Source organism: Streptomyces sp. CAI-85, assembly GCF_013363615.1.
Taxonomy (GTDB): Bacteria; Actinomycetota; Actinomycetes; order Streptomycetales; family Streptomycetaceae; genus Streptomyces; species Streptomyces antibioticus_B.
Map to the genome: position 1 here is coordinate 1 of NZ_JAANNX010000023.1, position 57671 is coordinate 57671.

39 protein-coding genes and 4 pseudogenes (1 of these 43 running past the window's edge) are annotated in these 57671 nt (G+C 69.8%); 19 read left to right on the plus strand and 24 right to left on the minus strand.

The genetic code is table 11. The annotated features are described in order from the left end of the window. Nucleotides 1-1327 precede the first annotated feature (1327 nt). The 8 genes and pseudogenes from G6W55_RS23140 (at nt 1328) to G6W55_RS23165 (ending at nt 12000) form a co-directional block, all read left to right on the plus strand. A complete protein-coding gene (locus G6W55_RS23140) occupies nt 1328-3169 on the plus strand; it encodes a hypothetical protein (RefSeq protein ID WP_175522765.1) in 1842 nt (613 codons plus the stop codon). Continuing rightward, complete coding sequence (locus G6W55_RS23145) at nt 3166-3675, plus strand: hypothetical protein (RefSeq protein WP_175522766.1); 510 nt, start codon at nt 3166-3168, stop codon at nt 3673-3675. The genes G6W55_RS23140 and G6W55_RS23145 overlap by 4 nt, the downstream gene beginning before the upstream one ends. A gap of 237 nt (nt 3676-3912) precedes the next feature. Further along, a pseudogene (locus tag G6W55_RS38860) lies at nt 3913-4089 on the plus strand (DNA mismatch repair protein MutT); the annotation flags it as partial. A 294-nt stretch (nt 4090-4383) separates the two neighbouring features. Further along, entirely contained in the window at nt 4384-5634 is a 1251-nt protein-coding gene (locus G6W55_RS23150; protein WP_175522767.1) for a helix-turn-helix transcriptional regulator, read from the plus strand. A 127-nt stretch (nt 5635-5761) separates the two neighbouring features. Continuing rightward, nucleotides 5762-6964, plus strand: coding sequence for a hypothetical protein (locus tag G6W55_RS23155; protein WP_217687267.1), 1203 nt, complete (start codon nt 5762-5764; stop codon nt 6962-6964). Beyond that, the gene (locus tag G6W55_RS23160) at nt 6955-8652 is read left to right on the plus strand and encodes a hypothetical protein (RefSeq protein WP_254876394.1); all 1698 of its coding nucleotides are present in this window, start codon (nt 6955-6957) and stop codon (nt 8650-8652) included. The genes G6W55_RS23155 and G6W55_RS23160 overlap by 10 nt, the downstream gene beginning before the upstream one ends. Before the next feature lie 83 nt (nt 8653-8735). Then, on the plus strand, nt 8736-9152 hold the full coding sequence (locus tag G6W55_RS38865) for a hypothetical protein (protein ID WP_254876395.1): 417 nt from the start codon (nt 8736-8738) through the stop codon (nt 9150-9152). A 52-nt stretch (nt 9153-9204) separates the two neighbouring features. Further along, the gene (locus tag G6W55_RS23165) at nt 9205-12000 is read left to right on the plus strand and encodes an RNaseH domain-containing protein (RefSeq protein ID WP_254876396.1); all 2796 of its coding nucleotides are present in this window, start codon (nt 9205-9207) and stop codon (nt 11998-12000) included. 575 nt (nt 12001-12575) lie between these two features. On the opposite strand, the gene G6W55_RS23170 is transcribed toward G6W55_RS23165, so the two are convergent. Together G6W55_RS23170 and G6W55_RS23175 are read right to left on the minus strand one after the other, a co-directional pair. Then, a complete protein-coding gene (locus G6W55_RS23170; RefSeq protein WP_175522768.1) occupies nt 12576-13274 on the minus strand; it encodes a restriction endonuclease in 699 nt (232 codons plus the stop codon). Beyond that, complete coding sequence (locus G6W55_RS23175) at nt 13271-13537, minus strand: hypothetical protein (protein ID WP_254876397.1); 267 nt, start codon at nt 13535-13537, stop codon at nt 13271-13273. Before G6W55_RS23175 ends, G6W55_RS23170 begins: the two co-directional genes overlap by 4 nt. Nucleotides 13538-14256: 719 nt before the next feature. Here G6W55_RS23175 and G6W55_RS39435 point away from each other — a divergent pair. Together G6W55_RS39435 and G6W55_RS39605 are read left to right on the plus strand one after the other, a co-directional pair. Further along, a complete protein-coding gene (locus G6W55_RS39435; protein ID WP_175522770.1) occupies nt 14257-16185 on the plus strand; it encodes a tetratricopeptide repeat protein in 1929 nt (642 codons plus the stop codon). Next, on the plus strand, nt 16097-16381 hold the full coding sequence (locus G6W55_RS39605; protein WP_375372463.1) for a tetratricopeptide repeat protein: 285 nt from the start codon (nt 16097-16099) through the stop codon (nt 16379-16381). Before G6W55_RS39435 ends, G6W55_RS39605 begins: the two co-directional genes overlap by 89 nt. A gap of 136 nt (nt 16382-16517) precedes the next feature. Here the strand turns inward: G6W55_RS39605 and G6W55_RS38875 are convergent, their stop codons facing one another. Continuing rightward, nucleotides 16518-16697, minus strand: coding sequence for a restriction endonuclease (locus G6W55_RS38875; protein ID WP_254876398.1), 180 nt, complete (start codon nt 16695-16697; stop codon nt 16518-16520). Then, complete coding sequence (locus G6W55_RS38880) at nt 16658-16822, minus strand: restriction endonuclease (RefSeq protein WP_309243794.1); 165 nt, start codon at nt 16820-16822, stop codon at nt 16658-16660. The genes G6W55_RS38875 and G6W55_RS38880 overlap by 40 nt, the downstream gene beginning before the upstream one ends. A gap of 769 nt (nt 16823-17591) precedes the next feature. Here G6W55_RS38880 and G6W55_RS23190 point away from each other — a divergent pair. Further along, a complete protein-coding gene (locus tag G6W55_RS23190) occupies nt 17592-18191 on the plus strand; it encodes a GIY-YIG nuclease family protein (RefSeq protein ID WP_309243795.1) in 600 nt (199 codons plus the stop codon). A gap of 177 nt (nt 18192-18368) precedes the next feature. Here G6W55_RS23190 and G6W55_RS23195 read toward each other — a convergent pair whose 3' ends face one another. The 10 genes and pseudogenes from G6W55_RS23195 to G6W55_RS38885 all read right to left on the minus strand — a co-directional run. Further along, nucleotides 18369-19577, minus strand: a complete 1209-nt coding sequence (locus tag G6W55_RS23195; protein WP_175522772.1) for a Wadjet anti-phage system protein JetD domain-containing protein — start codon at nt 19575-19577, stop codon at nt 18369-18371. Then, on the minus strand, nt 19574-22999 hold the full coding sequence (locus G6W55_RS23200) for an ATP-binding protein (protein ID WP_175522773.1): 3426 nt from the start codon (nt 22997-22999) through the stop codon (nt 19574-19576). The genes G6W55_RS23195 and G6W55_RS23200 overlap by 4 nt, the downstream gene beginning before the upstream one ends. Next, on the minus strand, nt 22996-23583 hold the full coding sequence (locus tag G6W55_RS23205; RefSeq protein WP_175522774.1) for a DUF4194 domain-containing protein: 588 nt from the start codon (nt 23581-23583) through the stop codon (nt 22996-22998). The genes G6W55_RS23200 and G6W55_RS23205 overlap by 4 nt, the downstream gene beginning before the upstream one ends. Further along, nucleotides 23580-25052, minus strand: coding sequence for a DUF3375 domain-containing protein (locus tag G6W55_RS23210; RefSeq protein WP_175522775.1), 1473 nt, complete (start codon nt 25050-25052; stop codon nt 23580-23582). The genes G6W55_RS23205 and G6W55_RS23210 overlap by 4 nt, the downstream gene beginning before the upstream one ends. A 159-nt stretch (nt 25053-25211) precedes the next feature. Then, the gene (locus G6W55_RS23215; RefSeq protein ID WP_175522776.1) at nt 25212-27464 is read right to left on the minus strand and encodes a DEAD/DEAH box helicase; all 2253 of its coding nucleotides are present in this window, start codon (nt 27462-27464) and stop codon (nt 25212-25214) included. An 89-nt stretch (nt 27465-27553) separates the two neighbouring features. Next, complete coding sequence (locus tag G6W55_RS23220; protein ID WP_175522777.1) at nt 27554-28561, minus strand: hypothetical protein; 1008 nt, start codon at nt 28559-28561, stop codon at nt 27554-27556. Nucleotides 28562-28584: 23 nt separating this feature from the next. After that, entirely contained in the window at nt 28585-31938 is a 3354-nt protein-coding gene (locus G6W55_RS23225) for an AAA family ATPase (RefSeq protein WP_175522778.1), read from the minus strand. A 41-nt stretch (nt 31939-31979) separates the two neighbouring features. Beyond that, a complete protein-coding gene (locus G6W55_RS23230; RefSeq protein ID WP_175522779.1) occupies nt 31980-33149 on the minus strand; it encodes an exonuclease subunit SbcD in 1170 nt (389 codons plus the stop codon). Nucleotides 33150-33225: 76 nt separating this feature from the next. Beyond that, complete coding sequence (locus tag G6W55_RS23235; RefSeq protein WP_217687264.1) at nt 33226-35127, minus strand: ATP-binding protein; 1902 nt, start codon at nt 35125-35127, stop codon at nt 33226-33228. A 321-nt stretch (nt 35128-35448) separates the two neighbouring features. Further along, nucleotides 35449-35838, minus strand: a pseudogene (locus G6W55_RS38885) (DNA helicase); the annotation flags it as partial. A gap of 1499 nt (nt 35839-37337) precedes the next feature. Between G6W55_RS38885 and G6W55_RS23245 the strand changes: the two are divergent. Then, nucleotides 37338-38126, plus strand: coding sequence for a DUF6082 family protein (locus tag G6W55_RS23245; protein WP_175522780.1), 789 nt, complete (start codon nt 37338-37340; stop codon nt 38124-38126). On the opposite strand, the gene G6W55_RS23250 is transcribed toward G6W55_RS23245, so the two are convergent. Genes G6W55_RS23250 through G6W55_RS23260 form a run of 3 tightly spaced genes read right to left on the minus strand, consistent with a single transcriptional unit; the run spans nt 38089 to nt 41530 of the window. Beyond that, a complete protein-coding gene (locus G6W55_RS23250; RefSeq protein WP_175522781.1) occupies nt 38089-38808 on the minus strand; it encodes a helix-turn-helix domain containing protein in 720 nt (239 codons plus the stop codon). The two genes, G6W55_RS23245 and G6W55_RS23250, sit on opposite strands and share 38 nt — an antisense overlap. Beyond that, nucleotides 38808-40904 carry a hypothetical protein gene (locus G6W55_RS23255; protein WP_175522782.1) on the minus strand — a complete coding sequence of 699 codons (2097 nt, stop codon included), beginning with the start codon at nt 40902-40904 and terminating at the stop codon, nt 38808-38810. The genes G6W55_RS23250 and G6W55_RS23255 overlap by 1 nt, the downstream gene beginning before the upstream one ends. A gap of 26 nt (nt 40905-40930) precedes the next feature. Further along, entirely contained in the window at nt 40931-41530 is a 600-nt protein-coding gene (locus tag G6W55_RS23260) for a helix-turn-helix domain-containing protein (RefSeq protein ID WP_175522783.1), read from the minus strand. Nucleotides 41531-42039: 509 nt separating this feature from the next. On the opposite strand from G6W55_RS23260, the gene G6W55_RS23265 reads away from it, so the two are divergent. Next, complete coding sequence (locus G6W55_RS23265; protein WP_175522784.1) at nt 42040-42300, plus strand: hypothetical protein; 261 nt, start codon at nt 42040-42042, stop codon at nt 42298-42300. 1252 nt (nt 42301-43552) lie between these two features. On the opposite strand, the gene G6W55_RS23270 is transcribed toward G6W55_RS23265, so the two are convergent. From G6W55_RS23270 to G6W55_RS23285, 4 genes are all read right to left on the minus strand, one after another. After that, entirely contained in the window at nt 43553-44557 is a 1005-nt protein-coding gene (locus tag G6W55_RS23270; RefSeq protein WP_175522785.1) for a hypothetical protein, read from the minus strand. 469 nt (nt 44558-45026) lie between these two features. After that, complete coding sequence (locus G6W55_RS23275; protein WP_175522786.1) at nt 45027-45827, minus strand: hypothetical protein; 801 nt, start codon at nt 45825-45827, stop codon at nt 45027-45029. Nucleotides 45828-45929: 102 nt separating this feature from the next. Beyond that, entirely contained in the window at nt 45930-46076 is a 147-nt protein-coding gene (locus G6W55_RS23280; RefSeq protein WP_175522787.1) for a hypothetical protein, read from the minus strand. 898 nt (nt 46077-46974) lie between these two features. Further along, the gene (locus tag G6W55_RS23285; protein WP_175522788.1) at nt 46975-48633 is read right to left on the minus strand and encodes a hypothetical protein; all 1659 of its coding nucleotides are present in this window, start codon (nt 48631-48633) and stop codon (nt 46975-46977) included. A gap of 1516 nt (nt 48634-50149) precedes the next feature. Between G6W55_RS23285 and G6W55_RS38890 the strand changes: the two are divergent. The 3 genes and pseudogenes from G6W55_RS38890 to G6W55_RS38895 form a co-directional block, all read left to right on the plus strand. Next, nucleotides 50150-50629, plus strand: a pseudogene (locus G6W55_RS38890) (helicase); the annotation flags it as partial. Between the two features lie 92 nt (nt 50630-50721). Continuing rightward, nucleotides 50722-51361: pseudogene (locus G6W55_RS23290) on the plus strand (glyoxalase). 321 nt (nt 51362-51682) lie between these two features. After that, nucleotides 51683-51886 (plus strand): hypothetical protein, encoded by a 204-nt coding sequence (locus G6W55_RS38895; RefSeq protein WP_254876399.1) that lies wholly within the window; start codon nt 51683-51685, stop codon nt 51884-51886. 198 nt (nt 51887-52084) lie between these two features. Here the strand turns inward: G6W55_RS38895 and G6W55_RS23300 are convergent, their stop codons facing one another. Together G6W55_RS23300 and G6W55_RS23305 are read right to left on the minus strand one after the other, a co-directional pair. Next, on the minus strand, nt 52085-53731 hold the full coding sequence (locus G6W55_RS23300) for a TlrC/CarA/OleB/SrmB family ABC-F type ribosomal protection protein (RefSeq protein ID WP_175522789.1): 1647 nt from the start codon (nt 53729-53731) through the stop codon (nt 52085-52087). 199 nt (nt 53732-53930) lie between these two features. Further along, nucleotides 53931-54311 carry a VOC family protein gene (locus G6W55_RS23305; protein WP_175522790.1) on the minus strand — a complete coding sequence of 127 codons (381 nt, stop codon included), beginning with the start codon at nt 54309-54311 and terminating at the stop codon, nt 53931-53933. Between the two features lie 199 nt (nt 54312-54510). On the opposite strand from G6W55_RS23305, the gene G6W55_RS23310 reads away from it, so the two are divergent. Further along, on the plus strand, nt 54511-55194 hold the full coding sequence (locus G6W55_RS23310; protein WP_175522791.1) for a TetR/AcrR family transcriptional regulator: 684 nt from the start codon (nt 54511-54513) through the stop codon (nt 55192-55194). Between the two features lie 181 nt (nt 55195-55375). Here the strand turns inward: G6W55_RS23310 and G6W55_RS23315 are convergent, their stop codons facing one another. Beyond that, nucleotides 55376-56317 carry a LysR family transcriptional regulator gene (locus G6W55_RS23315; protein WP_175522792.1) on the minus strand — a complete coding sequence of 314 codons (942 nt, stop codon included), beginning with the start codon at nt 56315-56317 and terminating at the stop codon, nt 55376-55378. Nucleotides 56318-56457: 140 nt separating this feature from the next. Here G6W55_RS23315 and G6W55_RS23320 point away from each other — a divergent pair, with 140 nt between their 5' ends. Next, entirely contained in the window at nt 56458-57273 is an 816-nt protein-coding gene (locus tag G6W55_RS23320) for a 3'(2'),5'-bisphosphate nucleotidase CysQ (protein ID WP_175522793.1), read from the plus strand. Between the two features lie 59 nt (nt 57274-57332). Further along, nucleotides 57333-57671, plus strand: partial view of an NADPH-dependent F420 reductase gene (locus G6W55_RS23325; protein WP_175522794.1) — the 5' portion only. Its footprint extends 258 nt past the window's final position; the window shows 339 of its 597 coding nt (coding positions 1-339); its start codon is at nt 57333-57335; its stop codon lies beyond the right edge, outside the window.

Here is a 57671-nt window from a genome sequence, read left to right on the forward strand (position 1 = left end):
GGGGGGCGGAGAGCCTGAGGCTCTTAAGTTTGGCCTGGCGGCCAACTACGGGCCTGACGGCCCGTTAGGCGCTGTCGTCGTGCCTGACGGCACGACTGCTCTGGCGGGCCAACTCGACTGCTTTCTCTGGGTGTTGGCGGGCCTGGCGGCCCGCTCAGTGAGGGAATGTCGTCCTGCCTGGCGGCAGGACCGGGAAAAGGGAAAAGGTGATGGCCCCTCCCCTGACGGGGAGGGAAGGGAAGAGTTGTCGGCACCCGAGCGCCTGGCGGCGCCGGTGATGTCATAACTCGGTGGTTGCACAGATATTGAGTTTGCCTGCACTTCCCTGACGCGGAGCTGGAATGGGTGGTGTCCGGCTGTCGCCGGACTGAGTGGATGTCAGTTTCCTTAGATGCTTTGTGTGTTGTGGTTCCGGGTACGGCTGTTTCTCGATGGAGGGGAATAGCGCCTGGCGGCGCCATGTGGGTGTGGCATCGATGGGTGGCCCTTGTCGAGTCACCTGGGAGCTTCGTCCCTCCTCACTGCCAGTAGCTAAAGGCTTGCTCGGCCCGAGGAAGGTGGTTCCTGGCCTCCGAGTGGCGAGGAACCACCTTCCTGAGCGGGGGCATTACTTCAGAGGCGGCGACGCGGCAGGCGGCCGAGCAGCACGGCCAGGGTTCGGCGGTCAGGGCAAGTCCGGCGACGGTGAGCGAGTGGGTGGCCAACAACGTCGTGATGAAGGGGCTGTTGAGCAGGGCGAGCAAGTGGTGGAACAAGGTTGGGGCCTCCTTGGGGTGGGATCCGCCTGTGCAGCGGAGTCCTTGGTGGCCCTATTGGCGCTCGTCCGGCGGGTTTCCGGCGATGTCCTGGATGGCGGTCGGAAGGCGTCTACGCTGGCCAGGGCCCCTGCGGCAGGTTTTCCGGTGCGTGGGTGGGCGGATGGTGCGGGGAGGGGTGCGGTGGAACAGGGCGCGGCTGTGCGGGTTTTCGCAGCCATGCTGAAGGCTCTGTACGACAGGGCGGGTGCGCCCACCCTGTCGGCGCTGGTGCGTCAGGGCAGGCTGCAGCAGCCGCCCGTTGTGCTGAGTGGGAGGCGGCGGTTGAGGAGCGGCGACAGCGGCGTGGTGGCCGTCCCGGCCGTCGGGGGGGCGGACGCTCCCGAGGAGCAGGTGCCTGTCCGTGGCCGGTTCGTGGCCGAGCTGCGGGATGAGGAGGCGTTCGGTGAGTGGGAGGTGCATCGGCCCGTCGATGTGACGGCGGCGGTGCCGGGGGTGCTGCCACTGTATGTGCGGCGTGCCCACGATGAGGTTCTGCGCTCGGTGGTGGGACAGGCCGGTGGGGGCGCGAGGTGGCCGGGCTGCCGGCCGGGTGGAGGCTGTGGCATCCGCTCGATCCGTCGCCCGCCCAGGCACTGGCGAACGCGCTGGCGGAGGGGATCGCTGGGCATACCGCGATCTGGCTGAATGAGCTGCAGTGGTACGTGGGCGAGCAGGCTGGGGCGTGCGCGGGGCAGGTAGCGGTTGGTCTGAGGGCGTTGCTGCAGGACAGCACGAGGGGGCCGGTGCTGGTCCTTGGGACGGTGTGGCCGGAGTTTTGGAATGTGCTGACCGCGCCGGCTGGCCCGGGCCGGAGTTCTGGGGATGCGCAGACCTGGGCGTTGCTCGAGGGCACGGGGGTGTATGTGCCGACTGCGTTCGAGGCGCAGGAGCTGCAGGATGCGCGGACGGTGGGTGGCCACGATGTGCGGCTGGCCGATGCTCTGGCCCACACCGTAGACGGGCGGATCGCCCAGTACCTGGCGGGGGCTCCGGCACTGCTTGAGCGTTACCGGATGGCGCCGCCCGCGGCCCGTGCGGTGATCCGGGCGGCCATGGACGCGAACAGGCTGGGCGGGGCGGCGCTGGTGGGTCGGGATTTTCTGCAGGCGGCCGCCGAGGGCTATCTCGGTGACGACGACTACGACGCGCTCGGTGAGCAGTGGCTTGAGGAGGCTCTCGCCTACACCCAGCAGCCGAGCAAGGGCGTACGCGGGCTGTTGAGCCGGGTACGGGCCCGTCAAGGCAGCGATGGCGGGGACAGGTGGCGGCTGTCCGATTACATGGACCACATCGGTCGCGTTGAGCGGCGGTATGCCGCTCCCCCGGCCTCATTCTGGCGTGCGGCGCGCGAGTATCTGCCCGAGCCGCACCTCGTACGGGCTGTGGGACAGGCAGCCGAGGCACGCTGGCGTGACGCCGAGGCCGCCAACCTGTATCAGCGGGCGCTGGACCTGGGGGATGTGAAGGTGGGACAGGAACTGGTGTCGCTGTGGCAGGAGCGTCAGCGGGCCGAGGAAGCCCGTCGTGTGCAGGAGCAGACCGCGCTCGCCGGGGACGGCGAGGTCTTGGAGGAACTGTTGGAACAGATGCTGGAGCAGGAGCAGTACCAGCAGGCCGAACAGCTGGTGCGGGAGGCCGCCGGGCGTGGCCATCCCACGGCCCGGCTCCACCTGGCCCGCGCGCTGGTACTGGACGGAAAGGCCGAGGAGGCGGAGCGCTGGTATGCCGAGGTCGCCCAGTGCAGCGATCCGGACATCCTGTGCGCCTACGCCGACGACCTGCGTGAGCGCGGGGACCTGGATGGTGCCCGGGCAGCATTGCGGGCGGCGGGTGACCGCCGCGCGATGGGCGAACTGGCCGCCCTGGCGGAGGGAACGGTCGAGGTGGAGCAGGCGGCCCGGGAGGCCTTCGCCGCGGGCGAAGCCACCCCGCTGAAGACCCTCGCCGAACAGGCCGAGGCCGAAGGACGTGCCGCTGACGCGGCGCGGCTGTACGGGGATGCAATCGAGGTCTTCGAACGCCGGCGCCGCCAGCGGGAGGAGGGCATGGATTTCATCAACTTCGAAGCAGGCCCTCGCTCCCTCCTCGATTACGTCAACCCGGCGGTGCTGCCCAGCCGCCCGGGGAGACCTGGGCGCTGCGCCAGCTGGTGGCTCTGCTGGACGCCACGCAGGGCGCGGCGGCGGGCGACGACGCGCTCGGGGAGGTTGCCCGGGCCGGGAATGCCTGGGCGCTGGAGCGGCTGCTGCGGTGGCTGCGTGAGCGCAATCAGGAGCAGGAGGCACAGGCCCTGCTGGACCGGGAGGTGGGGCAGGGCACGCCATGGGCGCTGTGGGTGCAGGCCTACCGCGCGGTGCACGACGAGCAAGTGACGGACGACGTCCGCCGCACGCTGCTGGAGCGTGCGGCGCAGGCACGTGTGGGCCAGGCGGTGAAGATGCTGATGGAGCGGGCCGAACAGGCTGGTCGGGCCGGTGAAGCCGACCAGTGGGCGCTGCATGCCGCCGCCCGCGGCTACACCACGCCGCTGTGGGAGCTGGTGCGCAGCCGCGAGGAGGGCGGGCAGTGGGAGGAGGCCGAGCAGCTCGCCTGGAGGGCACCGGCCGGCCAGCGGTCCTGGGCCTTGCGTCGTCTGGCGCGGGAACGGACCGGGGAGCACGCCACGGCTTTGCTGCGACACGCCTGTGACGAGGCCCTGGCATGGGCGCCGGGGATGCTCGCTGAACGCCTCGAGGCAGCGGGCGAGTTCGCGCAGGCCGAGCAGTTCGCACGCACGGCCGCCGACGCGGGGACCGGCAGGCGCTGGAAGGGCTTGCCGTGCGGCGCAAGGACGACGACCCCGACCGGCAGTGGCTGGCGCTGCTGGCGAACGGGCTGACAGCCGAGGGGACCCCCGCCGCCCCGTGGTGACCGTTCTCGCGACATCGGAAACGGCGAGCCCATGGCGGCGAAGACGTCAGTGCCCGCCTCACAGAGCCCGGCAGCCAGGGCTTAGCCGAAAGCCGGCCAGGACCGCGGCGGAACTGGGACGGCAGCCAGCACGCAAAGAGTGCGCCGCCCGCCGCCGGAAGGTGAACCCCGCAGCCTGCGCGTCGGGATAGCCGTCGCGCGTGGCGTCTTCGCCGCCCACGAATGGACCGGCGAACCTGAAAACCGCGAACCGCGCAAACACACTCAGGTCCGCTGGGTCGAGACCGACTCCATCCCGGAGGAATTCGTAGACACCACCTCTAGCGCTCTTCGGCGATACCTTGCGGGCGGACCGCAGGTGTCCTTGGCCGGTTGGCAGTAAGGGATCGTCTTTCCCGGTTCCTCGGCGGTGGTGGGGGAGGCGATCTCATGTGGGTGCGGATCCTCTGACGTGGTGGTCGGGATCACGCGATGAGGCTGTACTTCTGCTGGTCGGGGCCGAGGCAGAGGTGTTGATGCTCGCGGGCACGCTGGTGGTCCGCTGCAGCCAGGCACTGGACTGGTGGCTCGCAGGGGGGCGCTGGGCCGACGCGGTCGGGGCCTGTACCACTCGGACGGGCGGTTGCTGCGCCTGCGCGACTCCCATTATAGACTTCAGGAAGTCTATAATGGTGTCATGCCTCGACGGATCGAACCGTTCGCTGCGGGTTCGCTCGTACTGTTGAGAAGGAAGGCTGGCCTGACGCAAGCTCAGCTGGGCGCGGCAATCGGGGTGTCGGCCCGGCAGATCGCTTCGTACGAACAGGGTGCTCACGCCCCTTCACCGCGTCGGCTGCGCCTGATGGCCCGGGCGCTGAGGACGTCTGCGCACGAGCTGGCGGGGGTTCCTGCAGGTGAGGAGTCGCTGGCCGACCTGCGGCGGTTTGCGGGACTGGACCGGGTGGATGTGGTTGCCCTGCTGGACGCGGCGCTGTCCGACGAACTGGGCAGGGTGACGGAGTGGAAGCTGCAGGCGATGGAGAACGGCCGTGCGGTGACGGCCTGGTTGTCGCGGGAGGCGCTGCAGGAGATCATCCCGGCTCTGGCGAAGATCTACCGTGTGCCGGTGCGGACGGTACGCCGCAGTTGGTTCAGGTCGTTTCCGGAGCAGGGGTATCTGCTGCGGGCACCGCGGACGGCGGGCCGTGAGCAGGGACAGCGGCGTGCTGGCTCCCGCACGTGGGAAGAACTCACGCGACGTCAGCGCGCCTATCTGGTCGCGTGCTTCCGGGAGGATCAGCAGGCTGAGAAGCGAGCCGGGGGGAGCCGGGCAGCAGGGCATGCCCCGGGACGGGCGGTGCAGTGGCGTCGGATCCCCTTCACGGTGAGGGCCGATCCGGCGTTCACCGGCTACACCCGCGTCCAGGAGCGGCTGCGGGCGGAGGGCTGGCACGATGCCGGCGCCGGCGCGACGCTGCACGCGCTGGCGCGGCGAGATCTGCTGCGGGTGAGCGAGGACGAGGTGGAGGTGTTTCCGCTCGGGTTCGTGCCACGCGTCGTGGTCGAGATGACCCGTGCGGGGCGGGCCTGCGTGCGGGCAGGCCTGAAGGAACGCCCCGTCGGCCACGCCCCGGGGGATCTGCTGTCGCAGTGGCTGTGGACTGTTCTGGTCACAGTGGCCGAGGCAGGCGAGGCGGGGCTGGCGGAGGACGCCCTGTGGGGGCGGGCCAAGTTCTATCTCGGTACCGGCTACCGTCCCGGCGGCGCACTGAGCCGCGGATTCATCGACTGCCTGCCCGACGAAGGCGACGGGCACCAGGAGCGGGTGTATCGGTGGGTGGTGACCGCAGCCGGCTGGGATCACATCCGTCACCATGCGGCGGATTACCGGGAGTTGTATCCGGGGATTGCCGCCGATACGGCCGTGGAGCGTGTTTCGGAAAACTGAATTCGCACTGTTGTGCGAATTTGTGTGCGGGGGCGGCCGATTGTCAGTGCCGCCCTTTATGGTGCGTGCCGTGGATTTAGCGAACTCTCCGGCGGAGGCCGGACTTTCCGATGCGGCCGTGCGTCACATGGTGATGGCGGCGGCCGCGATGGCCGCCAAGGCGCTCACCGACACCGAACAGCCTGCCGAGGGACGGCTGGGCACGCTGCTGGACGCCTACGGGCGCGTCCAGGCGGCCCGGGGCCCGGCAGCACCCTTGTCCTTCAGCCGGTTCCGCAGACTGCTGCAGGGAGACCTGGCCCGGCTGCTGCCTGCTTCTGTGCCGGCGGAGGAGATGGACGGAGTCCGCCTGATCGACCCGGACGGCGACTTCGACGAGGACTTCTTCGACCTGGAGATCGAGCAGCGGGTGGTCCTGCGCGCGCTGGCGAAGACCACGCACGGCGGGCGGCCGGCCAGCACCCGGAACCTGGAGGCCGAGATGGACCAGGACCGGGTCTTCACCGCGCTGCGCAAGCGCATGGACCAGGACGCCTACGTGCACGGGCGCTCTAGCCTGATCCGCATGCCGGCGGGCTCCGATGCGCAGCTGCGGCGGCTGAATCTGCCCAGCAGCGTCGCGGAGTTCTATCGGCCCGTCTCTTTCGATGCGATGTGGGACCGGTGGTGGTTCGCCTGCCCGGTCTGCCACTGGCCGATGAAGGTCACTGTGCACGGCACCCGGGCCGGGACCAGGACGGGCAGTGTGCGCTGCTTCCATCGCCCGCATGCGGCCTGGGGAGCCACGTACTCCTTCAGGCTCCCGGATGCGGGGCGGGCTCCCCTGCTGCATCCGCTGTCCCGGCCGGCGGCGCCGTCGGGTGCGCAGGCGGTGCTGTTCCCGGATCTGACCGGGCCGGTGCCCGAGCCGGTGCCCGAGCCGGTGCCCGTGGAGGGGCACAAGGCGCTGGCCCGTGGGGTGTGGCGCTGGACGACCGTGCCCGGCCTCGTCGAGGTCGCCCTCTTCGACGCACTCAGCGAACGGGGCCTGTCGGTGGCGTTGTGGCCGGAGCTGGATGCCTACGACCTGCAGGTCGCCGCCGGGCAGGGTGCAGGGCGCACGGAATTCCGCATCGACGTCAAGGACTACACCTCCGCCCTGTTGCTCGCGAAGAAGATCCAGGCGGACGGCGGGGACCGGGGCGGCGCCGAGTGGCTGGTGGTGCCCGACTACCGCGAATCCAGCCTGGACCTGGTGGGGACCGTGGCAGGCGAGTTCGGGCTGAAGACCACGACGGCGAGCGGCATCGGTGAACTGATCTGCAAGAAGGCGGGGGCGGCATGGCAGTGACCAAGACCAGGCGCCTGTCCAAGACGGCCGGGGCGATCGGGGCCGCGCTGGCCCTGGCAGCCCACTACTTCCCGCGCCAAGAGGAGGCAGGCGGCACGGCCATCGCTTCGTTCCGGGACGCGGCGTTCCTGCTCAGCGGCCAGCTCGACAAGTGGGCGCGGTGGCGGGACCTGCCGCACGACGAGAAGCAGCGCATCGGCGCGGTGGTGGCGCTCGCTCCGCAGGAACTGGCCTCTGCCACCGTGTTCGCCGCCCGCGCGCGGGAGTTGCTGGACTTCGCGCACGGCGAGCCGGCCGCGTTGCCCTTCAGGCCCGCAGATCCCGCCGCGGGGCGGGCCGAGGCGGCTGTTCCGCTGGTGGGCGGAGGTTTACTGGAGTACGTTGACCGGATTCTTCAGCGGCTGCGCCGCGATCACCCCCGCAGCCGCCCGGACGAGCCGGCCGGGCCGGGCATCTGGCTGCCGCGCACGCAGTACGCGGCCGGCTCCGGGCTCATCCAGGGGCGCACCGTCATCCCCGTCTTCGCCAACGGCGGTGAAGAGGAGGCGGCCCGGGCGGAGCTGCCCGAGGTGCGCACGGTGCCTTACCAGGAGGAGATTGCCCTGCCGACCGGGGAGCTGCTCGAGCTGGCCCGTCTGATCGACGGGCGCTACCCGGCCGCGGACCGGTACGTGCACGCGGTCCTGGAGAACCTGTTTGCGCAGTTGCAGACCACGGATGCGGTGCCTGCGCAGGAGCTGATCCGGCTGGGTGCGGGGCCGATGGGCATCCTCAACGCGCCCACCGGGACCGGCAAGAGTGTCCTGGTGCGCGTGGCCGCCTCATGGCATGCGGTCAACGGGCTGACCGTCACCCTCGTGCTGCCGACGGTCGAGGCCACGCTGTCCGCGGCCTGGGACATCAGCCAGGATCTTGAGCAGCTGGGCCGCACGGAGACCTGCACGCCGCTGATGTCGCCCTCGCGGTTGCACGAGCGGGCGATGAAGGCCGCCGCCCGCATCGAGGGCAGTCTGCTGGAGCAGCCGGACAAGACCCTGTGGAAGCTGGACCAGCTGTCCTACGGCTGCGCGCTCAGCCATCACACCCAGTCCAGCCATCCGTACCCGCCCGGCCAGGAGCCGTGCCGCGGGCTGTTGCCGCTGCCGCCGGCGACCGACCGGGCCGCGTGCCCGTGGACGGCCACCTGCGGCAAGTACGCCCAGCACCGGCAGGCGTGCACCGCCTCGGTGGTGGTGACCAATCACCACAACTTCATGACCGGTCGCTTTCCGCTGGGCATCCGGCTGGACGGGCGAGCGGTCGCGGATGTGTCGGTGGCGGAGTTCGTGCTGCGCCGTTCGCACACCGTCATGATCGATGAGGTCGACCAGTTCCAGTCGACCGCCCTGGACCTGTGCTCCAGCGAGCTCGTCCTGGATTCGCGGCGCCAGCCGACCGTGCCCTTGCGGGAGTTGGACGAGGACAAGGCGAAACTGCCGCCCGACGCGGTCAAGGCCTTGTGCCCGACCATCAGCCACGCCCGCTATCTGTCGGAATTCCTGCTGGCCAGCGTCTGCGAAGACCTGCTGCACCTGCGCCACTACGAAGGCCACGGACCCTCCCGTGAGCGGCCAGGCGTCAACAGCACCGGCTGGCACCTGGCCGACAGCCGGGACCGGCGTCTGATCACGTTGCTCTTTGCGGCCTGAACATCGTCATCGGCACCAAGTCGGCCATCACGCCGGTCTATCTGTGCACCCGGCCGCTAGCCTTGCTGACCGATCCGGCGGAGATGTACGCCAGTGTCAACGCCGCCGGGATCGGCTCCCTGCCCTCCGTGCCCACCGCCGAGCCGGTAGGGGATCTCAGAGAGGCCAGGGCCGCCGCATGGGCCCGCCTGGGCATGATCATGCGGTCCGCGCCCGGGTTCATCAGCACCGCCCACGTCCTGCAGGAAGAGATCGTCGCCGGCATGGTCGTCGACATGATCCAGCTCGCCGGGCGCGCCCGCCGAGGCGGCACCGACATGACGCTCCACCTCGTCGACTACGCCTTCCACGAGGACTCCTGGCAGTCCGACCTCGCCGGCATCCTGCGCCGCATGCACCAGCGCTGGCCGGCTGATGTCCGCCGGCAGATGAACGCCGTCTACCGCGAAGCCCTCGCCGCGTTCCTCGCCTACGCCGGCATCGAACCGGACGACACCTGACCCCGCCCCGCCCAGCCGCATTCACCCCAGATATGGAAGGTCTTCTCCGCTCATGCCCGCACCCACTACCCGCGCCTGCCTGGACGTGCTCGCCTACCGCTGCACCCCCACGCTGCTGGACGGGGCCACCGTCCACCTGCGCCAGTTCCCCACCAGCGTCACCTCCCTGTGGACCCTGCTGGACCGCCAGTACAAGGACATCGTCAAACGGGAGGAGGCCCAGGCCCCGCACTCCGTGCTCACCGGCGCCCTGCGCTGCTTAACCGGCGGATACGTCTTCTTCGACCCCAAACAGGGGCTGCTGGCCACCCGCCGCCCGCTCGACGACGACACCCTGCGCGACGCGTTCACCCTCCTGCACAGTCTCATCCTGGGCCACCACCCCGACGACATCGACCTCAACCGGCCCACCCCGCTGGCCGAACGCGTCGCCGAAACCATGCCGCAGGAGCGGCTCCTGGCCGACTACCTCATCACCCCGGACGGCCCCCAGACGCCAAACTCCTCCGCCCCCGGCCGACAGCCGGACGCGGCCAACTGGGTCTACAGCACCGTCGCCTGGGACCTGGCCCACCGCCTCGCCCAGCACACCTGGAAGGTGGACGGCCAGGACATCGCCCTGAGGCCGGACAGCAGCGGCGGCCTGATCGCCTGGGAGCAGCCCTGGACCAACAAAGCCGGCACCGCGCACGCGCTGGCCCGGGTGCGGCTGGCCCTGAAGACCCTGCCCAATGTCGCCGACCCGATCCTCGTGATCTCCTCCCAGGCCACCCGCATCAGCCGCACGATGGCCTACGCGCGCACCGTGCTGGCCGAACAGGCCGAGACCACCCTGCCGATCGTCGAGGTCGAAATGGCCGGACGCGGCCGCGTCCGCCGCATCCACCGCATGTCCCTGCAGACCCTGGCCCGCCTCGGCATGGACCACTCCGTCCTGTACAACATCCAACAGCGTGTCGAGGCCGAGCAGAACGCCGATGCCCGGGGCGACAACGGATCCCAGGACGAAGCCGAGGCCGGGACAGTGGGGCTCGGCCCCATCCGCCCCGTACAGGGCAAGACCTTCTCCTTCCCCGTTGGCCGCGGCGTCGGCATGCACCATCTGCGCGAACTCGACCAGCACATCGGGCAGGTCCTCTCCCCCACCCCCCTGACCATCGTCCAGGACTCCCGCGCCCGCGGCTTCAAGCAACTGCCCCAAGCCGAACTGTCCGTCCAGCCGGGCGACATCATCCGCTCCCTGGACGCCATGGACTACCCGCACCTGCGCCTGGTGTGCCTGTGGTACCGGGATGAGATGCGCCAGCGCATGATCCACGGCCTCGCCAACGTCTTCGGCCTCGACCCGCAGACCATCGATCCCGCCGAGGGCATTCCCGTGCCCCTGGACGCAGGCCGCGTCAGCGCCGTCTTCCACTGCGTCCCCGACTTCCTCGTCCACGGCCCCGCGGCCGGACAGGAGACTGCCGTCGCGCACATCCCGTCACTCAAGAAGGAGCCAGCCACCCTCGTCGGTGTCTGGGCGGAGACCGAATTTGACGCCGCAGCCGAGGAAGAGGACGCCGTCCCGCCGGCCGACCGTGCGGGCACGGCGACCGGTCCCGGCCCGGACGAGGACGCCAAGCACCAGGCACGGCGCACCCTGGCGCGGCTCGGGTTCGTCTCCCAGTTCACCGCCGACCGCAAGGAAACCAAGCGCAAGAAGCCGAACGGGAAACAGACCGACCACCAGGTGGTCCTGTCGCTGCTGGATCTGTGCCGCAGCCTAGGCATCATCGACCGCCGCATCGACCAGGTCATGGTCGATGCCATCGGCCCCCACGCGGCCGACCAGGTCGCGCACTGCGGCATCCACGTGCGTCGCCAGAGCCGCCAGGGCAAGGACCGCACCGCCAAGATCTGCGTGACTGCCAGCGTCCTGAAGCCCCCCACCACTCCCGGCGGGGCCTGGACTCTGCACGGCTGGAGCTACACCCACCGCCGCTGGGAGCTCTACCACCAGGCGCAGGCCGCTTTCCATGCGGACGCCTACCCCACCGGCAAGATGACCGACTTCGACGACGACAACCGCGGTCTCAAGACAGTGGCCCAGCACATCGACCAGGCTCTGGCCGATCTCTGCGACTACCTCGGCGGCACCCCCTACACCGTCACCGTCGACGGCGTGGCCACCCGCCGCCTGTGGCTGGGCCTCCACAACCGCCGCCAAGGCCAGCCGCCCACACGCAACAGCACCTGGCTGCCCGCCAGCACCCTCCAGGCCCGAGAACGCCCGCTGGCCGTGGTGCGCATCAACAAGGACATGGACGAGCTGCCGCGCCCCATCCGGGTCAGCCACCGTAGCGTTGACGGCACCGTGGCCCGCACCAACAAGGTCACCAACCTGCTCTACCAGGTCGAGCCCGACTTCGGCTCCCCCACCTGGCTGCTGGCCACCGTCCCGCCCCAGTTCGACGGCGCCGGAGCCGGCCGCCTTGGCGAAGCCATCACCCGCTGGAGCGCCAGCCACGGCTCCAGCGACCCCGACAACCGGCGCAAGAACGAAGTCCGCCCCAACTGGTACAGCATGACCGCCACCGAGATCTACCCCATCATCACCGCCAGCCCTGCGGGTACCGGCGAGAACCTGGACACGGCCCCGATCGAGCCCCAGCCCCTCGCGCTGACCGCGGCCCGTCTGTGCCACCAGCCCCTGGCCTGGGCCAACCGCACCCGCTACCCCGTCCCCTTGCACGCCGCCCAGCAGATGGACCTCGACCACCCCCAATACCGGCGCAGCGCGCTGGCCGACGATCAGAACACCGACGCCACCGGAAACACCGTCACCCCAACCGGGGATCAATTCTGAGGCCTTCGTGCAGGCACGGTGCCCGGGCCAGCAGCTCGCACCCCGCTGGCCCGGGCACCGCCATGCCCGAGGCCCCGGGCCGGTTGGGTTCGACGCCGCTGAACTCGCCCTGCACAGGCGGAGGCCTACCTCACGCTCCGCCGGGCCAACGAGGCCCGGGCCCGCGCCGAGTCCTCGCTCGCCGAGTGCGCCAGTGCCTCCCCGGGCTGGGCCGCGGCCTCCCTCCTCCTCGCCCAGGCCGAGTCCTTCGACACTCCCCCCGGACGCCCAGAGGGCTCACGACGTCCTGGACCGCGTCCCCGCTACCCGGCTGCGGGTCCACCACCCGTACCCGGCTCTCCTGTCTGACCGGCATGCTCGCCGGCCACGCCACCACAGAGGAGAACTCACTCGCCGAGCGGCTGCCGACGCTTCCTCCATCGATCGACGCCCACGGACAGGCCCTCACCGGCTGACGCGGACCACGTCAACGGTTCGCGTGTGCGGGCGAGGATGAAGCCGGACCTGCGGCGGCGGCAGGGGTGCTGTTGCCGTCCCTGCCGACCGCCGCGGCGACCGGCAGGGACAGAAGCGGGTCAGGAGAGCCGTGAGGGTTTGCGGGGCGGTGGGAGCGCGGGGAGCAGCTCCCACAGCGGCCTCGATCCCGCGGCCCAGGATGCGAGCAGCTGACGGTCGACGAGGTGCAGCCGCTGCTGCCGGGCAAAATCGCGGCCAGGCTGGGTGATCCTGCCGTTGGTCACCATCACCACGACATCAGCCTTGTGAACCGGGCGTCCCGTTCCGTTGAGGACCTGCAGCTCCGGAGTGCCCACGGCAGCGCCCTGCTCGCCGTGCCGGCGGTGCTTGCACTGGATGACCCAGCGCCGGCCGTGCGGGTCGGTCGCCTTCACGTCCGCCCCGAGATCCCCTTGTCCGCCGACCTGGACGGCGTCGGTGCAGCCATCTCGGTACATCAGGTCCCGGACTGTGTATTCGAACTGCCGGTGGGACAGCGCGTCCAGTTGGGGCAGCCCGTAGCGCAGAGCGCGTGCCTGGGCGTGTTCCCACTGCGCGCGCTGGACCCGCTGCTGCCACCAACCGATGCCGCCCAGAACAGCGATAACGGCCGCGGCCAGCAAAATCCACCAGTGCGCGAGAAGCCAATGGACCACCGTCGCCATCAGCCAGAGGGCCGCTGCGGCGGCGAGCAGCAGGCCGACGAGGTGCTCCTGTTGTTGACGGGGGCGCCGGGGGCGCCGGGCAGGGCGCCGCCGGGCGGGTGGCCGCCGGCTCATCGTCCGCTGCCCAGGGCGGAGATGTCGATCGGGTACGAGACGTCTGGTGTGGGCATAGCCCGCTCGGTTGCGGGAGTGTCGAACCGGATCGGGTAGGACACGCTCGGGTGCGGCACGGCCACCCTCGGCGCACCGCTGGTGGAGCGGTCGAAGCGGACCGGGTAGGTCACCGACGGATTGCGTTGGGTGCTGCTTGTTCCGTTGGCGGTCTGCGCGTTACCGATGCCCAGCACAGCCAGGCCGAAGACGGCGACGATGGTCATCTCCCGGCGCGCGCCCGGCGCCCATCGGGAGTGTCCGCGTACTGGCGTTCCGTCGGAGCGCACGTACGGGCGGACAAAGGGCATGTGATCCTCCAGCTGATGGTTGGCTTCCCCGCATCGCAGTTATGTTGGGGCCGGGCACTGACAGTCGATCAGCCGATGGACCTCAATTCCCGTTTACATGGGGGGAGTTCAGGCCAGATGTGTGCTGGTTCGTGGCCGCTGGGCTGCGTGGGCGGCTGCGGCGCGGGCAGGCGCGGCGGCCGGTGCCGTCGCAGCCGTGAGCGGTGCGGGTGGCGGCTTCACCAGGGCGATCCGTGACGGCCGACCCAGAGGTGTCCACCCGAGTGCCGAGGGCGTGATCACACGCCAGTGTGGGCAAAGGGTGGCGGAATCGGCCATTTCCGATTTTGCCGCCCGCGACGATGAAGCGGGCATGGGCAGCGAGCTGTGTGCGGAGGGCGAGCCGGGGCGGCAAGTCCGCTGCGTAGTCGTTTTTGTATCTCGGAGTCTGGTGCGGTTGCTGCGCTCCCTTACGGGTGAGACCGTCCGTGTTCGGTAGTCGTCGCGTGCGTGGGACGGTGCTGGCTCCGTCCGTGTTGGGGGGCAGGGTGTGGCGGTCGCTTCGCCTCTGGGTGATCTTGCTCGGTGTCTCGGGGGGTGGGGCGGGTGCAGCGCTGGCCGTCTCGGCCTGGCTGCCGGCTGGCGGGACGGCGGCCGTGGCCGCTGTCGCCGCGGGGGTGAGTGGTGTCTTCGTCGATGAGGCGAGGACCGCTCTGCGCGCGCACCGGCAGCAACGCCAGGCCGCAGCAACCCGTGGCAGAGAACTGGCCGTTCGGACGCAGCGGGTGCGGGACGTGCTGGATCCGATCAGTCTTGGGGTCCATCCTGCGGCGTTGCGCCGTGACACGGACCGGGGGGCCGACCGGGTGCCCGCCTTCGTCGAGCGCGACCGCTTCGACGACGTCGTACGGCGGATCAGGCAGGGCGGCTTCGTGCTGATCGTGGGTGATTCGACGGCCGGCAAGTCCCGCCTGGCCTACGAGGCCATGCGGGTGGCTGTTCCCGACTTTGTCCTGCTGCAGGCGCGACCGTCGGAAGATCTGCAGACGTTGTCGTCCGCTGTGGGCGCGGCCCGGCGCTGTGTGGTGTGGTTCGACGAATTCGATCAGTTCCTGCGGGCGGGAGGCATCACGCTGGAGATGGTCAAAGCGATGCCGGCCGGTCCGGAACGGCAGATAGTGCTCCTGGCGTCGATGCGCAGCAAGGAGTACGGCCGATACAGCGCGCGGCAGCGTGACGTCACCGACGCGGCGACCTGGCGGGCCGGCCGGGAGGTGCTGCTGCACGCCGGTGAGCCGGTGGAGCTTGATCGCCTGTGGTCACCGCAGGAGGTCGGACGGGCCGAGGAAGCCGACCGGGATCCACGGTTGCGGGCGGCGGCTCAGGCATCCGACCGCTTCGGTATCGCGGAGGTGCTGGCGGTGGGTCCGGAATTGCTCAGCGACTGGACGCATGCCTGGCAGGCGGGTGAGCATCCGCGGGGTGCCGCTCTGGTCGCCGCAGCCGTCGATTGCCGGCGCATGGGCTTGCACCAGCCTGTGGGTACTTCGCTGCTGGTGCCGATGCACGAGATCTATCTGTCCGCTCGTGGCGGCGACGTCCTGCGTCCAGAGCCGCTCGAGGAAGCGCTGGCATGGGCCACCGCACCGGTGCAGGGAGCCAGCAGTCTGCTGCTGCCCGACCGCCAGGGTTATCTGGCCTTCGACTACTTGATCGATCTTCCCGGGGCGGCCATACCGGAGAGCAGTTGGCAGGTGCTCCTTGCTGCTGTCGCGCCGCAGGACGCCTTCGACGTCGGTTGGGCCGCTGTGGATCTGATGCGGCCGTCCGTCGCGCTGGAGGCTTTCGAGATCGCCCGCCGCCACGGGGTGCCCGATGCCGATTATGCGCACGCCATCGCCCTGGGCAACGCAGGCCAGCCGCTGCCGGCCGTCAGCCTGCTGCGTCCGCTGCATCAGCAGCGTGCCGCGCAGCTCGGCCCGGATCACCCCGACACGCTCGCCGCGTGTCACGACATAGCCCGCTACCTCGCCGAGGCGGGCCGGCTCTCGGAGGCCGTCGCTCTCCTCGACCGTCTCGCCGCCGACCGGCGGCGTGTCCTGGGGCCCCGTCATACGGCGACTTTGGTGACCTTAAGCAGTAAGGCCAGGTTTCTGCGTGAGCAGGGAGACGCTTTGCAGGCACTGCAGCTGTTTCGGGAGCTGCTCCCTGACATGACGGCGGTGCTGGGCTCGGACCATGTGGACGTTCTGCTGGCACGACAGGAGCTTGGGCGGACCCTGGGTCACACCAGCCTGGTCTCCGACGCCCTCGCCTGTATCACCGCCGTGCTCGAAGACCAGGAACGGCTTTTGGGTGCAGCGCACCCGCACACGCTCAGCACCCGCTTCGAGCTGGCACTCCTTACGGCCCGGTCAGGTGACCTCCCCGGGGCCCTCCGCCAGTTGCGGGCCCTGCTGGCCGAGCAGGAACGCATTCTCGGCCTGCATTCGCGCCCTGAGCACTCGTCATCAGCTCGGCAGGCTCCTTGCTCAGACCGGCGAGCCGGAAAAAGCTCTGGAAGCCCTGTCAGAGGTACTGAGTGATCAGGAGCGCTTCCACGGCCCCGCCCATCCCCGCACTCTGGCAACCCGATACGACCGGCTCCTCATCGCACGCCATACCCAAAATCCCGAGGAGACTGCGGCCCAGCCGGCCGCTCTTCGGGAGGACTGCCGCCGGACGCTGGGCGACACGCATCCGCTGACCCGGACGATCACCACAGCACTGGGAGCCTCGTGACCCCAGCAGCCGCAAAAGGCGCGCACGTTGGTGTTCTGTGGCCGAACACGGGCGCTGTGGTCCGTTCCCGGCCTGGAACGGACGGGGTTCGGCTGCGCTGCCAACCCGCCGAGAGCCCGCGAAGGACAACGGGAGGTCACTGCGAGGCTTCGGCCTCGATGATGTCGTAGAGATGGTTTCCGTGGGCCCAGCGTTTCAGCTCCGGCCGGCCCAGCAGGATGATCCCGTGCCGGGCGGCGAACTCAGTGGCGGGCCGGGTGAATCCGCTCAGACCGATCATGATGGGGTGATGCGCCTTGTGCTCGGGGCGCGCCATCCGTTGAAGGTCTGCACCTCCTTGGAACCCACCGGCCGCGCACAGTGCTTGCACTGCAGGACCAGTTTGCGGCTCTCGTCATCCCATGCCACCACGTCGGCTCCCAGATCCCCCGCACCGCCCACCCGACGCGCATGGAGGAATCCGTCGCGGACCAGCAGCTCGGCGCAGGCCTCCTCAAAGGCCGTGTCGGGGTCATCGCGGCAAGTTCCCGCATGCGATAGGTCAGCCGGTCCGACTCATCGTCATCGGCGAAGGCGTCCTGGCCGTAGATCAGCTGATGGCCGCCACGGCCCGGACGGTCGATCAGCGTGGCGGTCAGCAGCACCAGGCCCAGGCAGGCGAACCCCGTCCACCACGGATGATCGCCGATCCACGGCAGCGCGGTATCCGTCACCCACTGCCATATCAGCCGCGCCAGTGCGATCCCCACGATGAGACCAACCACGGCCTTCACTCAGGGCATCATCGTCCCGTCCCTGTACACCGCCCCCCGAGAACGTCGACTTGATCCTCCAACTCCTTTTGCAACAAGAAGTACTGACACTGGGCCCGGCTCCCCGACACCGCGCCCTTCTTCGCGCACACGCATCACGCCATGCCGGGCCAGCCGTACGCCGACGGGCCGGACGGCGGCACACGCGCCGGCCGCGCAAATGGACCCGCTTTGTGAAGACCCAACGACTGTACGCAGCGGTCGACCGCGGGGACATGACACGAGACGGGTGGGACCAGTCGAGGTCGCCCCTTAGCTGACGGGCCGCCTCAAGCCGTCACGATGAGCCGTTCAACGGCGTCACGACCACCGGTGTCAGTGGCATCGACGACTATGGCCCCGCCCGGCACCACACCACCCCTTTGTCCGAGAGGACTGCCGTGGCTCAATCCTTCCCCGTGCACCTGGACTTCGGCAGCCACCGCATCGAAAACGTCGCCTTGCACTGGGGGCGTGGACTGGGCGGGGATGCGCGAAGAGACGCTCCCAGCTCGGGCACCGACATCGAGGTCCCGGCTGTGGTTGAGCTCCTCGATCAGATTACAGCTGGAGCAATCACTGCCGAGCAGGCCCGAGACAAGCTGAACCGTCTGACGATCGCGGTCAAGGAGCGGATGGATCGCGAGTATGGGGAGATGATCGAGCTGATGGAGCAGCCCTCGCCTCGTTCAGTGCGCGAAGAGATTCACTTCAATAACCGGTGGGTGTATGCCGTATCGACCGACGCCCTCCCCGACTCAATCAAGATCGGCGTCGCGAAGGACATAGCGCAGCGAATCAAGTCTTTGCAGTCGGGCTCCGCTACCACACTGGAACTTCGCTGGAGCGCTCGCGGCGGGTTCCCTCTCGAACGCTACCTGCATGAGCAATTCGACGCCAGGCGCACTCACGGGGAGTGGTTCGACTTCCAGGGCCGCCCCGGCCCCGTCCAAGAGATCAACGAGGCCGCTCACGTCTTTCTCCAGCGGTACGCCGAGAGAGGGTCCACAACTCTCTAAGGGTTGCCCAACGCCACCTATGGATGAGGGGAGGCATACCTCGCTTCGCCTGGACGGTGGCTGGGCCGCGTCGCCGGTGGATGCCCTCACAGCCGCGGTCACGGCGCGTTCACCGAACGGCGCAGACCGAGCTGGGCTGGTCCGGCCTGGTGAAACGTGCACTGGTCAGAGGACGGATCAACGTAGCGCGGCGGCAGCGGTTGCCGTTGTCGGCGTACGGCCCGCCAGGGCGTGCGCTACTGCGCTGATGGGGATGCGTTCTTGCTCCAGGCGCAGATGCGGCTGGTAGGTGCCCAGGCGCAGATCTTGTTCCAGTTGGGCTTCTGCCGGGGTGAGGTGCGCCGGTGGTTCGGTGGTCTGGTGTTTCTCTTCGCCCCAGTGTGCTCGGTGGGCGAGGAGAGTGTGGCGGTCCATGAGGAGGGATCGGGTGTGCGGGAAATGGCTGCGTACCCGGCTCAGGATGGCGAAGCCGTGGGTGTCGATGTCGCCCCAGTACCAGAGGTCGATGTCGGCGAGCCAGGGCAGGTGGCGTAGGAGCGAGGCGGCGTAGCCGGAGCCCAGGAGGGCGGTGGTGCCGGGGGTGGGGGGCAGGGCGAGGTAGGTGATCTCGTTTTCGAGGACGATGACCGTATGGGTGCCTGGCGGTGCAGTGGTGAGTTCGGTGGTGCGGACGGCGAGTTCGCTGTAGGGGCCCGGTGGGTCGTCGAGGTGGCGCAGGCGTACGTAGGAGGGCTTGCTGAGCAGGCCGTAGCGGGCGGCGAGGTCGTTCCTTGGGGCTTCGTAGTGGATGCGGTCGGCGGGGAGGCTGTGGTCGAGGAGTTCTCCGAGGATGCCTTGGTGGGCCTCGATGAATTTGGTGTCGACGTCGGGGACATCGATCTGCCGTAGATATACCGGGGCTGCGATGTGGTTGCGGAACCACGCGACGGTGTCGATGAGGCGCTGCCAGTGGGGGGCGGCTTTGAGGACCTTCATGGGGTGGGCGGCCATCCACGCGGTGAGGGCCGGGGCGCTGATGGCTGTGGCGGCGTGGAGGGTGTGGAACAGGTCGGCTTCGGCGGTCGTCTGCAGCAGGGTGACGAGCTGGTGCAGGGTGTCCACCCAGATCCGGATGGGGATCGTGTTCGTCGGGGTGTTGTGGTGTCCGCCGATGGTTTTGGTCTGGATCCGCATGTGGGGGTGGTGGTGTGCTGCCCAGGACTGTGCCCATTCGAGGGCTTTGCTGTAGTGGCGGTTGACGTCGGTGGAGGTAGGGCCTTTGAGGGGGACGGAGATGGGCTCGAAGGGGTGGCCTTGTGCGGCTGCGGCCAGGTAGCGGCCGCTGTTCCATTTTCGGCGCAGGCTTTCGATGACGTCTTCGGGGGTGGTCCAGTGGCGTGTGGTCATGGCTGGGGCTCCGGTCGGGGAGCCGGCAGCTGGGCTGCCTTCATGCGGAGGGCTTGGAACTCTTCGATGGTGAGCGTGTTCAGGCGGGATCGGACGGTGTCGGGGCGGTCCACGTAGCCGACTCGTGTGACGTGCGGCTCGATGACGTGCAGTTTCTGTAGCGGGGTGACCACGAGCAGCTGCAGGCCCAAGCGCTGGAACAGATCGAGTGCGAAGTGCGCGGAGGGGTCGTCGCCCCGTCCGAAGGCTTCGTCGATCACGACGAAGCGGAAGGTCTTGCTGTTGCCCGAGTCGATGCGGAACTGGTAGGCGAGGGAGGCGGCGAGGATGGTGTAGGCGAGTTTTTCTTTCTGTCCGCCCGACTTGCCGCCGGAGTCGGAGTGGACCTCGTGTTCGGTGTCGTCCGCGCGGTTCACTTCGCTGGCGTTGAAGATGAACCAGCGGCGGACATCGGTGACGCGAGCGGTCCAGTCGGCGTCGTGGCGGGTGTGCTCGGGGCGTCCTTTGAAGCGGTCGAGGAGTTGTTTGACCTGGAGGAATTTCTCCTCGGTGTAGGTGTCGTCGGGATCGGTGGCCAGGGCGTCGCTGGTGCAGGTGCGCAAGTCCCGGCGGAAGTCGCGGATCTCGACGCTTGGGGTGGGCGCGGCGTTGAGGCGGATGTAGCGGCCGGGGTTGTAGTTGATGGCGGCCAGCGAGGCGTTGATGACCTCGATGCGCTCGCGGATCTGCTGCTCCTGTGCGCTGAGGTGGGCTTGGAAGGAGGCGATGTCGCGGATGACGTTGGTGCGCAGGTACTGCAGGAACTGGGTCTCGAAGCGGGGGAGGTCGTCGTCGGTGAGACGGTTGTGCAGTTGCCGGTAGCCGTCCGCTGCTTCGATGCTGCTGTCGAGGTCGGTGGTGAACTGACGGTAGGTGTCCCGGAAGGTCGCCATCTTCGAGGCTGTCTGTGAGGCAGCGCGCCGGTAGGCCTCCGTGCGGCTTTCGCGGGTGTGCAGAAGCTGCTGTGCGGCAAGGGTCTCTGCGGCATCCAACTGCTCCAGAAGGTGCTGCACACTGTCGGTCGGGCCGGGCAGGAACGCAGTGAGTGCGTCACGGTGTTCTGTCACGTCGGTGAGATCGGCACGCTGGAGGAGCGCGGTGGTCTTGTCCAGCTGGGCGGCTACGCGCTTGTGTTCGTTGCGGAGACTGCCGAGGTGTTCCTGGCTGGTGTCGAAGTCCTTGGTGCCGTGTGTGATTCCTTCTTCGGCCTCCAGCAGCTCGGTGGTGAGCTTGTCCAGGCCGGCCTCGGTCTCCAGGGTCCGCTTGCGCTGTTGCAGTTCTTCGAGTTCGCCGACGGCGGCCTGCCAGTCGATCTCGTGGTGGTTGTCGACGTTCGCGAGGAGTGCGAGAGCATCGCGGATGCCGGACCTGGAGTTCTCCTGCTGCTTGAGGTCGCGGGTGCGTGCGGTGATCTCGGCGCTCTCCTGAGTGAGGCGCTGTGCTTCCTCGATGAGGGCTGCCAGCTTGGCCTGGTTCGTCCAGCCGAGGACCCAGGAGCGGCGGTCGTCGACCCGGGAGGTGTCGTCCTTCTCGTGCCGGCCGCCTCCGTTCTTGATCAGGCCTTGTTTGGTGACGGCCGGGCGGGTGGAGCGGGTGAAGGTGTCCAGGTCGTCCGTGCAGTGGTAGTCGGCCCGGGAGCGCAGCTGGGTGGCGAGCCAGTCGTGGGCCCAGCTGTCCTGGTTGAGTTCCAGTTTGCCCGTCAGGAAGCCGGGGTCCGTGGGCAGTTCTGTCGGCCGGATGTGTGCGGGCACGCGGTAGTACACGAGTCGCAGTCCCAGGTGGCGGCCGTTCACCCAGTTAGAGACGTTCGCGTAGTGGGCTTCGGGGACCAGAAGAGACAGGGCGAAGCCGCGCAGGACGCGTTCGGCGGCTCCGGCCCACTCGGTTTCGCTGTCCCGGACCTGGATGAGTTCACCGGCGAAGGGGAGTTCTTCCGCGTTCACGCCGGCAGCGGCGGCCAGGTCCCGGCGCAGGTCCAGCAGCCGGGCCGGGATGCTGGAGCGCTGGCTGTGCAGGCTGGTGATCTCCCGCCGGATCGCTTCGGTCGCCGTGGTGTTGGCGTGGCGGGCCACGGCGAGCTCATCGAGTTCCTGGCGGGCTTGCTGTTCGTGCTGGGTGGCCTGTTCGCGGGCGCGGCTGATCTGAGTGGTGCGTTCGTGGAACGATGCCGGGTCGTTGACCGGTGGCAGTCCGGCCCGCTCGAGCCAGCTTTGGTACTCGCCCGACCGTTTGCGGCGGCGGTCCCGCTCGCGGCCGAGCTCGTCGATCCTGGCCCTCAGTTCCACCAGCCGTTCGCCTCCGGCGCCGTCGATGCGGCGCCTGAGCCCCTCCGCGGCCAATCGCAGTCCGTCCAGGTGCTGGGCGCGCTTGCGCTGTTCTTCGGTGAGCTGCCGGATGCGGGTGTGGAGGTCCGAGCCGAGCTGCGTCAGGGCGTCTTCGCGGCGCTGGGCGAAGAAGAGGGGAACGGCGTCGCGGCGCCGGGTCAGGAGCGTGATCTGTGCCTGGATGGCATCGCAGCGGTCGCACGCTTCCACGATGGGCGTCAGGTGCTCGATCATCTGACGGGCCCGCACGACTTCGGCGTGGCTGGCGGTCAGCGCGTCGAAGTGCGCGACGATCTTGTCGACGGCCGCCTGGGCGTCGAAGGGTTCGAGCATGCGTTCACGGACGAAGTCGTCGAGGCTTCCGACGGCTTTCATCGACACGGTCTGGTGGAACAGGTCGAGGGCCTGCTCGCTGGGGATGCCGAGGCTGCGGCGCAGCGCCTTCCCGTACGGGGGGTAGCTGGTGTACAGGGTGGCGCCGGTCTGTTTCAGGCGGCGGCGCAGGTCGGTGATGCTGGTGCCGAAGCGTGTGAAGTCGGCTTCGATGGAGAGGGTTCGGTCGGCGGTCAGGAAGAAGCGGTCCGGTTGGCTGGTGTTGGCGTCGGGTACCCAGAAGACCTGGGCGAGGGTGACGTGCGTGCCGAGGGTGTAGTTGGTGAAGACGCCGAGGATCACGCTGTGGCTGGTGGCGTCCCGCAGGGCCACCGGGCGGGTGCTGTCGGTGGCTTCGACTCGCTCGTTCTTGTGGTAGCCCAGGACGTAGGAGCGCAGGTCGCGCTCTTTGGCCTCTGCTCCGGCGGCCTTGTTGTAGGCGATCTTGTGGGCGGGGAGCAGCAGGGTGGTCATGGCGTCGACCAGGGTGGATTTTCCCGATCCGGCGGCGCCGGTCAGCAGGGCGCTGGCGCCGTCGATGTTGAAGGACCAGACGGTGCGGTGGAAGGTGCCCCAGTTCAGCACTTCGATCCGCGTGAGTCTGAAGCCGGGGCCGACGGTGGGAGTGTCGTCGGCGGGGGTGTGCTGCTGGGGAGGCAGCGGCGCCACGGCGGTGGTCGGGCTCATGCGTCGTCCTTCGGGGCGTCGAGGGTGTCGCGGTAGGTGGCGAGGAGATCGTGGTAGTCGCCGAGTACTTGGGCATCGACCAGGGCTTTGAGGTGGCGTCGTACTTCGTACCAGCCGGTTTGCTTGGTGGCTCTGAGGACTTTGAGGTCGCAGAGCTTCTTGATGTGGGTGTCGATCTGGTCGACGAGTTGGGCTTCGTTGCTGCGCGGAGGCAGGAAGCCGCGGACCATGTCGACCAGGTCGTCGCGGGACATCAGCAGGCGGGTGTCGGAGGAGGTGGCGTCGCTGTCCGCGAGCCGGCCGCGCAGGAGCACCAGCATCAGGCTGACGGCGAAGGACAGCCGGTGGCGCGTGACGAGCCGAGGCACGCTGACGCCGTCGTCCCGCGTGTCCGGATCGCGTTGCCGTGCGAATGCGTATCCTTCGGCGGGATCGATGACGAGGTTCAGGCCCAGGACGGCCAGGTAGTCGCCGATGGCGGCCTGGTGGGCGAGGATCTGGTCCCAGACGGCGGGGGCGTCGCTCTGGTAGAGCACGCCTGCTTTCAGCAGGTTCACCACGGGCACGGTCAGCGTGTCACTCACGGCTGCTCCCCTTCGGCGGCGGTTTCGCCGTCGTCGTTGCGTACGAAGGTCACCCGCGGGACGGTTGCCGCGGTGCGGCCGGCTGAGCCCACCCTGTCGTAGACGAGCTGCCAGGTGTGGTCCGGATCGATCACGACGTCCAGGCCTGGCCGGGCCAGTTGGAAGTAGGTCAGCAGCTCGGCCAGCCCCTGGGTGAGGGGACGCTGCTCGAGGACGCGGGCCAAGGTCGTCTGTCCGCTGGGGCTCGCGCGGACGGCTGTCATCACCTGCATGGCGAGGACCTCCGGATCCACGTACACGCCGCCGATGAGTTCCGAGATGTCCAGCTCCGTCGCGTCGTCGAGCGCTTCCTCGACGGTGCTGTCCAGTTCCACCCGTTCGATGGGCATGTACAGCCGCCGTTCCATGGGCAGTGCCAGCTCCACCTGGGTAAGGTCCAGTTCCAGGCCCGGCAGGTCCTTGTGCCCGTCGAGTTCCGCGATGCGGCGCTGGATGGAGCGCACCAAGTCCTGGACGCGGCGGTTCTCGTCCTGGCCGCGGTCGGCAAGGAAGCGGCGCAGTTGTTCGGTGAGCTGGCGCACCGTGTTCTGGGTGTTCTCGGCCGCCTCCAGCCATGCGAACGGAATCTTCAACAGGTTGCGGTTGGTTTTGCCGTCGAGCTGGGGCAGCAGGTTGACCTGTCCGAGCAGGTCGCGGAGTTCTTCTTGCCGCTGCGGGGACAGCAGGTAGTCGAAGAACGCCTGGAAGCTTCTGCCCTGGTCGGATTCGGCGATTGCCTCGCGGTCCATGAGGAACGTCGCCAGCAGATCGCCTTTGCCGCCTTCTGCCGTGGCGACGTCGTGGCGAAGGCGCCGGTCCAGTTCCCGCAGGTTCGCCTCGACCTCGCGGAAGTCCCGCAGGAGTTCGACCGCGGTGGTCTCGACCTGCTGGTAGCGGTCGAGCAGGGCCAGCGGGGACAGCATGTCGACCTCGCCGGCGCGAAGCTGCGCGATCTGGGTGTCGATCGCGTCGCGTTCGCGGCTCAGCTCGTCGATCCGTGCCTGCGGATCGGTTTCGGTCCCGAACGCCATCTGGCGCAGCAGGGCGACGATCGTGTTGAGGCGGGACTCGGTTCCGATGAAGGACCGGGCGGGAAGCCCCCGGACCCAGGCAACCGCCTTCTCCAGGGCGCTGGTGGCGTCGAAGTGCGCCTCGTCCTCACCGGGCGGGTAGTACTTGCGCAGCCATCCGCTGGCGGTCCACTCCGTCAGATAGGTCGCGGCCGGTCGCGGGAACGAGCCGGCTCCTGGTTCGTTGAGGTCATACAGCTGGTCGTCCAGGCGGGAGACGAGGGCTGCTTCGGGGACGCCTCGGGCGTTCTCATCGACGAACACCGCACCGCAGAATGCCAGCACCAGCGGGGCATGGTCGGCCCGTAACAGCCGCCAGGCCGGGTGATCGTGAAGCCCTGCGACATCCTCAAAGTCCACGCGGTCTTCCCCCCGTTCACACGTATACGAGACGCGGTGTCCGTCTCAGCCGAGGCGGATGGGGACTCACCTTAGAAGGCGGCACTGACAAACACGTCTAAACGAACGAATTATCGAATATCCGGCTTGCCCTGCTGCCCGTGCTTGTCTGGCGCCCGCTCACAGGCCGAGCTCGGCAAGGGCCTCCTGCCGCTGGGGACTGAGCGCAAAACGACGGCGTCGCACGTTGCTCAGCCACTGCCCCAGGCGCACGTGGTCCCCGTCGTCGAGGGTCTCGATGTGCCGTTGGGGCACATCGAGGTGGCCTTCCCGCTCGAGGAAGAACCGTGCGGCGGCCAGGCCGCGCCGGAAGGCGCGTTCCCTCGCGGGCAGTCGGCCGCCTGCTTGGGAGCCGGGAGCAGGTACCGGGTCACGTCCCAGTTGGGCGAGGAGAGTGAGCTGCCCGGGGTGCAAGTGATCGACACGGGCACGCTGAGCCCTGACCCACTCCCCCGCGTCCGCCGTACCGGCTTCGTCCGGGCCTCTGCGCGCGGCGTGGTAGGCCCGTTGCCAGGCGACCGGCCAGGGCGGGTTCCACCACGGGTCCAAGGCGGTGAGGGCGGCCGCACGTTCTGCGGTGAGGCGGCTGGCGCGGGTGCGCTGGGTCGCCAGCCAGCGCCCGAGGGGATAGTCGTCGTGGACCTCGCCGACGGGGGCGGCGAGGTGGCCGTGGCGGGCGGCGTAGGCGCTGGCGTGGGCGAGGCCGCGGTCGAAGGCCTGCTGGCGGGGATCCCAGATGATGCCGAGGCGTTCCAGGGCCTGGGTGCGTGCTGGGTCGAGGGCGCCGGTGGTGTGCAGGTGGCGCTGCCAGGTCAGCCAGCGGCCCAGTGGGTAGTCAGCGGGGTCCTGATAGTTCTGGGGGACGTCCAGATGGTGGTGGGCGCGGTGGTATCGGCGCGCCGCGGTCAGGCCGCGGCGCCATTCGGCGCTCTTGGGAGCCAGGACCCGTAGGGAGAGAGCGAGGGCGACTTCTTCGGCCTGGGCGGGGCGGTCGAAGTGCAGCCATGCCTCGGGATCGTCCGCAGACGTGGTGGGGCGGTGCGTGCGGGGGTCGGCCAGGCGGGCCTCCAGGCGGTCGTCGTGGGCGCGCAGGGCCTGGATGGTGTGCCACAGCGGAGTGTAGGCGTCGGCGCCGAGGAGGTCGTCGGGGTCTTCGCCCGGGGTGAGGTAGACGGGGACGACGAGGGTGGCCTTCTTGCCTGCACCCGGCTGCTGGCGCAGGGCGCGGCCGACGGCCTGGACGGTGTCGACCGGGCTGTTCTTGGGGTCGGCGAAGACGACGGCGTCGATGGCGGGCACATCGATGCCCTCCCCCAGCACGCGTGCGTTGGACAGCACGGCCGGGGTGTGGGGGCCGGTGTGGGAGGCGAACTCCAGGAGGAGGCGGCGGCGGATCTGGGGGGCGTGGCGTCCGCTGATCCAGTCCGCCCACAGCCCTTCGGGGCGCAGGTTGTCGGGGAGGGTGGCGGCGGTGTCGGCCAGGGTGGCGGCAAAGGCGCGGGCGTCGGCGACACGGTGGTGGAAGGTCAGGACGCGGCGCAGTTCGTGGTCGTGGATGGCACGAAGCGTGGCGACCTGGCGGCCGGCCAGGCGCAGTCCGTCGACGCCTGCGCCGGGTCCGGTGGCGAGCCAGTCGCGCAGGTCTTCGTCGGTGACGACGGGGACGAGGATCTGGTAGTCGGCGAGCAGGCCGAGGTCGATGGCGTCGGAGAGGGTGAGCCGGTAGGCGACGGGGCCGAAGAGGGCTTCGTCGTCCATGGAGGCCACCGCCTCCGTGTTCTCGTCCGGGCTGTCATCGGGGTCCCAGACGCGGGGGGTGGCGGTCAGGTAGAGGCGCCGGGCGGTGGGGACCTGGTCGTCGTGGTGGACGGCGGCCCAGGCCTTGCTCAGGCGGCCGGCGGTGCGGTGGGCCTCGTCGACGACGACGAGGTCCCAGGGGGGCAGGCGGTGGTTGCTGTGGGCGGCGATGACGGCGGGCAGGGAGGCGTAGGTGGCGTAGACAGTGAGAGGCCCGGGGGGGCCGGTTGTGGCGGTGAGGGCGGTCAGGTCCGCGGGGTCGGTGGTCAGCGGGATGTCAGCGCCGAGCGGCTCGTGGTCGAGGGCCTGACGTGCCGAGCACACCGCCACGGCGGTCCCCTTGCGGCCGGCCAGGCGCCAGGAGCGGATCGTCTGCGACAGCAGGTCCAGTGTCGGCAGCAGCACCAGCACACGGCCGCGTGGAGCGACGCGGGCGGCGGTGCGGGCGGCGATCAGGGTCTTGCCGGTGCCGCAGGCCGCGATCACGCTCGCGCGGGGGTGGTTGCCGAGGACGCGGGTGGTCGCCGAGACGGCTTCCCTTTGGTGGGGGCGCAGTTCGAGGGCTGTGGTGGCCATGAGGGGGTGCCGCTCCGGGACATGAGCTGGTGAGGCGGTCGTGTTGACGGGAAGCCTGCTCGGTGGTGTTGCGGGCGGGTGTAGGCGGTTCAGCTTGCCGATGCCACGCGTAGGGCGCGGCTGAGCAGGATGGGGTTGCCCAGGTGGCGGCGTAGTTCTCTCTCCAGTCCGGCGACCGGCACCAGGTTCTGTGGGGCCCGGGTGTCTTTGTACTCGATGCTGGCGTATCGCGGCAGGAGGGCCTGGGAGAGGTTGGCCAGGTCGATCGCCGCGGGCGCGGGGATGTCGGCGGCGCATTCCAGGCGCACGATCCCGGCCCATGGGGCGCCGGGGGTGCACGGGAGGCGCAGGTACCAGGCGTGGCGGTCCCAGGAGGTGCCCATCAAGAACACCGGGCTGCGTTCGCCGGGGGCCAGGGTGGCGATCATGGCGTGCAGGTCGGGTGGCAGGTAGGCCGTGCGGTGGGACTTGATGAATCCCAGGGCGCGCGGCAGGTGGGTACGGCCGCGCAGCGGGCCGTCCACGACGAGGAGGTCCGAGCCTTCGGGGACGCCGTGGCCGGTCAGGGCGGCGCGGGCGTGGGTGGCGACAAAGACCTCGAGGTCGGTGAGTTGGCGTTGCAGTGCCGTGGAGAGGAGCACGGCGAGATTCTGGTCCTCGTCGTCGGGGGTGACGGTGGCCCTGTAGGTTCCGGCGGTGGTGGGCACGTCGGTGGCGTTGGCGGCGGTGGTGAACAGGCCGCGCCGGTAGTCGATGGTCAGCAGGTGTGCGCCGCGGTCGGGGCAGCAGCAGACGGCGCCTGCCGCGTAGGAGGCGCACAGGGCCATCCGGGCGTCCCGGACGGTGTTGCCGGGGCTGGTGGCCGGTTCGGTGGAGGGCGGCTGTTCGATCCAGATGCGGGCCTCGACGCGGCGGACGCCGTCGACGAACAGGACCGCGCCTGGTGCGGATACCTGGGAGGGCGAGATGGGTTTCCAGTCGGCCGGGGCGAGCTCGGTGTGAAGGGTGACCTTGGCGGTGGAGTCGGCGATGCCCTGTTCGGCGTCTTCGACGCTGGAGCCGTAGGTGGGGTCCCAGCCGTCGACGTGGAACCGCATGCGGGATCCCTGTGCTGCGATGGTCATGTGCCCTGCCGGGTGACGGTGGAGGTGCGGGTGTCGCGCTGGACGTGGAACTGGACCGGGATCTGTTCGGCGAGTGCGGTGACGTGGGTGATCACTCCGACCATCCGCTCTCCCTGGGCGAGGGTTTCCAGGGTGTCGGCGACGGTCTGGAGCGAATCGGCGTCGAGAGTGCCGAACCCCTCGTCGAGAAAGATGGATTCCAGTTTCGTGGCGCCTCCCAGGCCCGCCAGTTGGTCGGAGAGGGCCAGTGCGAGGGCCAGGCTGGCCTGGAAGGTTTCGCCGCCGGACAGGGTGCGCACCGAGCGTGCGGAGTCGGCGTCGAAGTGGTCGATGACGTAGAACTCGCCCTTTTGGTGGCTGAGGTCGAAGCGGTCGCCTGACAGTTGGCGCAGTGACCGGGAGGCGCCGGCGACCAGGGTGTCGAGGGCTGAGTTGGCGAGCCACTGGGGGAACTTGTTGGACCGCATCAGCCGGGCCAGTTCGGCGGCCACCTGCTGCCGGGTGCGGGCGGTCTCGATCCTTTCTTGTATCGAGGCGGCGTCGGCACGGCTGCGTTGGATCGTCTCGACCTGGCCGCGGGCGCGTTCGGCTGCGACCGCGACGATCCGCGGGGCCTGTGCGGCACGCCCCGGGGCATCGCCGAGGTTGTGGGGATCCAGGTCGTTGTCGCGCAGGAGTGTCTCCAGGCGCTCCAGAAGCTGATCGGCTTCGGCATGGGCGCTCTGGGCGTCGGATTCTGCGCGCGCGGTGGCGGTCTGCCGGTCGCCGGCCGATCGGCTGGCCCAGCCGGTCAGGGCGGCCCAGGCGGCGGCGAGGTCGTCGGTGTCGAGGCTCGGTGGATTCAGCGCTGCGACCGTGTCCCGGCTGGTGGTCAGCACGGATCGGGCTTTCGTGATGCGGTCTTGCCACTGTTTCTGCTCGGCCGCCGCTGCCTTGGCTGTCTCCAGTGTGGCGCCGGCGTCATGGGTGGCCGTCTTCACGGCTGCCTCGAGGCGGGCGCATTCCTCGAACAGGGTCGGCAGTTCCTCTTCCGGCGGTGCCTGGTGCAGGAGCGTGTCGAGTTCGCTCAGGCGGCCGATCAGGTTCGTTTTTTCAAGGTCGGCGGTTGCGGCGTTCCCGACGGCTGCGGTGAGGGCGGTCTGGGCGTCGGTCTGTGCACGGTCGGCTTCCTCCCGCGCCATGGTGGCGTCCGAGTGGGCCTTTTCGGCTTCGGTGGTTTCGGCTGCGGCGGCATCGAGATCGCGTTCTGCGGTGGCGGTTTGGGTGCGGGCCCAGACCTCCAGGCCCGCCCAGTCGGCGCTCGGGTCGTCGGTGTCGGCTGCCGGCGGATCGAGGGCGGCCACCGTGCCCAGTGTCGAGTGCAGGGCGTTGCGGGCCCGGTCGACTTCTCGCTGCAGCGTGGCCACGGCCGAGGTGGCGGAATCGTGGGCGGTGTGGGCCGTCTGCAGCGCGTCGCGGGTCTGCCGCTCATCGGCAGTCAACTGGTCGCGGGCTGCGGTGAGTTCGTCGAGGTGGGCGCGGTCGGCGGTGCAGTCGCGGTCGGAGCCGGCGGGGCGGCCGGGCAGCAGCGTGGCCAGCCTCGTGTCGAGCAGGGAGCGCCGGGTGGTGAGTTGGTCGACGGTCCGCTGTTGGTCGGCGGCCTTCGTTTGGGCGTCCTCGTGTCGGGCCAGCAGGTCACGGTGCTCTTTCGCGGCTGCGGCCCGCGCCTGCTGGGCGGTGTCGAGCGCGGGGTCGGACAGCGGCGGTGGGAGGGTGGTGACGTTCTGCTCGCAGACCGGGCAGTCGTGGCCGATCTGAAGCCGGGGGCGCAACTGTGCGGCACCGGCGAGGGCTTGGGCCTGCTCGAGCGCGGACGTGGCCGCATTCAGGCGCGCCTGTGCGCCGGCCACCGCCTCCGCGGTCCGGCTGGTCGTCTCGGTGCAGGCGTCCAGTTCGCCGGTGGCGTCGGTGAGCGCGCCGATGACATCGATGAGTTGGTCGAGGGTCTGGTGTGCGTCCGTGAGGCGGCTGCCGTCGCCGGCGGCGGTCAGCGCGCGGGCAGCCTGCTCGTGCCGGTCCCGGGCCACGGCCAGTTGCCCCGCGGCGGCTTCGACGTCGTCGGCATGGGCTGCCGCGCGGCTGGTCAGGTCGGTGACGCCGTCCGGGGTGCGGACGGCGGCGAGCAGTTGGAGGCGATGCTGCAGCTTCTCGTGCGTCTGCCGGGCGTGGTCGCGGTGCTCACGGGTCTCCTCGGCGACGCGGCGTGCCCCGTCGACGGCGTCCTTCGACGCCTTCAGCCGTTCTTCGTGCTGCGTCACCTCCCCCTGGGCGCGCTCCGCATCGGCGATGACGCCGTCGCGGCGCTCCGCCAGGGCTGTCCTCTCGGCGTACCGGTCGCGGGCGAGGGTCAGGTCGGTGCGCTGGGGGCCGGCCTGGGCTTCTTTGGTGGCGTCGGAGAGAGTCTGGGCGGCCGTGTCGGCGGCGTCACGGGCCTGCCGGGCCGCTGCGTGTGCCTGGGCGGCCTGGCGTTGCAGCTCTTCTGTGCCGTCGGGGGTGCGGATGGAGGTCAGCAGGGCGGTCTCGTCGCGCAGCGTGTCGGTTCGGGTGTCGGCCTCGTGTGCGCGGGTGTGTGCTGTGGTGATCTGGGGCACGAGTTGGTCGACGGTGGCGGCCAGGCGTTCGAGGGCCTCGACCCGCGCCTGCGCGGTGGCCTCGGCTTGGGGGGTGGCGTCGGCGTGCCGGTTGAGCTGGTCGTTGAGGATCTCGACTTCGTTGGCTGCTTGTTCGGCCTGGGCGCCGGCGCGTTTGCCGATGCCTTCGTACTGGGCGGCGCCGAGGAGTTTGAGGAGGATCTGCTGCCGTGCGCTGGCGTTGGCGGTCAGGAAGCGGGCGAAGTCGCCCTGGGGCAGGACGACGCACTGGCAGAAGTCGTCGAAGGACAGGCCGAGCAATTTCTCGATGGCGGGGTTGAGTTCCTTGATCTCCCCGGCCAGTACCTCCGGCTGCGGTCCGTCCGCCTCGGCCTCGGTGGCGGTGGGGTCGGTGAACTGCACCAGGCTGACGGACTTCTGCTGGATCTGCTGGCCGGTGCGGCGGACCTCGCGGGCGACCTGGTAGCGCTGCGGGCCGATGTCGAAGGTGAGCGAGACCGTGCATCGGTTGCTCGTGGGGGCGAGCGCGTAGGCGATGGCGTTGCTGCGTCCCCACCGGTAGGCCGAGCCGTACAGGGCGAACGTCAGCGCGTCGAGGAGGGTGGACTTGCCCGAACCGGTGGGGCCGACGAGGGCGAAGTAGTCGGTGTCGGTGAAGTCGACCACGGTGGGTGCGCGGAAGCCGGCGAAGCCGTTGAGCTCCAGGCGAACGGGACGCATCTGTGGGATTCCTTTGAGCGGGCGGAGGCAGGCCTCGGGTGTCAGGAACGGGCGGTCGAGCGGGTCAGGTCGTCGTGCAGCCGGTTGAACAGATCCGTGACCCGGTCGTCCTTGACACCGACGCTGTCGCAGTAGTCGGCAAACAGCTGCGCAGGTGTCCTGACCGGCTGGTGGACGCCGATCCCTGCCGTGGCTCCGGTGCTCGCGTGGTCGGGGTGGATGAGGATCTGCAGGGCGTTGGGGAGGGCTTCGTAGAGGTCGTCGCGCATGCCGGCGTAGGCGGGCTGGGTGATCACGAGCCGGAGGTAGTCCTCGCCGTAGCCGGCGGGGTCGGCGGTGAGCTGGGCGACGGTTCCCTCGACGGTGCGCAGTCCGCGGCCGGCCGTGACGGGGATGTCGGTGATCTGGGCGGGGGTACCGGGGGTGGCCTCGACGAGGCAGACGACGTGGGTGTTGTTCTGCTCGCCGAAGTCGATGGCGTAGGGAGAGCCGCTGTAGTGCACCGGGCAGGCGGCGGGGATGTGCTGTCGGCGGTGCAGATGGCCCAGGGCCACGTAGTGGGCGTCGACGGGGAAGATGGCGGCCGGCACGTGGTATTCCATGATGGATTGGGCGGGGCGCTCGCCGCCGCCGAAGATGCCGCCGGTGCAGGTCAGGTGGGCCATGATGATGTTGACGGCGTCCGGGGTGAACGCCCCGGTCAGATTGGCCAGGACGTCACGGACGAGCTGGTCGTAGGCGCCGACGTTCTGCGACGGGGTGTTGGCGATGATCTCCGCGGCGCGGACGGCGTAGCGCTGGGAGAGGAACGGCAGGACGGCGACGTTGACGGGCTCGTCGGTGGACTTGGCGCGGAAGGTGTGCACGCCGCCCTTGGAGGCCGCTCTGGCCTGTCCGTGGACGTGGATGCCGGCGACGTTCATCAGTGGCCTGTATGCCTCGAAGGTGGCGCCGTGGTCGTGGTTGCCGGCGATGACGATGACCTCGATGCCCTGCTTGGCCAGGCGCAGCAGGGTACGCACGACCAGTCTCTGGGCGTCCGCGGTTGGTGCGGCGTTTTCGTAGAGGTCGCCGGCGATGAGGACGGCGTCGACGTCGTGGCCTATCGCGATCTGGGTGATCTCTTGCAGGACGCCTGTCTGCTCCTCGAGCCGGTTGCGGCCCTTGAGGGTCTTGCCGATGTGCCAGTCGGAGGTGTGAAGGAACTTCACGGGGCGGGGTCCTTTTCGGGTGGCTGAGGCAGAGCAGCGGGGCGCGTTGGTGCGCTGAGGAGGGTGGTGGCGGACGTCAGTAGGGCGGCTCGTCGATGGCGCCGTCGTCGGTGTCGTCGGGCCACGGGTCACTGTCTGTCCGGGGCAGCCTGCTGAACGGGTCCTGTCGCACTGTGCTGCCGGTGGCCTGGCCGGCTGCGGGGGTGCCGGTGGAGAAGGTGGGGTCGGCGACCTCGGAGAGGCGGGTGGCCCAGGCGGGGAAGGGGAACTCGACGGCGAGCGGTACCGGGATCTCCGGCTGGGAGACGAACATGGTGCCGGGCCGGGCGAGCGTGGCGCGCTGGCGCTGCGAGGCGGGCAGGAAGCCGTACTCGGGGCGGCCGGCCTCAGCCGCGTCGAGCCGGCCGACGATCTTGATCGAGGAGTTCGACACGATGCGCCGTTCCACCTCGGAGGCGGTCTGCTGGGCGCCGATGAGGATGATGCCGAGTGAGCGGCCGCGTTCGGCGATGTCCAGCAGTACGTCCTTGATCGGGGAGGAACCCTCGCGGGGAGCGTACTTGTTGAGCTCGTCGACCATCGTGAACAGCAGCCCGCCCGGGCCGGCTTGCTCCTTGCGGGCGGTCTCCGCGGCCAGCACGACACCGACGACGAACCGCTGGGCCCGTTCCGGCAGGTTGTGCAGGTCCACCACGGTGACCTGCTGCTGCGAGGTGTCGATGGAGTGCGAAACGGGGTGATCGGTGACCGTGCTCAGGTCGCCGCGCAGCAGCGGCCCGAGCGGCCGCTGGGAGGACCGCAGCCGCCGCACGAACGCGTTCACCGTGCCCAGGCCGATGGCCGGGCCCGCCCAGTCCGGGCGGGTGAGGTCGTCGGTGACCTTGTCACAGATGAAGTCGACCATCTCCGGCCAGGTGCGAAGACTGTTCCCGTCGATAGTGACCGCGCCGTCGTTGCCTGCGGCCTGGGCGTCGCGGCGCAGCCGGCTGGTGACCTGGTGCACGACGATCGTGTACTGGTTCTTCTCGTCCTCGACGTCGGCGAACACGTAGGGCAGCAGTTCGCGCTGGCAGAACTCCGCCAGGGTCCACCAGAAGGCGGTGACGCCGCTGGTCCTGCCGGTGACGTGGGGGCGGCCGGTGGTGTCGCCGGGCAGCGGCGGGGCGTAGAAGCCGGCCGAGGCGAAGGGCCGGGCGGGCAGGCCGAGTTGGGCGTACGCGGCGCTCAGCTCCCCGTCGAGGCGGGTGTTGGGCTGGTCGACGAACAGCAGGTCCTCGCCCTTGACCGAGAAGATCAGCGCCTTGGCGTTGACCGCGCGGGCCCCCAGGGCGCCCGAGGTGAACAGCGAGTGCAGCAAGAACAGCGCGAAGCTGGTCTTGGTGGCCACTCCGGAGATACCCGAGATCGACACGTGGGCGCCACGGGTGCCGTCGAGGAACTCGAGGTTGAGGTAGATCGGTTCGCCGTCGCGGCCGATGCCGGCGGGAACACGCGCGTCCATCCGGTCGAAGTACAGCGCGGCGTCCCGGGCCGCACCTGCGGCCCGGACGGCGACCTCGCCGGGGCGCGGCGGGACATAGCATTCGGGGTCGACACGGGTGGTGGTGACTTCGGCGATCTCCTGCACGGTCGCCGGCAGGATCCCGTCGGCGATGAGAAACACATCCGAGCCGAAGGCGGCTCCCTCGTGGCGAGCCACCACCTCGGTCACCACACCGGAGGTGACGACCGTCCCGCGCCCGGGGATCTCCCGGCGGGTACTGACCACGTCATCGAGCTGCAGATACGCGTCCGGGGAGAGAGCGACGTGGAACTTCAACGGCGTGGAGTCCTCGGTACCTGCTACCTTCCCCACCTCCTCTTCGGCGTCGCCGCCGGTGAGGCGGCCTGCAAACGGCTGCCGGCCGGTCGCGGGCGTGGAACTGCGGCCGAATACGGTGCGGTCGGCGCCGTGGGGCTCGGAGTCGGTGTCGGTCATCGGCCGGTCCCTGTCGGTCTTGCGGTGTCGGGCGCTGCCGACCGGCGGTGAACACCGATCGGGGCGCGCCGAAACATGGGTCGGTATCTGTGAGTACAGACCGTAACCAAAGGGATGCCTGCCGCGAGGGGTTTTGTCGATAACGCAGAGAAAATGGGCAGACCGGGAGCGGTTCGCCCGGACAAGCCAGAGCATCGCGCGACGGGTGACGACCTTCCCTCGACGCTCCTGCGCCGGTGACGCCCTGTCAGCTGTGCGTCTGGGCCGCCGACGGCCCAGGCTCCGTCTGCTCGAACTCCCTTTTGTGCGGTGCCTGAAGCGCACGCGGGGCCGTGCGCGTCCCTTGGCCTTGTGTGCGGTGGAGACGGTGACCTGGGCGTGCGGTTCGGGGGCGAGGCGGGCGACGACGGCAACGGCGAGGACGGCGACGGCGCCGTGGGTGAGGATGGTCTCGGCGCCGTGGTGTCGGCGAGCTTGACCAGGGGCTGCAGATCGCGGCCGGCCGCGTCGTGGAAGGCGTCGTCCTGCAGATCACCCCAGCAAGGGGAAAAGGATCGGTTCGGGGTGGTGGCCGCGGCAGCCTTCCTCCGGGTCACGGGCAGCGGGAGCCAGGACCTGCAGGCTGCCTCCTCCCCCGACGAGAGCGACCCGGCAACCAGCCGCCATGAGAGACACCACCTGGGCCATGACACCGACATTGATACGGCACAGCGGTCCTGGTGAACATCCAGCAGGTCCCCGGCATGGCGGCGGCGCCCGCGGCACCGGCACCCGAACCCGTCGCGACGGGCCCCGCTGCTCGCAAGAAGACGGCGAAGGCACCGGGCACGGCCAAGCAGGCAAGGGACAAGAAGCCCGCCACCGCGGACCCGAAGCGGGCCGGCCGGAAGACCGCTGCCAAGGCACCGGCCCCTCCGCGTCAGCCTCACCCACCCTCGTCGGCCTCGTCCGCGGGCACTGGCGGACCTGAGCGAACCCCGCTCCGCTGCCGAAATCACCACCGCACTGGGGCAGCAGCACCCCGAGCGCAGCATCAAGACGACCGTAATCCGCACGACGCTCGAAGGACTTGTGGCCAGGAACCAGGCCCAGCGCACCAAGCAGGGCTCATCCGTCTTCTACACCGCCCCCGACGCAGCCGAGACGGCCGCGCCCTCCGAGCAGCCCGTCTGACCGGCCACCGAGCCGCCGGCAGCCCGTTCAGCCCTGCCCCCCCTCGCGATCCTGCGGCAGAGAACGCCTCGCTCCGGCGGGCACGCGGCACTCGTCTGCGGATGACGAGACATGTCCTGTCCGGCTGCGCAGGAGGCTGCGGTCCTTGCTCGCGTCCATGCCCTTCATGGTGGCGATCCGCGCTGCCGTCGCCGAGCTGGCTGTGCAGGACCAGCGTGTCGCACCGCCCGTGCTGAACTGATGGAGTGAGGCAGAACGACCAGCCGACCGACGAGATGCGACCGTTGCGACATCCGACCAGTGCAACGGTGCACGAGAGCAGGCGCCCTGACGTTCCTCAACGCCCCGCCGACATAAAGCAGTTGCATCGCCACCGTGGTGTGATGTCTTCCTCTCCGCCCAACGTGCCGGACGGCACCATGAGGGAAGAATGGCGCGACCTGATCAGGCCCGTGGCGTTCCTGAACAGGACGCACCACCGGCTGGTGACACGCGCACCGGTTTGGCTGGCCGGTTCTTGCGCCCTTTACCTCCTGGGCGGATTCCTGCTGGGCCGGTCTACAGGCCCTGGCTGGGATATGCACTGTCTTTGACGGGCTGGCTGCCGGTTCCCGGACTGACCGGGGCAGCGACGGGGCACATCGTCACGCGGCAGATGCAGCGACGCCGCTCCACCGCCCTTGCAGATCTGCTGCGCCGGATGCGGGCACAGTCCGGTGGACCGGGTCCCCCTCCGCCCGGGAGTGGTACGTGAGATCCCTCGACAAAACTGCAAGCGGAGGGCGGAGCGGCGCGGGAGTTCGTGAACGATTTCATCAACAACCCTCACCGAGGCAACTCGCGGCCGGCAAAGGACCATTGGACGCACACCGTCCAGCACGTGGCCGATCACGCACAGGGGCTCGAGGCTCTCAAACCCGCGGAAGCAGAGCGGCACGTGGAGGTTACCGCCCGTATGCCCGCTCATGGACCGGCACGTGCACACAAGTGCTGGGCCTGCGGCGTGCGTCCCTCAACACCTTGGTGGCGACGACGACATGACTGACGAGGCACCCACGGAGCAGGCCATCCGGCAGATGCCTGCCGGAGTGTTCGAGGACGCCGCATCCGAGTCCTTGCAGGAGGCAGCGAAGAACATCACCCGTGCAGGCCTTCACCGTGCCCCGACCATCAAAGATGTTGAAGCGTACGTCCGCCGACACGCGCAGCTGCTGGATCCGCCCCGCCGCCAACGTCTCACGGCCATCCTGGCCGCACGGCTGCGGAAGGTCCAAGGCCTGGTGTACGAGGAGGCCGCGGCAAGGCGAACCACGACACCCCTCGAACCCCGGCAGCGTATGGCAGAGCCGCCTCGCGGCGGCGGTGATGTCACGGCCGCTTACCGCATGCGCCTGGAGCTCTCGATGAAGGCCGTCGATGACCCGGAGCTCGCGGCAACCCTCGACGCAGACGACTCGCCCGTGTCCGCCTCTCGGCTCCGGCAGTACCTCTTCAGCGAAGCCGTCTGCCTTCAGCTGCTGCTGGCCTATCGACCACGCACCCTGAATCGGGACGAACTCCACGGGAGGGCTCGCCCACTCCTACGGAACCCCGTCTTCCGCGCATACGGGGAAGCCAGTCGTCACCGACGCGCCAGCCTGCACGGCACATCCGACGAGAGCAGAGTCGGCCGGATGATCGACAGCCTTGCCCGGGACATGGACGAGACGGACGCCGAAGAGTGGTGGGTAGTGGGCTCTCTCCCCCCGAGGAATACGGCTGAACGGAGCCTGCGCGGACCGGGCTTGCTCAGCGGGGGCGCCAGGTACGGATTTCGAGGTGGGTGATGTGCGCATCGGAGTGGATGCGGCCGGTTTCCACGAGCCATTGGTGCACGGCGGCGGTGACATCGCCGCCGGCGGCGTCCACGCGGCGCGCGAAGTCGGCGGCGTCGAAGCCACCGGTCCGGGCGGAGCCGTAGGAGCGTTCCTCGGTGTGGTCGGCGCGCTGGATGACGTCGCGGCGGATGCCGGGTGAGTCGGTGCGGCTGCCGGAGGGGTGCACGTAGCCGGTTTCGGCGAGACGGACGGTGAAGGCCAGGCGCAGGCCCTGGCGGGCGGCTTCGGCGATCAGAGGGCGCAGGCGGGCGGAGCCGGAGGCGATGGCCTGGGCACCGACGCGTCCGGTGCCGGAGCCGGTGGGGGTGATCAGGACGGCTTTGGTGCGGACCCGGGCGCGGGCGCCGGAGGCGGTGGTGCGCCGGTGGGTGTGCCGGGCGGCGATGGCAGCGAGTTCGGGCAGGTCGGTGATGCCTGCGGCCTCGACGGCGGTGAGGACTTCGCGCAGGGCGGGGACGAAGGCCGCGCCCTTGTTCTTGGTGTAGAACTGCGAGACCAGGGAGGGGTCGCGGTCGATGATGCGGGCGATGTCGCGTTTGGTGAAGCCGGCTTGTTGGAGCCGGGCGGCGAGGCGGGCTGCCTCGTTCAGCTCGGCCTGCCTTCTGCGGCGGGGGCGGGGGCGGGGCGGCATCAGGCCTCCTGGCCGGTGGTGAGGGCGGCGCGTCCGGCGTTGCGCAGTGTGAGGAGCTCTTCCTCGGTGGTGGGCGCCGCCAGCGGGCCGGTGAGGTGTCCGCGCAGCAGGTAGTCGCCGGGCTGGTGGTGGTAGGGCCAGGTGTGGGGCTGGGTGAGGTAGAGGGCGTCGGTGCGGAAGGCGATCACGGTGCCGGGCGGGGTGTGCAGGGCCCCGGCGTAGGTGTCGTCGTCTCGGTGGCGTTGGGTGAGCAGGGCGGCGCGGGCGCCGGACCAGATCGCGGCGGCCCATTCGGGGTGGGCGTTGGGGTCGCGGGCGAAGCCGGTGGGTTTCTGCCAGGTGATCAGTTCGTTGTCGAAGCCGATGATTTCGGCGTCCGGCGGGACGTCGCGTTCCATGCTGCGGGGGGTGGTGCCGGTGACCATGCGGGGGCGCTGGGCGAAGGAGCCGATGCCGTACAGCAGGATGGAGCGCACGGCGCGGGAGGCGAGGTGGGCGGCCCTTGCTTGCTGGGCGTCGCCCTGGAAGTGGGCCTGGGCGCAGAGGTTGGTCCAGGTCTCCTTGAGCTTCTTGGCCCAGTCGTCCAGCGGTTTGCCGTCCTCCCACAGGATGCCGTCGAGGATCTCGATCTTCCACGGCTGGAGGGGGTTGGTCAGGGCGGTGTGGATTTCGGGGCCGCCGGCCCAGGTGGTGAAGGTGGTACCGGGCTCGGCGGGGTAGTGCCAGGCGCGGTCGCCGGGGGCGGGGGCGGGCAGCAGGCCGACGTGGTCCCAGCCGTCCGGCACGGTGACCCGGACCTGCCAGTGCCCGCACCCGTACAGGGCGCGCATCTGTTCCTTCTCGCTCCAGGCGGCGAAGGCCGCGGCGGTGATGCGGCGGGGGGTACCGACCGGGGACTTCCAGGTGTGCTTGGCGTAGGCGAAGGTACGGTCGTACTCGACGAGCTGGGGCAGCTGCTCGGGCACGCGGGGCGGGGTGATGAGTTCGTTGCGGCCCTGTCCTGCGGTGGCGTGCAGCAGGCCGCGCAGGTCCTCCGACAGCACGGGGAAGCCCTCGGCGTGCTGTCCGCGCTGCGGGATGGTGCGCGTCCACAGGTCGCGGCCGGTCTGGGACGGGGAGCCCATGAGGACCGCATCGGGCCAGTGGCGGCGCAGGGCCTGCCACAGCAGCACGAACGCGTCGCGGACGGTTGCCGGATCGTCGCCGTCGACGTCGAACCACTCCCCCACCGAGCGGACCTCCACATGGTGATCGCTGTTGTCGCGCTGGTAGCGGCCGACGGGGTTGCGGGCGTGGACGAAGTGCCCGGCCATCCGGTCGCGGCCGCGGCCGGTGTCGGTGCGCCAGCCCGGGGTGGGGCCGTTCAGCCAGGCGGCGACCGCATCACGCAGGTAGGGGTGGCGGTCGGCGTCACGGTGCCAGGGGTCGCCTGCGGTGATGTAGATGCGTTCCACGCCCTCGGGGATGGTGTGGAAGACGGCGGTGAGGAGGTCCGCGGCCGACCGGTCGGCGAGGTCGAGGTGGTGGGTCTGGTTGCGGTGGACCAGGATCCCGGTGGTGGTGTCCAGGAAGACGGTGGAGCGGGCCTGCTGGGTGAAGTTGGGCCGGGCGGAGGCCAGCCCGGGGGTAGGCGCGAGCCAGGCATCGCCGCTGGCCCCTGCGGGGATGGAGGGCAGATCCCGTGGCGCCTGAGGCGCTGTGGGCGCCTGCGGGGCTGCGGGTTCGACGGGAGCCTTGGGCGGAGCAGGTCGCGCGGCGGCAGCGGTCATCGCGGGGACGACCGCTGCCTGCTGCGGCGGGGACGGTACGGCTTCGGGAGCGGCCTGGATGGTGGACGGCTCGGCCGCCGGCCGCAGGGCGTCGTTCACGGCGAGGCTGTCGGGGGCCAGGGCCGGGGCGAGGGCGACCACGTCGGCCACGCCCAGTCCCGCCGCCGGGGCGATCCGCTCGGCCTTCGCCTTCGGGTAGGAGGCCAGCTGGACGATCAGCTTGTCGCGGTCCGCTTCCTGCTTCGCCAGTGCGGCCCGAATCTTCTTGATCCGGTCCCGCACGGTGCGCAGGTCGGCGAGCGCGGCGCTGTAGCTCTGTGCGTCCATCGGGCGTTCCTTGTCCGGGGCCGGGTTCAGTCGACGGTGGCGTGAGTGGAAACGTAGGCGAGGGCTCCGCCCGAGTGGGAGGCCAGCCGTGTGCCCAGCAGTTGTTCGGCAAGCTGCCGGTCTCCGCCGGCGGGGGAGGTGAGGCGGGTGTGCGGGGTGACCAGGTCGGTGACGTAGCCGGCCAGGCAGGCATCGGGAAAGGCATGGCGGCCCTCGGAGTTCTTCTCCCACCGCTGAAGGCCGGTCAGGACGGCCACCACGTAGCCCGCGAGGGTTACCGGCAGCACTCCCCCGGCCGCGACGCTCGCCGGGTCGCACCGCCACCAGCCGCGCAGCGCCTTGAGCAGGTCCTCCGACGGGAGGTCGGCGGCGAAGCCGAGCCAGGAGCGTTCCGGTTCCTGCGTCCGCCGGGCCGCATCCACCCGCAGGACGGCGATTTCGCGGACCGGCAGCCGGTCGAGCGGCGCCTGCCGCCGCGCCTGCAGGGCCTGGACCACCTCGAGCGGGACCATGACGCGCACGCCGCGCCGGGACAGGCCCGGCAGCAGTCCGGCAGCGACGAGGCGGCGGAACGTGGTGATCGCGCAGCCGAGCTCTGCCGCGGCCTGCCCGGTCGTCAGCAGCATCCCACCCCCTCCCTACATGCAAACTCTGATATCTGATTCGGCATGAAGATTAGCGGGACCCTGAGGAACCGTCAAAGACCGGACGACCGGACCTCGCCCATCAAGCCCAGGCCTCCTGCCTGCCGACGGCTCAGGGCCGCCCCGACCACGACGACTGCCACCGAGTCGTCCATCGACACGCCGGGCACAGGTTGTCGTCGTGCTCGTAGCGCCGCTTCTCGATATATGGGTCGTTGCACCTCATTTGACAGCCCCCCAACAGCCCCGCCCCCCACACGCGGATCCTGGCGAAGAATCACGACATCCCCGACCAGCCAGAACACCCACTGCCCACAACCCGCACGAATACCGATCAACCAACCCGTGAGTCCGGCGCCGATCAGGTCGGCCAGGTCACCGGCGCCCGGCCAGGCGAACCCGATGAGCGGGCGGCAGCAGACGGCAGCGGAAACGCACCGTGTGGATCCTGGCCCTGGAGAGCGACGCAGCAGGCGGAGAAGGAGGCTCTCTTGCTGAGCCGGGACGTCGCCCAGCTCAAGCGGAGGCTGGATGACGCCGACTTCATCCGGGCCCAGGAGAAGGTCGTCGAGACGGCGAAGGAAACGGGGGAAGCGGCCCGGACCGCCCGGGACGCCGCCAAGACTGCGCACGACGTCCACCGCAAGGACGTCACCGGCCGCTGGTCCGCATTCCTCCTCGACCGCTGCGGCAGATCGATCCGGCCGTCGCAACCGCCTCCGTCGATCCGCAGGACGTCACCGTCCGGTTGAGCGAGCGGGGTGAACCCGTCAAGCCGTTCACGGACGTCTCGGCGGGCGGAAACCCGAAGGTTGCCACCCCCATCGCAGTGCTTCCGTCTCTGCGCGACCTGGGCCAGGCGGATCCCTCGGTACGGGTTCCGCTGCTCCTGATCATTGGCCCACCGCTTGCCGGCCTGGGATCCACCGGGCTGAACCACGAAACCATCCTGCACTGATCGACACCCTCATCTCCATCGCCGACGAACCCTCGCCCGACGGCTACGCCTGCCAGGTCATCGCCGCGGCCAACGGCGCACCACCTCGCGCCTGTCCCGGCGGGCGGGAGATCCACATCACCGCCGAGCGGAGGTTCTTCGACGACGCTCCCGTTCTCGACAGCCGAACGCCCTGTGCCCCAGCGGTGGTCGGGCAAGGGCAATGTCTCCAGGCCGGGACAATGGCCCTCCGTACGAGGGCCATCCCGCTGCCAGAGGTCGGTCATCGGCGGGCAGGGCGCAGCGGTCCTGGACAGCGATGTGGAGGGTGCGCAGGCGCTGGGTCCGTGTGGGGCGGACGACCTCGAACCAGTCGGCGCCAGCCGGCATCAGGCCGAGATCCTGCCCGATTCGTCTCGGCAAGACGCGCGCCCGTGGGCGGAGCCGCACTGGCTGACGCGGTTCGCTCGCCCCTGCGAGGGCACGGGACCGGATTCGGCCGGCTGATCGCGGCAGGTGCGCGGATGTCGCGGGCTGGGACATGCCCCTTGTAGCAGACGGGTAGTTGATCTCGGCGGCTCAGTCAGCGATCTCTCGCCTTGGCCGCGGCCGTCTCCCGCGGCACCGTCCAGAGCGCGGAGGCCGGTACCTCGGCTCGGCCCCTCGCCGTCCTCGACGCGATCCTCGATGCGTGCCGGGCATACGATCACGCTCGTCACGACGCGCGCACTCGGTGAGACCGCGGCCGTGCCGTCGTCGCTCCGGCCACCCAGTTCGTTTGTGGCCGCGGTGCACTCGCCGCCGCGCTCGCCAGGGTCCACGAGACCTCTCGCCGTCTGTCGGGTCAAGCCAAACGATCGCGCCCATATCCACCGCGCATGGTGCGGCGTTCGCGTCCTCCCTCGCCCGAAGCCGCCCACCCGCCGCGTAAACACGCCAGGGCCGCGACACCGCCGGTGAGACCGCTCCGGCCGATGCCGCCGACCGGTCGACGGCATCGCTGATGTCTGGCAGGGGCGTTCCGAGAGGTGTGCGGTGGGGGCGGCGCACGGCAGGTCCTGGAGGGGTCAGCCGTCGCACCAGGCGCTCATGCGGTCGGCAACGTGAGCGGTGTGGAGCGCGAGGGTGTCACCGAGCGAACGTGCCTCGTCCGCAGGGAAGTAGGCATCCAGGAGGCCGTAGAACGGCGCGTCAAGGGACAGCCGTTCCTGCACGTTTCGCGTGGGGCGGTAGTGGACCAGGGTGTTTCTGAACCCTCTGTGCGCTTGAAGGATCAGGTTGCTCGTCGGAGCGTCGAGGATGTCCTTCAACAGCGCTCGGTCCGGCGGGCGGAGCCCGGATCCGTACTGATCGTCGAGCTTGCGAAGGCTGGACAGGACGTGATGAAGGGTGATGTAGCGCAGCTTGAACAGCGTTGTCGCCGAGGAGGGAGTCGTGTCGTCGGCGAGGAGGACGTCAACGGTGTTCAGCGCGCAGGTCACGGCCGTCAAGGAGGCCTTGATCTCCTCTCGGAGGGCGGGATCGAAGCTTCGTCGGTAGTGCTTCTCGGCCCGCACCTCATTCTCGGTCAGGTCTGTTTTCTCCAGAGCATCGATCGCGCTCCGTCCCTGCCAGGGCAGGCCCTCTGCCGCCGCAGCGATGTAACTGCCCTGTTCCACGGCGACGGCATGCAGCCTTGGACCGAGCTCGTCCTTGCTCTTGAAGGCCTGTGGGGGGAAGGCGAGGAAGAATCCGGCTGTGTGCGAGGTGGAAACGAGTCTGCCGCGGAAGCGCCACAGGACGAGATCCTTTTCCAGCGGCCGGGCCAGCGGCAGCCAGGTGTTGTCGAGGAATTCCTGACGGTGTTCCTCGATGATGCGCCGGAAGTCGGCGCCGACATCGTCCAGTTCCTTGTGCTTGTCGTCGTAGAGCTTGACCCCTGCACAGCCCGGAAGAGGCTGTTCGTGCGGCTTTGGGCGTGGTCTGGGACCGCGCCGGCCGTGTACCACCGGCCCCTTGGCCGGCCCGCCTTCCAGCACGACGAACAGTTCGCCGCCCTGCAGCGGCAGCCATGCCGGGCCCCTCGAGGCCAAGGCTCACGTCCCGTCCTGCGACCAGACCCCGCGCCGACGCTCTGCCGATCGGACACCGCCCCGCAGGTCATGGGCGATGACCGCGTTCTCGTCACCCTGCCCGAACCGCTCCGCCGCCTCCGGCCGCAACTTCTCGCGAAGGGCCCGCCGTTCGTCGGTCGGCCCGCTCCCTTGCGCACACCTCACGCACTGGGCATGCCGCAGGGATCACGAGACGACGGCCTCCACGACACCACCCCTGGAAGTCGGTAGGTGTGCCGGCGCGTTCCGTGCCGGTCGAAGGGGCAGGCGTGAGGCTGGTTCCCGGGGTGGTGGACATGCCCGCAGCGCCGGCATCGTTGCAGGTCGTCGATCGCTTGGGCGCAGGTGAAACAGAAGGTGACGGGCGGGTCCGGCGCTGCGGCTGTCGCCGCTCCGGCGACCAGGGACGGCTGGGTGGCAGTCGGGGCGATGCTCGGGGATCCACGAGTCATTGTCCGTGGACGATATTTTGCCGTGCTCGACCACGTAGAACGTGTAGCCCGATGCGAACTGGTGCGGTTCCTGGGCGATGTCGCAGAAGCAGCACGCCACGGTGGACCCGCCGCGACGGCCGTCGGAGGCGACGAGTGCCCACTGGAAGCAGTCGGGGCGCTGCAGGGTTCGGTTCCGTGCCGAGGACCGGCGCGAGGTCTCGCATGCGCTCCGCCGCATAGGCCTGGATCATGTGCAGGCCGCCTCGGATGCGCTCCATGGCGATCTCGGCCTCGGCGCGTTGCTGGTCCTCGAGGTGGGGCAGCAGGTGGGTCTCGATGAAGCCGATGAGGAAGTTGAGAACCTGCGCTGTCGTGGTCTCTGCTTTCCCTGCGTCGGCGTTGTCACCGACCAGGCCGTAGTGCTGCAAGGCGTTACGGCTGCGCGCGAGGTCCGACAGGGCCTTCTTCTCGCGGACGCCGAAGGGGATTGCGACGATGTTGGTGAGCCGCTGCCGGGTCTCTTCGGGGCTGCAGCTGGAGAAGGAGCCGTCTGTGAGGGCCTGCCGGGTAGCTGTCCCCGGCTGTGCGAAGACCAGGCTCCAGTGCTCGATCTGAAGGCGGGCTTTGAGGAGTACCTCTGTTCCCGCGGCGAGGTGCAGTACCGCGTACTTCAGGTTGCGGGCGCTGATCGGACCGTCCTCGCTCTCCAGGTGTTCGATCACGCTGACGAGGTAGTCCAGACCGTTCTCGACCGGGGAGAAGTGCGGGTCACCGGCAAGCTCCGACCGGCGTATGCGGTAGCGGGGTGGCTCCACGGGAGGGTCGTAGAGGGCCCTGGGCGCGTCGGAGGAAGCCCAGCCGTCAGGCACACGCGCGACGTGTGCCCCGGCCTCCGTCACGGTCTCCGGACGGGTCTCTTACATGGCGGCGCGCGCCCGGAGCCGGGTCGCGGAGACGGTCGCTTCGCCGCCGAGGCCGGAGGGGACGTCCCCCTCGTGCCAGGCATCCGGGGTGACGGACCCGCCCAGCTGCTCGGGCGACTGCTTCCCGTCCTCGTCGCTCATGCGCCTTCCGTCTCCGCCCGAGATCCTACGGCCCCTACCTCAAGGGAGCTTGATCGGCGCCACGTGACTGAGGTGATGGTTCGCGCCGGGTTTGCGCCGGCTGCGGTGCCCGCAGCAGGCAGCGTCGCCGTCGGCACCGGGTATCGGCATCGAGGTGGGCCGGTCCGGGTCCTGCGCTCCGTGGCGGTGGCCGCCGTGCCGAGGAATTCCGTGATCTGTGCCCTTCCCGCCGGGTGTCCGTTGCTCGCCGATTCAGGAAGCGTCCGGCGTCGGTGGAGACGGCCCGGAAACCTGCCTGTCCGGCACCGGCGCTGGGTGCACGGTGGAAGGTGTGCGGGGCGCGTCGGCAAGCGTGCTTTGTGCCAAGGGGCGATGTCCGACGTTGGGGTGGTCTGGGGCTCTCGACGTGAGGAGGAAGTCTCAGGGGCATGCCGGCCGGCACAACGGGGATCTTCGTGCTGACACCGGGGCTGGTCGGGATCCGTATCACGGCCGCGGCCACGGGGACCGCCCAGCGTATCTCCCGGCTGTGACTCTCCAGCACGCATCCGGTCAGGCATGTCCCGGTGAAGGCGCAGTGCGCGTCGAGGTAAGGGAGTTCGGGACCTTCCCCGTCGTGTGCAGGCGGGGGTGAGCCGGCGTTCGTGGGCGTCGCGGACGGCTTCGCGGGTTCCCCTGGGGTGAGCAGGGGGATGCTGCGTCGTTCCGTGGTGTGAACCGCAGGGCGGGCCCCGCGGCTCAGGCAGGGGGTGTTCTCCCTGACCGGTCGTACGGCGGCGCCGGACGACAACCTCGACGTGTGCCGGCGAGGCGAGGCGGGTGTGGGCTGCCGCCCATGGGTCTCTCTTGAGGCGGCAGGAGCCGGGCGGCCGTCTTCGGGCGGCTCCGGTGGGGGCGTCTACGGGTAGACACCGAGTTCGTAGTGGGAGACGCCGGGGTGGACGGTCGCCCCGGCGTCGATGTCGACTTCACCCCAGGGGCGGGAGGGCAAGGAGATGTCGACGAAGGTGCCGCCGCAGCCCTCGCAGCATTCGAAGTGGTCCTGCCACGCGGTCACGTCCGTTTCGCCGGTCGGGTTGCGCATCGTGTGGAGGTCGTGACCGTTGCACTCGTCGTTCGGACAGGGCTCGCCGTGCCCGCAGTCAGGGCTGCCGCAGGGGCAGGGGCTGGTGCATTCCACCGGTTCCCAGTCCTGGGTCGTCACCGCACGGTCGCGTGGTGATCGACGATCGTCGGTCAAGGCCATCACGACGTCCCGCCGGGAGCGGCCAGTGGCTTGTGCCACCGCGTCGGTGAGTGCCACGACGTCCGGGAGTTCGGGGTCAAGGCCCGAGAGCCACACTGTCGGTGGTGCAGACAGGTCCTCACCGTTGCGGTAGAGCCGGGCGAAGAAGGAGCCGGTTGCAGTGTCGTATCCCCAGTCGCTGGCCAGATCCCATCCGAGAAGCGGCACAGGACGTGTGAAGTCTTCCCGGACGCGGTGTCCCGGGGGAACGTAGAGTGCCGTCATCCGGTGCCAGCGGCAGTGCGTCTGGTCGCCCTGCACGATGTCGGTACATGTGTCGTCCAGGGCCGGGTTCCCCCGGCAGCGCCGTCTGGAGCGGTGGTTGCGGCAATACGTCTGCGTCACCGGGATCAGCTGAGTGCACTGCCTCTCCCCCACGCCGCCGGGGGAAAGACAGCGCTGACGGTGCGCGGCTGCCGGATGCGGGTTGGCCACGCTTCCGCCGGCCCGCTGTCGTTCGATCTCACGGTGGATGCGGGCGACGCTCTCGTTGCGGGCTGATCCGGCGAGCTGGTAGACGGTGCCTCGGGTCGTCAGCAGGTGTGTGAAGGCGTCCGGGGTGAGTTGCGGCTCGGTCAGCAGCCGCAGTTCGTCCTCGCCGACGGCGTGCTCCACCGTTTCGCTCCGGCGCGTCCGACTGCGAAGTCGTCTGCTGGTGAGCAGCTCGTTCCAGAACTCGAGCATGAGCTCGCAGTCGTCCGACACCGGCTGGAACAGCCACCGTTCCTCAGCGTCGTGGATCGTCCGGATACCGTGGTGCGCCTCGGTCCGCGACTCCTGCTTGGCGCGCTCGCGCAGTCCCTGTGCACGGGCCAGGGTGGTCAGGTCGAGCCCTGCGGCACGCGGTGTACCGCCGGTGACCAGGTGCCGGGCGAAGTAGAGCGTGTCGACCGTCTTCGCGACCAGCCGACCGACGTCGACCAGATCGCCGTAGGTGCGCAGGCACCGGTAGTCCCCGTCGAACAGGTTGTGGCCGATGACGAGGTCGACGCCCTCGACGGCGGCGTCCAGGTCCGACAGGTTGTGGTCCCGGTAGGTGTGGAAGGCCGTGCGCTGCCACACCTCCCGTCCGGAGCCGGCGGGGCTCTCCTGCCGCTGCATCACCATGAAGCCCACGACGTCGATGTCCCAGTGCTCCGGCAGCCGGCTGCCTGCCACACGGGCGTAGTCCACATCCAGCACACCCACCGTGCGGGGCACCCCGGGCTGCAGTTCCTTGAACGCGGGTGTGTTGTAGCCGCTGATGCGGCCCCCGTAGCGGTCCGGATCCACGACGTCAGGGTCCGGCGCCGCGACAGGGGTCCATGTCTCCATGATTTCGGCGCCGGCCCAGGCGCACTCGGCTGCGCCACGTGTGCACACGGAGTGTGCCGCGTACAGGGCGAACCCGCGTCGGCGGGCGTCCAGGGCCTGGGGGTCGTCGGCGAGTTGCGCCTCGGAGAACACCCAGATGTAGATCGGGACCTCCTGGTCGGATCGCAGGTACCACCCTGCCTCGAGTGGGGCGCGCGGGGCGTCGGCCCGGGCGGAGAAGTCTGAGATGCAGCCGTCCGGAGCCTGCGCCGTGAACTCGAGGAAGGGCTGGCCTGATTCCTTCATGTGGTCGATGAGCGCCTGGAATCCCCACCCACGTGAAGGGACCCTCGGACCGCCGAGTCCGATCGTGGAGGGCAGTGGCTCGCGCCGGGGAACCGCGCTCGTACTGCGAGCTCGCGACGGCTTCCTCTTCCGTTTCTTGGGCATGCCACGGACTGTAGACCTCCGGCAACGGCGCGAACCCATCAGCGCCATGGGCGAGGTCGGGTCTGTGACGGCGCTGGAGGCGCCCTCGCTTCGCCGGCCCGGGACCCGCATCGGCGCCCTGCCCGAGTGCGCAAGAAGCACATGGGCGGACATGCTTCGCCCCACCGGCAAGCCGTGGGGCTGCGAACCGCTGCAAGCCGATCCGGGACGGAACTGACCTTCACCGGAAGTCTGCATGACAGAACGAACGCGAGCGGGGTGTTTCGTCGATGCCGGTGGAGCGCGCCAGGTCGATGCTCTGCGCCCCGCGGCAGGCAGGGGGGATCCGTGGGCGTTCAGGGTCAGACGGTTCCAGCCCGGCTCAGCCCCGCGCCAGCGGGGTGTGCTCCGGCCTTGGAGGCGCGAGACCTGTGGCCGAAGGCCTACGTCCCGCGCCGGCGCGGGTGCTCCGCACACCCGGTCCGTGACCGTCACGGGATCACGCCGCGGCCCCGCGCCGACGGCGTGCTCCGTCGCTCAAGGGCATCATGGACGGCTTCTCGGGCCGGCACTGCGCAGCAGGATGCTTCGTACAACACCCGGGCCGAGGCTCTTGGACGAGCGCTGGTGGCACCGACCACGCGCGGCTCGTTCGCGCGGCAACAGGACCCAGCGAGACTCAGCGGTATGTCGGTGAAGGCGCAGGAGACAGGCAGCTCAGGGGATGCCGGGCTGCCCGCCTGCAGCAGGGGAGCGCGTGGCCGGTGCACGCTCGACCACAGCATGAGCCGAGCCCCCTCACAACACGCTGTCCGCGTGCAACCGATTCCGACGGGACAGACCACCGGCGTGCCACCAGATCCTGCGGGATCGTTCCAGGCTGCTGTCACCGCCTGACGCACTCCGGCATGTGCGTCGTGAGTCAGGGCGTGGCGCACTGCCTGCGGCAGGTCTTCCGCTCGGTGGGCTACGGCGGCTCGTACCCGTGGTGCCGGATCGGCCGCCGGCACGGTCAGGAACGGATCGGTTCATGGCAGCCGGGCCACCGCGATGACGCACACGTGTCCGACGAGTCCACCAGCAGCGGAAGGCGCCCCGGGCCGGGGAGCTTGGGGAGCGCCGCACGACACTGCCGGACACTCCGCCGGCAGGGATGCTCCGGGAGCCCGGCGAGGGAGCCTGGGAGTCCGAGCCCGCCGCGCTCCGGTCGTACCGGCGGGCGACCGGGCACCCCGCGCCCCGCCAGGACACGGTGCGGGACGAGGGCGAGGCTGCCCATCGGGCAGCACATGGCCAACCCCCGGCGCAAGGGCGGGCTCGGGAAGGACCCGAAGCACGCGGCGGAGCCTGCGGAGCAGCCGCCGGCGATCGACCCGGACCGCAACCGCCCGTGGCCGCTGAACCGGCGGCGGCACTACAGGGTGCTCGCCGACCCGGCCGACGCCGACGGCGTCCTTCCCCACATCGCGCCGGCGCCACGACCAACAGCGATGACATCGGCACCTGGAGACGGCGGCAGCAGGAGCCGGACACATGGGCGCAGCTCCTGCCGAGGCCCGCGTGCGGGGCCGAGCACGGGGCCGGACCGGTCAGGAATCGAGAAGCCCCGGCCGCTGCCCGGCCCCTGGCGTGAAGGACATGGCAACCACCACGACCCTCGCGTCCGTCACCCTCGAGGTGGCCGACCCCCAGACCGCCCGCCGCTTCTACGAGGCCCTCGGCGTGAACACGTCCATACGCCTGCGGGCCTCCGAGGCGCACTCGAGCGGATTTCGCGGCTTCACCCTGGCGCTCACGGTGTCCGGGCCGGCCACCGTCGACGGCTTCCCCGCCGCCGCGGACGCCGGGGCCGCGGTGCTGAAGCCCGCCACGACATCGCTGTGGGGGTACGGCGGCGTCGTCCGGGCCCCCGACGGGACGATCTGGAAGATCGCGACCTCGGCGCGGAAAGACACCGGCCCCGCCACCCGCGAGATCGACGAGATCGTCCTGCCCCTCGGCGTCCAGGACGTGAAAGCCACCAAGCAGTTCTCCGCAGGCCGGGGCCTGACCGTGGCCAAGAGCTCCGACGGCAAATACGCCGAATTCGCCCCCGCTCAGGCCGGCACCGTCAAGCCGGCGTCGTACACGCGCAACGCGCCGGCCAAGGACCTCGGCGTCCCCGGCCGACGGCACCGCCTCACACCACACCGCCCTCGGCAGCACCGCAGACGCCTTCACCGACCCGGACGGCTTCGTCTGGGAAACCGCCGCACCGCCCGCCCCCACACCGTCCTGACCCCCGATCCTGCACTTCCGCACCACCGCGTCTCCCCTTCCACAGCAGGAAACCTGCCATACCGTCCACGAAACCGCCCGCCGAGAAGCACGACGGACTCACCGCCGAGGAACGGGCCGCGATGAAGGAACACGCACACGAACAGAATGAAGGCAGCGGCGCGGCGCGGACCGTCCCGGACGGAGAAGGAGACGGCAGCGGAGCACAACATGCCCGCGAAGATCACCGCATTACCGCAAACGGCCCGGGATCCCCGCCGAACGGATCCACGAGATCGTCACGACCACCACTCCCGACCTCACACCCAAACCCTGCTACGGCATGCCCACATACGCCAGAGACACCAAAGCCGTCCGCCACCCCCAGAACACACACAACCTCACCACCCGCTACGCCACACGCGGCCTCAGCGACCAGACGACACCCGACAACGGCACGATGTGGCCCACCACCTCCACACTCAACAAACCCACCACAGGCGACGAACAGTTCATCAGCGCCCTCGTGAAAAAGGCAGCCGGCTGAGGCCCTGCTCTACGTGGTGAGGCCTCGTCGGCCCCGGTATGGGGTGAAGTACCGGGAGTTGGGTTGTTCCGGACGGGCTGCGGGATCGCGAAATCGCTGCTCCCGTACCTGGCCTTGACCGCGCGCAAAAGGAATCGGCTTCCGCGCGGTCAAGGCCCGGGCTCGTCCGGGGCTGCTCCGGCCCGGCTGTCGCAGGAGTCAGGCGGCCGTCTCGCGGGCGGTGATGTGGCCCTCGCGCAGGGCGAGGTGCGTGCCGGTGAAGTGGGAGCGCATTCTGCGGTCGTGGGTGACGAGGATCAGGGAGCCTCGGTAGGCGGCCAGTGCTTCTTCCAGTTCTTCGACGAGGGCGGGTGCGAGGTGGTTGGTGGGCTCGTCGAGGAGCAGCAGGTCGACCGGGTCGGTCACGAGGCGGGCCAGTTCGATCCGGCGCCGCTGGCCGTAGGACAGTTCTCCGACGCGTCGGCGCAGATCGTCCGGGCTGAACAGGCCGAGCGCGAGCAGCGTGTCGGTGTGTTCTTCCGGGGCGCCTGGCCGTCCCGCGGCGAATGCCTGGGCGACGGTCAGCCCGGGCGGCCACGGTGTCTCCTCCTGACGCAGGTGTCCGATGCGTCCGGGGACGTTCACCGAGCCGCTGTCGGGTCGTAGTTCTCCGGCCAGGACGCACATCAGGGTGCTCTTGCCGGCTCCGTTGGGGCCGGTCACCAGCAGCCGCTCGCCGGGCCGGACGGACAGGGACGGGACGTGGAGGCGCTCACCGACGTGCACGTCGGTGAGCTGGGCCGCGGGGGCCGTGTTCCCGGCGGCGAGGCTGGTGGTGATGCGTGCGGTGAGGACGAGCGGCTCGGGGGGCGGTGTCACGGGGTTGCCGGTCAGCCGTTCGACCCTCTCCTTGGCGTTGCGGATGCGGACCGTCGCGCCGTGCCCGCGTCCGCGTGCACGGAATCCGCCGTGGCCGAAGACGCTCAGCGGCATCTTGCGCAGAATGGCGTCCAGGCGCGCCACATTGGATTCGGCGAGTTGCCGGTTGCGGGCGAGTTCGGCGCGCCAGTTGTCGTACTCCTGCATCCGTCGTCGGCGTTGTGCGGCCTTCGCGGTGAGGTAGCCGTCGTAGCCGTTGCCGTGGCGGGAGACCTGGGCGGAGTCGACCTCCAGGATGGTGGTGGTGAGGCGTTCGAGGAACTCCCGGTCGTGGCTGACGGCGATGACCGTTCCCTTGTGCCGGCGCAGGTGTGCCTCCAGCCAGCCGATCGCTTGGTCGTCCAGGTCGTTCGTCGGCTCGTCCAGGAGCAGCAGTTCCGGTGCCGAGGCCAGCGTGGCGGCCAGGGCCAGACGGGACCGCTCGCCGCCGGACAGGGTGGCCAGCCGCCTTCCACGATCCAGGTGCGGAAGCCCGAGCCCGTGCAGGGCGATGCCCACCCGGGTGTCCGCCTCGTATCCGCCCCGGGCCTCGTACTGCTCGACGAGCGCGGCGTAGCGCGCATGCGCGGGGCCGGGCTGCGGTTCCGGTGCCGTCGCCAGGTCGGCTTCCGCACGGCGCATCCGCGATTCGAGCGCGCGCAGGTCGGCCAGGGCCCGGTCGACCGCATCCTGAACGGTGGCGTCGGGCGGGAGTCGCAGCGTCTGCGCCAGGTATCCGGTGCCGCCGGGCGCCGCCACGGTCAACTCGCCGCTCTCGAAGCGCTCTTGCCCGGCGATGATCCGCAGCAGCGTGGACTTTCCGGACCCGTTGTCGCCCACGACGCCGACCTTCTCACACGGCTTGACGGTGAGGCACACCCGATCGAGTACGACGTGGTCGCCGTATCGCTTGGTGAGGTCGTGGAGCGCGAGTTGTGACGTACGCATGGTGCTGTTCCCCCGTTCTCGGCCGGGCCGGTCGAAGTCGTTCACTGGCATGCGCGTGCGCACCGGGCGGGCCGGGGCGCAGCGGGGCTGGGGAGGGGGCAGCGGGGGTTCTATGAGGCGTCTCCTTCGGTGAGAGGGGTGCGAGAGGGTGAGAGGGCGGTGGCGGACGAGGCGCGGGCGTGCGGGCGTCGTCGCGGGATCAGGGGGTGGCCGGTGCCGCCCACTCGACGAACTGGACGATCACGCCGTTGGGGTCGGTGATCTGGAAGAGGCGTTCGCCCCACGCCTCCTCCCGCAGCGGCATGGTGATCTCCACACCCGCAGCGATCAGGCGCTTCTCCTCTGCCCGAACGTCCGTGACGGTGAAGGCGAGGATCAGGCCGCCGGCGTGCTGGTCCGCCGGCAGCACCTGCGTGCCACGGGCCAGCAGAACGATGTCGACGGCACCGTCCTCGCGCGCCAGGGACGCGAAGCCTTCGGCGGCGGCCTGTTCGGTGTAGCCCAGGTGGGTGGTGAAGAACTGCTGGGAGGCGGCTACGTCGTCGACGGTCAGCGACACGGTGGAGGCGATGATCTGCAAGGTGTGTCTCCTCATGGTTGCGGGCCGGGGGCGTTGTGATGTCGATCGTCGGGATGCGGAGGGGGGCGGGGCCGGGCAAGAGGCTCAGGTATAGGGATGCCCCTTCTTCGCCCCGTAGCAAACTTACGACAGATGTAAATTTAGCTCTAACCCCTCAGGAGTGTCAACGTAAAAATGCTACGGATGTAAAGTTGTCCTCATGGCTACCGACAGCACCTCCCCCGCGCCCCCGGCCGGCCTGCGGGAATCCAAGAAGCAGGAAACCCGGCAGCTCATCTCCGACCACGCCACCCGCCTGTTCATCGCCCAGGGTTTCGAGCAGACCACCATCGCCGAGATCGCCACCGCCGCACGGGTCGCCAAGAAGACGGTGTCCAACTACTTCCCGCGCAAGGAAGACCTGGCCCTGGACCACCAGGACGCCTTCATCGCCTCCCTGGCCGACACCGTGACCGCCCGCCGACCCGGCGAGTCCGCCCTGACGGCACTGCGCCGCGCCTTCACCGACGGCGCCACCGCCGCCGATCCGGTCGCCGGGTTCTCGGGCCCCGCCTTCGCCCGCATGGTCGCCGACAGCCCCACGCTCTCCACCCGCCTGCGTGACCTGCACGACCTGCGCGAGGCAGCCCTGGCCGACGCCCTGGCCACGGCCACCGGTGCGACCCCCGACGACATCACCCCCCGCGCCGCCGCCGCACTGCTCGGCGCCGTGCACCGCACCCTGTTCCAACGCATCCAGGAACTCACCCTCACCGGCCACGACAACGCCCAGATCTCAGCCATCGTCACCGCAGAAGCCGATAAAGCCTTCGACTTGCTGGAACCCTCACTCACCCACTACGCCGCCGGCCGGACCACGGACGACACGCCCGCTTCCGCGTGACACCAGGGAGCGGGCAAAGACGTGTTCGGCCGCCCGCAGGACGGCCGGTGCGGCAATCGTCCTGCTCAGGTCCTCGCGACGAATCCCCGACAAGGCGAAAGGGACCGCCCCCTCATAGACGGGAGCACGCCGTGCCCGGGTCGAGGCCGTTGCCGAGCAGGTCAGCCAGGCAGGCGCCCGATCATGTGGCAGTTCCGTCCGCAGGCTCGGGGTTCGGCTGTGGGGGCGTGTGTGTGGTGAGTGCGGCGCGGGCGAGGTCGCGTAGCCAGGTGTGGGCCCGGTCGGTGTCGTAGCGCTGATGCCACGACAGGTGGATCGGCGCCGACGGCAGGTCGAGCGGGACGGGGAGTACGGCCAGGCCGGAGCCGGCGACCGCTGAGCGGAGGGTGGCTTCGGGGAGGCAGACCACGAGGTCGCAGCCGCGCACGAAGTCCAGGGCGGCGGCTTCGGTGGGCGCGGTGGCCACCACGGTGCGGGTCAGGCCGAGCTGTGCGAGGGCGTCGTCGACGGCGTTGCTGAGGTTTCCGCGTCGTGAGACGGAGAGGTGTCCGGCCTCGGCGTAACGCTTCGCGGTGACGGTCTTCACCCGGGTGAGGGGGTGCCCCTCTCTGACGGCGATCACGAGAGGGCTCTCGCCGACCTTCTCGGCACGTATGTCGGGTGCGCTCACCGGGTTCGCGTTGGCTTCCAGATCGACCTCGCCGCGCCGCAGTCCGGGGGTGTCGGTGGCCGTTTCCGCAACGAAGCGCAGACGCACGCCGGGCGCCTGCGCGCGCACGGCCGACAGCAGTGCGGGACCGCTCAGGGAGAGCAGGGAGTCGTGCCAGCGCAGGGTGAAGGTGCGTTCCAGGGTGGCCAGGTCGAGTTCACGGCTGGGGGCCAGTACCCCCTGGACCTGGTGCAGGAGTTCGTGCACCTGCTCGCGGACGGCGATCGCGTACGGCGTCGGCGTCATCGTCCGGCCGGTGCGCACCAGGATCTGGTCGCCGGTCGTGCGCCGGATGCGGCCCAGGCTCCGGCTCATCGCGGGCGCGGTGACGTGCAGGCGCGCGGCCGCCCCGGCCACGCTCTCCTCCTCCAGCAGCGCGTCGAGCGCGGTCAGGAGGTTCAGGTCCAGTTGCATGAGAGTAATCCTAGGCGTGCTTTACATGCATTTGAAGTTAGTCATCGGGCTGTCTACCGTCGAGGGAGAGCGCAAGAACACGGCCCACGCAACGTGGCCCGACCTACCTCATCCCCCTTTCCTCGCAAGGGAGTTCCGCCATGCCAGAAACGCTTCGGACCACCGACTCCACCAACTACACCGACGTGGTGAGCGAGACCGCGAACGCCGTGCGCGCGGCCGGTGCGGCGCTGCGCGAGCGTTTCGGGGACGTGGTCCGTCCCAGCAGCCGCGACGAGCTGATGCGCGCGCTGGCCGACAACGACGACACGGCCCTCGCCGTCCTGCGCCCCCGCCTGACGCGCCTGCGTCCGAACGCCGGCTGGGTGGAGGAGGAGTTGGACGGCGGGGCGCTGCCGCCCGGCGAGTGGTGGGTCGTGGATCCGGCCGAAGGCAACATCAACCATCTGCACGGCCTGCCGGAGTGGGCGGTGACCGCCACCCTCGTGCGGGACAACCGGCCCGTGCTCACCGCGGTCCACCTGCCGCTGACGGGCGAGACCTACACCGCGCTCACCGGCGCGGGCGCCCACCTCGACGGACGGCGGCTGCACGTCTCCCCGGCCACGGACCTCTCCCTGAGCGTCGTGGCCACGAGTCAGGCCCGGCCGGACGAGGACGAGACGGTCGTACGGCGCGTCGGCTCCTCGATCACCGCGATGCTCTTCGACGCGCTCGTCGTGCGTACCGCCGTGCCCGCGACGCTGCACCTGCTGAACGTGGCCGCCGGCCGGATCGACGCCTTCTGGCAGTTCTCCGGCGCTCGCGCGGACCTGCTGCCCGGCGCGCTGCTCGTCACCGAGGCCGGCGGACGGCTCTCCGACACCCAGGGCCGCCCCTGGAACCCGCAGAGCGACAGCTTCCTGGCCGCCGCGCCCGGGGTCCACGCCGCGGCCGTCGCCACGCTCTCACGCTGACCACGCATCACGACCGCTGAACACGTATCACGACCAACGAACGGAAGGACCAGCGCATCATGACCACGATCGCAGTTCTCGGGAACGGCCGCGTCGGCGGCAGCCTGGCCACAGCCCTCACCCGGGCAGGGCATGAGGTGACCGTCGCGGACCGCGCACCGGGGGCCGCCGCGGACGCCGTCCGGACGGCCCGGATCGTCATCAACGCCACCCCGGGCGCCGACTCGCTGGACCGGCTCGCCGCCCTGCGCGAGGAGCTGCGCGGCACGATCCTCGTCGACGTCTCCAATGCCACCGTCGACGGACCGGACGGTCTGCCCGCCGACCTGATCTACCCCGGCTCCAGCCTTGCCGAGCAACTCCAGCAAGCTCTTCCCGAAACGTACGTCGTCAAGACC

Bases quoted from the DNA above. Each gene is read 5' to 3' on its own strand.
- G6W55_RS23150 (WP_175522767.1), top strand. From the start codon at position 4,384: ATGCCTCGACGGATCGAACCGTTCGCTGCGGGTTCGCTCGTACTGTTG.
- G6W55_RS23155 (WP_217687267.1), top strand. From the start codon at position 5,762: ATGGTGATGGCGGCGGCCGCGATGGCCGCCAAGGCGCTCACCGACACC.
- G6W55_RS23160 (WP_254876394.1), top strand. From the start codon at position 6,955: ATGGCAGTGACCAAGACCAGGCGCCTGTCCAAGACGGCCGGGGCGATC.
- G6W55_RS38865 (WP_254876395.1), top strand. From the start codon at position 8,736: ATGTACGCCAGTGTCAACGCCGCCGGGATCGGCTCCCTGCCCTCCGTG.
- G6W55_RS23165 (WP_254876396.1), top strand. From the start codon at position 9,205: ATGCCCGCACCCACTACCCGCGCCTGCCTGGACGTGCTCGCCTACCGC.
- G6W55_RS23170 (WP_175522768.1), bottom strand. From the start codon at position 13,274: ATGAGCCGGCGGCCACCCGCCCGGCGGCGCCCTGCCCGGCGCCCCCGG.
- G6W55_RS23175 (WP_254876397.1), bottom strand. From the start codon at position 13,537: ATGACCATCGTCGCCGTCTTCGGCCTGGCTGTGCTGGGCATCGGTAAC.
- G6W55_RS38875 (WP_254876398.1), bottom strand. From the start codon at position 16,697: ATGGCGCGCCCCGAGCACAAGGCGCATCACCCCATCATGATCGGTCTG.
- G6W55_RS23195 (WP_175522772.1), bottom strand. From the start codon at position 19,577: ATGACCACACGCCACTGGACCACCCCCGAAGACGTCATCGAAAGCCTG.
- G6W55_RS23200 (WP_175522773.1), bottom strand. From the start codon at position 22,999: ATGAGCCCGACCACCGCCGTGGCGCCGCTGCCTCCCCAGCAGCACACC.
- G6W55_RS23215 (WP_175522776.1), bottom strand. From the start codon at position 27,464: ATGGCCACCACAGCCCTCGAACTGCGCCCCCACCAAAGGGAAGCCGTC.
- G6W55_RS23220 (WP_175522777.1), bottom strand. From the start codon at position 28,561: ATGCGGTTCCACGTCGACGGCTGGGACCCCACCTACGGCTCCAGCGTC.
- G6W55_RS23225 (WP_175522778.1), bottom strand. From the start codon at position 31,938: ATGCGTCCCGTTCGCCTGGAGCTCAACGGCTTCGCCGGCTTCCGCGCA.
- G6W55_RS23235 (WP_217687264.1), bottom strand. From the start codon at position 35,127: ATGACCGACACCGACTCCGAGCCCCACGGCGCCGACCGCACCGTATTC.
- G6W55_RS23245 (WP_175522780.1), top strand. From the start codon at position 37,338: ATGACTGACGAGGCACCCACGGAGCAGGCCATCCGGCAGATGCCTGCC.
- G6W55_RS23250 (WP_175522781.1), bottom strand. From the start codon at position 38,808: ATGCCGCCCCGCCCCCGCCCCCGCCGCAGAAGGCAGGCCGAGCTGAAC.
- G6W55_RS23255 (WP_175522782.1), bottom strand. From the start codon at position 40,904: ATGGACGCACAGAGCTACAGCGCCGCGCTCGCCGACCTGCGCACCGTG.
- G6W55_RS23260 (WP_175522783.1), bottom strand. From the start codon at position 41,530: ATGCTGCTGACGACCGGGCAGGCCGCGGCAGAGCTCGGCTGCGCGATC.
- G6W55_RS23280 (WP_175522787.1), bottom strand. From the start codon at position 46,076: ATGAGCGACGAGGACGGGAAGCAGTCGCCCGAGCAGCTGGGCGGGTCC.
- G6W55_RS38895 (WP_254876399.1), top strand. From the start codon at position 51,683: ATGCCCACATACGCCAGAGACACCAAAGCCGTCCGCCACCCCCAGAAC.
- G6W55_RS23300 (WP_175522789.1), bottom strand. From the start codon at position 53,731: ATGCGTACGTCACAACTCGCGCTCCACGACCTCACCAAGCGATACGGC.
- G6W55_RS23310 (WP_175522791.1), top strand. From the start codon at position 54,511: ATGGCTACCGACAGCACCTCCCCCGCGCCCCCGGCCGGCCTGCGGGAA.
- G6W55_RS23315 (WP_175522792.1), bottom strand. From the start codon at position 56,317: ATGCAACTGGACCTGAACCTCCTGACCGCGCTCGACGCGCTGCTGGAG.
- G6W55_RS23320 (WP_175522793.1), top strand. From the start codon at position 56,458: ATGCCAGAAACGCTTCGGACCACCGACTCCACCAACTACACCGACGTG.